50 protein-coding genes, 1 pseudogene and 1 riboswitch (1 of these 52 running past the window's edge) are annotated in these 57671 nt (G+C 42.8%); of the genes and pseudogenes, 15 read left to right on the top strand and 36 right to left on the bottom strand.

What is annotated here, in order from left to right:
• Nucleotides 1–254: 254 nt before the first annotated feature.
• The 3 genes from G4D54_21180 to G4D54_21190 all read right to left on the bottom strand — a co-directional run bounded on the left by G4D54_21180 (nucleotide 255) and on the right by G4D54_21190 (nucleotide 3895).
• Complete coding sequence (locus G4D54_21180) at nucleotides 255–794, bottom strand: hypothetical protein (GenBank protein QJA04765.1); 540 nt, start codon at nucleotides 792–794, stop codon at nucleotides 255–257.
• A 22-nt stretch (nucleotides 795–816) separates the two neighbouring features.
• The gene (locus tag G4D54_21185; protein QJA04766.1) at nucleotides 817–2430 is read right to left on the bottom strand and encodes a PTS transporter subunit EIIC; all 1614 of its coding nucleotides are present in this window, start codon (nucleotides 2428–2430) and stop codon (nucleotides 817–819) included.
• A gap of 103 nt (nucleotides 2431–2533) precedes the next feature.
• Complete coding sequence (locus G4D54_21190; GenBank protein ID QJA04767.1) at nucleotides 2534–3895, bottom strand: M20 family metallopeptidase; 1362 nt, start codon at nucleotides 3893–3895, stop codon at nucleotides 2534–2536.
• A 112-nt stretch (nucleotides 3896–4007) separates the two neighbouring features.
• On the opposite strand from G4D54_21190, the gene G4D54_21195 reads away from it, so the two are divergent.
• Complete coding sequence (locus G4D54_21195; GenBank protein ID QJA04768.1) at nucleotides 4008–5543, top strand: transcription antiterminator; 1536 nt, start codon at nucleotides 4008–4010, stop codon at nucleotides 5541–5543.
• Between the two features lie 256 nt (nucleotides 5544–5799).
• Here G4D54_21195 and G4D54_21200 read toward each other — a convergent pair whose 3' ends face one another.
• Complete coding sequence (locus tag G4D54_21200; GenBank protein ID QJA04769.1) at nucleotides 5800–6288, bottom strand: PTS glucose transporter subunit IIA; 489 nt, start codon at nucleotides 6286–6288, stop codon at nucleotides 5800–5802.
• Between the two features lie 228 nt (nucleotides 6289–6516).
• On the opposite strand from G4D54_21200, the gene G4D54_21205 reads away from it, so the two are divergent.
• Both G4D54_21205 and G4D54_21210 read left to right on the top strand, forming a co-directional pair.
• Nucleotides 6517–7233 (top strand): pentose-5-phosphate 3-epimerase, encoded by a 717-nt coding sequence (locus tag G4D54_21205; GenBank protein QJA04770.1) that lies wholly within the window; start codon nucleotides 6517–6519, stop codon nucleotides 7231–7233.
• Nucleotides 7202–7888, top strand: a complete 687-nt coding sequence (locus G4D54_21210) for a YitT family protein (GenBank protein QJA04771.1) — start codon at nucleotides 7202–7204, stop codon at nucleotides 7886–7888. The genes G4D54_21205 and G4D54_21210 overlap by 32 nt, the downstream gene beginning before the upstream one ends.
• A 71-nt stretch (nucleotides 7889–7959) precedes the next feature.
• Here the strand turns inward: G4D54_21210 and tnpB are convergent, their stop codons facing one another.
• On the bottom strand, nucleotides 7960–8454 hold the full coding sequence (tnpB, locus tag G4D54_21215) for an IS200/IS605 family element transposase accessory protein TnpB (GenBank protein ID QJA05258.1): 495 nt from the start codon (nucleotides 8452–8454) through the stop codon (nucleotides 7960–7962).
• Nucleotides 8455–8832: 378 nt separating this feature from the next.
• Here tnpB and G4D54_21220 point away from each other — a divergent pair, with 378 nt between their 5' ends.
• Both G4D54_21220 and G4D54_21225 read left to right on the top strand, forming a co-directional pair.
• Nucleotides 8833–9687, top strand: coding sequence for an RNA polymerase sigma factor (locus G4D54_21220; GenBank protein ID QJA04772.1), 855 nt, complete (start codon nucleotides 8833–8835; stop codon nucleotides 9685–9687).
• A gap of 1 nt (nucleotide 9688) precedes the next feature.
• On the top strand, nucleotides 9689–10366 hold the full coding sequence (locus G4D54_21225) for a DUF2461 domain-containing protein (protein ID QJA04773.1): 678 nt from the start codon (nucleotides 9689–9691) through the stop codon (nucleotides 10364–10366).
• Between the two features lie 235 nt (nucleotides 10367–10601).
• Here the strand turns inward: G4D54_21225 and G4D54_21230 are convergent, their stop codons facing one another.
• The 8 genes from G4D54_21230 to G4D54_21265 form a co-directional block, all read right to left on the bottom strand.
• The gene (locus tag G4D54_21230; protein QJA04774.1) at nucleotides 10602–11303 is read right to left on the bottom strand and encodes a ribulose-phosphate 3-epimerase; all 702 of its coding nucleotides are present in this window, start codon (nucleotides 11301–11303) and stop codon (nucleotides 10602–10604) included.
• 64 nt (nucleotides 11304–11367) lie between these two features.
• Nucleotides 11368–12360, bottom strand: coding sequence for a LacI family transcriptional regulator (locus G4D54_21235; GenBank protein ID QJA04775.1), 993 nt, complete (start codon nucleotides 12358–12360; stop codon nucleotides 11368–11370).
• Nucleotides 12361–12941: 581 nt separating this feature from the next.
• Nucleotides 12942–13949 (bottom strand): hypothetical protein, encoded by a 1008-nt coding sequence (locus tag G4D54_21240; protein QJA04776.1) that lies wholly within the window; start codon nucleotides 13947–13949, stop codon nucleotides 12942–12944.
• A complete protein-coding gene (locus G4D54_21245; GenBank protein ID QJA04777.1) occupies nucleotides 13946–14614 on the bottom strand; it encodes an ABC transporter ATP-binding protein in 669 nt (222 codons plus the stop codon). Before G4D54_21245 ends, G4D54_21240 begins: the two co-directional genes overlap by 4 nt.
• Nucleotides 14592–15224 (bottom strand): MerR family transcriptional regulator, encoded by a 633-nt coding sequence (locus G4D54_21250; protein QJA04778.1) that lies wholly within the window; start codon nucleotides 15222–15224, stop codon nucleotides 14592–14594. Before G4D54_21250 ends, G4D54_21245 begins: the two co-directional genes overlap by 23 nt.
• Before the next feature lie 205 nt (nucleotides 15225–15429).
• Entirely contained in the window at nucleotides 15430–15942 is a 513-nt protein-coding gene (locus tag G4D54_21255; protein QJA04779.1) for a ferritin, read from the bottom strand.
• Nucleotides 15943–16041: 99 nt separating this feature from the next.
• Nucleotides 16042–17475, bottom strand: coding sequence for a DEAD/DEAH box helicase (locus tag G4D54_21260; GenBank protein ID QJA04780.1), 1434 nt, complete (start codon nucleotides 17473–17475; stop codon nucleotides 16042–16044).
• Nucleotides 17476–18246: 771 nt separating this feature from the next.
• On the bottom strand, nucleotides 18247–19641 hold the full coding sequence (locus tag G4D54_21265; GenBank protein QJA04781.1) for an MATE family efflux transporter: 1395 nt from the start codon (nucleotides 19639–19641) through the stop codon (nucleotides 18247–18249).
• Nucleotides 19642–19806: 165 nt separating this feature from the next.
• On the opposite strand from G4D54_21265, the gene G4D54_21270 reads away from it, so the two are divergent.
• Nucleotides 19807–20796: a P1 family peptidase gene (locus G4D54_21270; GenBank protein ID QJA04782.1), complete on the top strand. Its 990-nt coding sequence runs from the start codon at nucleotides 19807–19809 to the stop codon at nucleotides 20794–20796.
• A gap of 65 nt (nucleotides 20797–20861) precedes the next feature.
• Here G4D54_21270 and G4D54_21275 read toward each other — a convergent pair whose 3' ends face one another.
• Nucleotides 20862–22742 (bottom strand): DUF2075 domain-containing protein, encoded by a 1881-nt coding sequence (locus G4D54_21275; protein QJA04783.1) that lies wholly within the window; start codon nucleotides 22740–22742, stop codon nucleotides 20862–20864.
• A 137-nt stretch (nucleotides 22743–22879) separates the two neighbouring features.
• Between G4D54_21275 and G4D54_21280 the strand changes: the two genes are divergently transcribed.
• The 7 genes and pseudogenes from G4D54_21280 to cas2 all read left to right on the top strand — a co-directional run bounded on the left by G4D54_21280 (nucleotide 22880) and on the right by cas2 (nucleotide 31178).
• On the top strand, nucleotides 22880–25246 hold the full coding sequence (locus G4D54_21280; GenBank protein ID QJA04784.1) for a CRISPR-associated helicase/endonuclease Cas3: 2367 nt from the start codon (nucleotides 22880–22882) through the stop codon (nucleotides 25244–25246).
• 501 nt (nucleotides 25247–25747) lie between these two features.
• Nucleotides 25748–26488, top strand: a complete 741-nt coding sequence (gene cas5c, locus G4D54_21285) for a type I-C CRISPR-associated protein Cas5 (protein QJA04785.1) — start codon at nucleotides 25748–25750, stop codon at nucleotides 26486–26488.
• The gene (gene cas8c / locus G4D54_21290) at nucleotides 26472–28352 is read left to right on the top strand and encodes a type I-C CRISPR-associated protein Cas8c/Csd1 (GenBank protein ID QJA04786.1); all 1881 of its coding nucleotides are present in this window, start codon (nucleotides 26472–26474) and stop codon (nucleotides 28350–28352) included. Before cas5c ends, cas8c begins: the two co-directional genes overlap by 17 nt.
• Nucleotides 28349–29194 (top strand): type I-C CRISPR-associated protein Cas7/Csd2, encoded by an 846-nt coding sequence (gene cas7c, locus G4D54_21295; GenBank protein ID QJA04787.1) that lies wholly within the window; start codon nucleotides 28349–28351, stop codon nucleotides 29192–29194. The genes cas8c and cas7c overlap by 4 nt, the downstream gene beginning before the upstream one ends.
• Complete coding sequence (gene cas4 / locus G4D54_21300) at nucleotides 29184–29849, top strand: CRISPR-associated protein Cas4 (protein ID QJA04788.1); 666 nt, start codon at nucleotides 29184–29186, stop codon at nucleotides 29847–29849. The genes cas7c and cas4 overlap by 11 nt, the downstream gene beginning before the upstream one ends.
• Nucleotides 29846–30878 (top strand): annotated as a pseudogene (cas1c, locus tag G4D54_21305) (type I-C CRISPR-associated endonuclease Cas1). The gene cas4 and the pseudogene cas1c overlap by 4 nt, the downstream one beginning before the upstream one ends.
• Nucleotides 30879–30884: 6 nt before the next feature.
• Nucleotides 30885–31178: a CRISPR-associated endonuclease Cas2 gene (gene cas2, locus G4D54_21310; protein ID QJA04789.1), complete on the top strand. Its 294-nt coding sequence runs from the start codon at nucleotides 30885–30887 to the stop codon at nucleotides 31176–31178.
• 779 nt (nucleotides 31179–31957) lie between these two features.
• Here the strand turns inward: cas2 and G4D54_21315 are convergent.
• The 8 genes from G4D54_21315 to G4D54_21350 all read right to left on the bottom strand — a co-directional run bounded on the left by G4D54_21315 (nucleotide 31958) and on the right by G4D54_21350 (nucleotide 40796).
• Nucleotides 31958–32638: a DUF3307 domain-containing protein gene (locus tag G4D54_21315; GenBank protein ID QJA04790.1), complete on the bottom strand. Its 681-nt coding sequence runs from the start codon at nucleotides 32636–32638 to the stop codon at nucleotides 31958–31960.
• Nucleotides 32631–33494, bottom strand: coding sequence for a hypothetical protein (locus tag G4D54_21320; GenBank protein QJA05259.1), 864 nt, complete (start codon nucleotides 33492–33494; stop codon nucleotides 32631–32633). Before G4D54_21320 ends, G4D54_21315 begins: the two co-directional genes overlap by 8 nt.
• 125 nt (nucleotides 33495–33619) lie before the next feature.
• Nucleotides 33620–35104, bottom strand: coding sequence for a lysine--tRNA ligase (gene lysS, locus G4D54_21325; protein ID QJA04791.1), 1485 nt, complete (start codon nucleotides 35102–35104; stop codon nucleotides 33620–33622).
• A gap of 486 nt (nucleotides 35105–35590) precedes the next feature.
• Nucleotides 35591–37285, bottom strand: coding sequence for a M3 family oligoendopeptidase (locus tag G4D54_21330; protein ID QJA04792.1), 1695 nt, complete (start codon nucleotides 37283–37285; stop codon nucleotides 35591–35593).
• 349 nt (nucleotides 37286–37634) lie between these two features.
• Complete coding sequence (dusB, locus tag G4D54_21335; GenBank protein ID QJA05260.1) at nucleotides 37635–38651, bottom strand: tRNA dihydrouridine synthase DusB; 1017 nt, start codon at nucleotides 38649–38651, stop codon at nucleotides 37635–37637.
• The gene (gene hslO / locus G4D54_21340; protein QJA04793.1) at nucleotides 38641–39531 is read right to left on the bottom strand and encodes an Hsp33 family molecular chaperone HslO; all 891 of its coding nucleotides are present in this window, start codon (nucleotides 39529–39531) and stop codon (nucleotides 38641–38643) included. Before hslO ends, dusB begins: the two co-directional genes overlap by 11 nt.
• Nucleotides 39532–39718: 187 nt before the next feature.
• On the bottom strand, nucleotides 39719–40174 hold the full coding sequence (locus G4D54_21345; GenBank protein QJA04794.1) for a pyridoxamine 5'-phosphate oxidase family protein: 456 nt from the start codon (nucleotides 40172–40174) through the stop codon (nucleotides 39719–39721).
• Nucleotides 40175–40187: 13 nt separating this feature from the next.
• Entirely contained in the window at nucleotides 40188–40796 is a 609-nt protein-coding gene (locus tag G4D54_21350) for an ECF transporter S component (protein QJA04795.1), read from the bottom strand.
• A 70-nt stretch (nucleotides 40797–40866) separates the two neighbouring features.
• Nucleotides 40867–40988, bottom strand: a riboswitch (FMN riboswitch).
• A gap of 348 nt (nucleotides 40989–41336) precedes the next feature.
• On the opposite strand from G4D54_21350, the gene G4D54_21355 reads away from it, so the two are divergent.
• Complete coding sequence (locus G4D54_21355) at nucleotides 41337–42239, top strand: hypothetical protein (GenBank protein QJA04796.1); 903 nt, start codon at nucleotides 41337–41339, stop codon at nucleotides 42237–42239.
• Between the two features lie 199 nt (nucleotides 42240–42438).
• On the opposite strand, the gene G4D54_21360 is transcribed toward G4D54_21355, so the two are convergent.
• From G4D54_21360 to G4D54_21385, 6 genes are all read right to left on the bottom strand, one after another.
• Entirely contained in the window at nucleotides 42439–43527 is a 1089-nt protein-coding gene (locus G4D54_21360) for a mannitol dehydrogenase (GenBank protein QJA04797.1), read from the bottom strand.
• Between the two features lie 198 nt (nucleotides 43528–43725).
• Nucleotides 43726–44544 carry an SDR family NAD(P)-dependent oxidoreductase gene (locus G4D54_21365; protein ID QJA04798.1) on the bottom strand — a complete coding sequence of 273 codons (819 nt, stop codon included), beginning with the start codon at nucleotides 44542–44544 and terminating at the stop codon, nucleotides 43726–43728.
• Between the two features lie 12 nt (nucleotides 44545–44556).
• Nucleotides 44557–45402: a PTS system mannose/fructose/sorbose family transporter subunit IID gene (locus G4D54_21370; GenBank protein ID QJA04799.1), complete on the bottom strand. Its 846-nt coding sequence runs from the start codon at nucleotides 45400–45402 to the stop codon at nucleotides 44557–44559.
• A 1-nt stretch (nucleotide 45403) separates the two neighbouring features.
• On the bottom strand, nucleotides 45404–46177 hold the full coding sequence (locus G4D54_21375) for a PTS sugar transporter subunit IIC (GenBank protein ID QJA04800.1): 774 nt from the start codon (nucleotides 46175–46177) through the stop codon (nucleotides 45404–45406).
• Nucleotides 46178–46284: 107 nt separating this feature from the next.
• A complete protein-coding gene (locus G4D54_21380; GenBank protein ID QJA04801.1) occupies nucleotides 46285–46779 on the bottom strand; it encodes a PTS sugar transporter subunit IIB in 495 nt (164 codons plus the stop codon).
• A 5-nt stretch (nucleotides 46780–46784) separates the two neighbouring features.
• Entirely contained in the window at nucleotides 46785–47204 is a 420-nt protein-coding gene (locus G4D54_21385) for a PTS sugar transporter subunit IIA (protein ID QJA04802.1), read from the bottom strand.
• Between the two features lie 174 nt (nucleotides 47205–47378).
• Here G4D54_21385 and G4D54_21390 point away from each other — a divergent pair, with 174 nt between their 5' ends.
• Complete coding sequence (locus G4D54_21390; protein QJA04803.1) at nucleotides 47379–49334, top strand: transcription antiterminator; 1956 nt, start codon at nucleotides 47379–47381, stop codon at nucleotides 49332–49334.
• Nucleotides 49335–49522: 188 nt separating this feature from the next.
• On the opposite strand, the gene G4D54_21395 is transcribed toward G4D54_21390, so the two are convergent.
• The 8 genes from G4D54_21395 to G4D54_21430 form a co-directional block, all read right to left on the bottom strand.
• Nucleotides 49523–50896 carry an MATE family efflux transporter gene (locus G4D54_21395; protein ID QJA04804.1) on the bottom strand — a complete coding sequence of 458 codons (1374 nt, stop codon included), beginning with the start codon at nucleotides 50894–50896 and terminating at the stop codon, nucleotides 49523–49525.
• A 320-nt stretch (nucleotides 50897–51216) separates the two neighbouring features.
• Entirely contained in the window at nucleotides 51217–51996 is a 780-nt protein-coding gene (locus G4D54_21400) for a helix-turn-helix transcriptional regulator (GenBank protein ID QJA04805.1), read from the bottom strand.
• Nucleotides 51997–52548: 552 nt separating this feature from the next.
• Nucleotides 52549–52968, bottom strand: coding sequence for a DUF2000 domain-containing protein (locus G4D54_21405; protein ID QJA04806.1), 420 nt, complete (start codon nucleotides 52966–52968; stop codon nucleotides 52549–52551).
• Nucleotides 52938–53852, bottom strand: a complete 915-nt coding sequence (locus tag G4D54_21410) for a DMT family transporter (GenBank protein QJA04807.1) — start codon at nucleotides 53850–53852, stop codon at nucleotides 52938–52940. The genes G4D54_21405 and G4D54_21410 overlap by 31 nt, the downstream gene beginning before the upstream one ends.
• Nucleotides 53845–54681 (bottom strand): AraC family transcriptional regulator, encoded by an 837-nt coding sequence (locus G4D54_21415; protein ID QJA04808.1) that lies wholly within the window; start codon nucleotides 54679–54681, stop codon nucleotides 53845–53847. Before G4D54_21415 ends, G4D54_21410 begins: the two co-directional genes overlap by 8 nt.
• 473 nt (nucleotides 54682–55154) lie before the next feature.
• Nucleotides 55155–56051: an ROK family protein gene (locus G4D54_21420; protein ID QJA04809.1), complete on the bottom strand. Its 897-nt coding sequence runs from the start codon at nucleotides 56049–56051 to the stop codon at nucleotides 55155–55157.
• Nucleotides 56051–57424 carry a glycoside hydrolase family 1 protein gene (locus G4D54_21425; protein QJA04810.1) on the bottom strand — a complete coding sequence of 458 codons (1374 nt, stop codon included), beginning with the start codon at nucleotides 57422–57424 and terminating at the stop codon, nucleotides 56051–56053. The genes G4D54_21420 and G4D54_21425 overlap by 1 nt, the downstream gene beginning before the upstream one ends.
• A 246-nt stretch (nucleotides 57425–57670) precedes the next feature.
• A protein-coding gene (locus tag G4D54_21430) for a MurR/RpiR family transcriptional regulator (GenBank protein ID QJA04811.1) crosses the window boundary here: on the bottom strand, nucleotide 57671 shows a 1-nt sliver of it. 803 nt of this gene lie beyond the right edge of the window; a 1-nt sliver of its 804-nt coding sequence is all that appears in the window; its start codon lies off the right edge, out of view; its stop codon straddles the right edge of the window (only 1 of its three bases is visible, at nucleotide 57671).

Here is a 57671-nt window from a genome sequence, read left to right on the forward strand (position 1 = left end):
TATCAGATACAGGATATGCCTGCTTCAAATCCCATACATCAATCAGATGAGGATCACATGCAGCACCTCTTCAAATATTTGTGAAGCAGAATACTTTAACTATAGTTGTTTCATGGCAGCCATCTGCAGTGCTCTGCCATTTCGTTTTTGTATCGTAAGAAATTCATTCACTCGCTTTCTTAAACAAGCGCTGTATAAGCGTTATCACAAATTGAAAAACAGCGGCTCCCACATCACTGGGAACCGCTGTACAGCTAACGAATAGAGAAATAGATACCAAATACGAGAGAGATGAAGAGTATCAGTACAAGTGCTGTTACAATCAGTACAGACAGCTGTCCTTCTTTTCTTATTTCCTTCAGTGCATTCTTTACAGAAAAGGTATTCCACTGGAAATATTTTCTCAGTGATAGCATCATCAGGACTGCCGAGATGAAGTTCATCAGAATGAATTGTCCAATCGTCATCAGCAGCAGATTTACACGTATGCTTTCCACATGCTGAGGAACCGCAAGATCCTTCAGAAAATGCTTCAGTACATACCAGACATACAGATTGGCCGTACAGATCATAAAGCCGGTAATCACGATCGGACTTTTACTGATCAGCTCTTCGTAGGATTTACCGCTCAGGTTTGACAGACCGCCTACATATACCAGAAACAATACGACCATGGCAACACACGCATACTTCGCATACCGGATATAACGGAAACCGCCTGTTTTTGCGAGCTTGTTTTTCTGTCGGATAAGATCTCTTCTTTTCATACTGACTCCTCCTGCAATGGTTGCCATTTTCTCATCTCCTCTATTATGGTTAGTCTAAATGCAGATAATCCTTTACTTTTGTTGTAATATTTACAACACGAACACCATATATTACCTGAACAGAGTTCTTTCCGCGTACAACGCCGATAGCCTCCAGATAATTTTTCCAGCTTGTATCCGGTGCAATCAGGGAATCATCCTTGACTGTAACACGAAGACGGCTGGCACAGCAGGTTACGGTTTCAATATTGTCCGCTCCCCCAAGAGCTTCAATAATACGAATCTCGAGTGCATCCTCAGGTGCGGAAGAGACATTCGCTTCATCCTTACCGCTGTTTTTGATTTCATTGTATTCTTTTTTGCTCATCAGCTTGATTTCACCCTCGTCATCACGACCAGGTGTTTTGAGGTTGAATTTCGTAATTGCGAATTTGAATGCAAAGTAGTATACGATAAAGGTTACAGGAAGCAGCCACAATGCGCTCATGGCATGTACCTTCTGCGGCTGGAACAGGTTTGGAATCATGAAGAACAGCGCAGTTCCATTGATGGAAATATTTGTGATTTCCGCTGCGACATAGCACAGACCGCACAATGGAGCGTATACCAGCCAGTACAGTGCAGGTGCAACAAACAGGAAGGTATACTCAATCGGTTCTGAAATACCAACCATTGCCAGCGTGAAGACAGACGGCACCAGCAGTGATGCTACCTTCTTCTTATTTTCCGGTTTTGCACAGCGATACATAGCAAACGCGGCACCCGGCAGACCAGCCAGCTGGAACAGCAGGCGTCCGTTGGTGAAGTTTCTTGTGATATAGCCGGTTGCACTTGCGCTTGCAGCCTGACCGTTGATAATGTTTTTAACACCCTCATACATCACACCGTCGATCATCATCGTACCGCCGACCTTTGTATATTCGATCGGGAATGCAATCAGATGGTGAATACCGAATGGCAGCAGCATCTTATCCAATGTACCGAACACGAAGGTTCCCAGCAGACCACTTGTACGGATGAAGCCGGTGATACTCTGCAGAGCACCTGCGACATACGGCCATACATAATAGAATGCGATTGCCAGTGGAATAGAAGCAAGAGCGACCATAATAATAACGAATTTTGTTCCTGCGAAGAATCCGAACATTGCCGGCAGCTTTGTATCAACGAATTTGTTGTGCAGTCCTGCAGCAATCAGACCGGTAACAATACCGGAGAAGATTCCCATGTTGTATGAATAAATCCCCAAAGAGCTTGACCATAAAGCATTGAAGTTCAAGGCAGCCTGCTGTGTATAACCGCTTTTTACCAGTGCGTCAACAGTCGTGGTTTCAGCGGTCCATCCTTCCAGCGCAGCCCAGCCTTCAATTCCTCTCATAAAGCAGAAGAATAAGATCAGTCCCGCAAATGCTGCCCATCCTTTCTCCTTCTTGGCAAGAGTGAAGGCAATTGCCACGGCGAACCATAGCTGCAGATTGTTCATAAACATGAATCCCAGATTGGTGATCATGGTGAACAGATTGTACAGGATGTTTCCTTCCGGCAGGATGTAGTTTGTAAATGCACTACCGATACCCACGAAGAAACCAACGAGCACAAGCAGGATGATTGGAACCATCATTGCCCCGGCAAATGTCTGAAGTTTTGCCTGAATGTTTTTCATAGCTTGTTCCTCCTTTGTTTACGCTTTCATTTTAGCATGTCCGCCAATTTGAAAAAGAATGCAATGAGTTACGGTAATTCATTATTATTGTGGTAATTTTTCATCACCCTTTTGTACATGCCAGTTCCACAAGTGCCTCATAGTAGATGTCACTCGCTTTTAACAGCGACTTCACAGGCATACATTCGTTGGGCATATGAGGGCGAGGATCCTCATCAGGAAAGGTCGCACCAAATGCCACCCCGTGATCCAGAACGCGGGCATAGGAGGCTCCCCCCTTGGTAAACACCGCAGCATCTTCCTTCATAACCCTGTGATATGCTGTTTTCAGACTCTGAATCAAAGTGCTGTCCTCTGCAACATAGAGCAGACGCTTATGGCGTAAAACCTCAAGCTCACAGCCATAATGCTGTGCCGTTTTGCGTAAAGTATGAAGAAGGCTTTGCTCATCCGTTGACCGCACATAACGCACATCGACACACAGCTCCAGCTGTCCATCCTGCGTATTCAGCGACATCAAACAAACAGAGCCGCAGCCCATGGCAGCATCCTCATGATACAAACCGCTTTTCTTACCGTAAAAATCATCAAGAAAATTCTCGTATATCATATTCACCATCGGATACAGAGAGCTTGCTTGATCGAGGTGTCCGTGAAAATCCTTAACAAATTTGAAAATAGCATTATCCCCGCGCTGCGGATTGCGGGAAAGTGCACGTACACCACGATAGGTGATTTTTATGCCATCGTGCATAACCTCAATCAGATTGGTACGCTCAACAAAGCTGACATCACTGCCCTTGGGAACAATCACCTGTAAATCATCACAGACGATATGCAGACGCTCCTTGCAGTGCAGGCTGATATCCGAATCTGCATTCAGCAGGAAGCGTACCTGCAAAATCCCCTTTTCTCCATTGACAATGGGAAAGTTGCCATCCGGGGAAAAGCCGCAGATTGGTTGCGGGTTATGCTTGAAATAATGCTCCATGCATTCCCATGTTGTTTCCTCAGCCCCTCCGGCAATGAGGCGGATCGGATGATACAGTGTACGACCTTCCTGCCTGATACGGGCCATTGCATATAAAGCTGCCAGCAGCGGTCCCTTGTCATCATTGACTCCCCGGCCGTACAGCATACCGTCTATCTCCCGCATTTGAAAGGGATCGCCGTGCCAGTGAGAGCGTTCTCCTGCTTCCACCACATCCAGATGAGCCAGCACGCCGATATAATCATCTCCCTCACCAAGTTGGGCATCTACAGCATAGCCGTCAAAATCATGGACGCTAAAGCCCTCCCGCTGAGCAATCTGCAGGAAGACATCCATTGCATTCCGTATCTCTTTGCCAAACGGGGCAGATATACCTGCAGTGCGTTCATCACGGACGGATGGAATTTCCACCAGCTGCTTTAAATCCTGCAGCAGCTCACTCGTTCTTTTTCCTGTATCATAGATAGTTTTCATTATGTTATACCTCCTTATATGGTTATAAATTCCACATGAAATTGCCGCTGTCATTCTTGACAGAACAGCGTTTCACACGTATAGTTGCAAGTGAAAGCGAGGGTGCACGCTTATGAATAAACGAATCATGAAAATTGTGGATGTTCTGTTGAAGCAGGACTCCTATATCACGATTGATAAAATCTCCGAAGAGCTTGCCGTATCCAACAAGACGATTCGCAATGACCTCCAGATCGTGGATCAGTATCTCGAGGAAAACAACCTCAAGCTGATTAAAAAAACCGGCGTCGGTATCCGTATTGACGGTAAAGTCAGGGACAAGCTGCACGTATTGGAAAGTGTACGGGAGAAAAATAAAACGCTTGCCGATTATTCCCCACAGGCACGTAAAATTTTTATCGGGATGCAGCTGAGTGCCTTTGACAGCTGCCGCATCTATGAGCTGAGTGAACAGCTGTTTGTATCCCGTGCCACCATTCACAAAGACATTCTCTCCTTGACAAAGGATCTGGAAACCTTCAAAATCGCATTGCATCGCAAGAACAACAACGGAATCAGTATGGAAGGCAAGGAAAAGAATATACGTAATTTTCTGCTGGAGCTGATGCTGCGTGACAATGGCTATCAAATGTTTATTGATATCATACGGCGGGATGATTACCGCTGTGACGGCTCCTATGTATTTCCCGGGCTGGAGGTTACCGATGACGAGGTCAAGGACTTTACCGGCTGTATTCTCCGCTGGGGCAATCCGTATATCAATTCCCTGACCTTTCCCTCCATGGTGCTTGTCCTGCTGCGAGCATTTGTCACCTATCTGCGCATTCAGGATCGCCATATTGTCCATCTTTCGACTTCCTTCATCGAGGATTTGCGAAAGGAACCGTTCTATAAAGAAGCACGCGAGCTGTGCGACCGGCTGGCCAATCATTACCGGCTGCAGATTCCGGATGTGGAAATACGCTATCTGCAGGTCTATTTTCTCGCTCTGCAAAACAGCCGCGATCTCAGTGAACAGGAACAACAGGAAGCGCGTATGCTGAGTGATGCTCTGCTTACCTCCTGGAGCGAACAGCTGCATCTGCCCTTTGACCGGGATGAAGCACTGCGCCAGTCTGTATATGACCACCTGTGTCCTGCCATTATCCGTTTTCATCACGGCATCCCCAATGAAAACCCGTTGATGCAGGAAATACATACGCTTTATGAACGTACCTTTCAGGTGGCAAGAAACAGCGTTTCCGTTATTGAAGAGCATTTCCACTGTAATGTGAGTGACGATGAGGTCGGCTTTCTCGCCTTACACTTGGCAGCCTCTTTGGAAAATATGAAGCAGCCGCTGAAAACCATACTGGTTGCTCACGGCGGTGTGGGAGCCGGAAATCTGCTGCGTAGAAAGCTCAGTGCTCAGATACCGGAAATCGACATCATCTCCCAGGAAACCTTCTTTTCCATTTACGAGTGCGATATCAGTGATATTGATCTGATCATCAGCACACTGGAGCTCAATCTGCATACAGATGTCACCATACTACAGGTCAATTCCCTGCTGCATGACTACGACATTCTGCGCCTAAAGGATGTGATTCGTGAATATTACAAGGTGAAAAACGATCCTTATAATTTTAAATCGGCAGCACAGGAATAAATCATATTCCCTTGCCCGCAGGAGCTTATGCATAGGAAGCACAGAAACGATATCCACTGCTTTCAGGTGCATTTCCGATGAAACGAAAAAGCCCTGTAAACGCTAAATGGAATACAGCACAAGGGCTGTACAGCTGTTGAATAACACTATCTGTGTAAATGAAAATCGGGAAGCTGTGATTCTATTGATATACAATAAAATCATACTTCCCTTTTTATGTCCCCTGAAGCGATACCGTCTACAAGCCGCCACGCTTTTATGGCAGTGTATAGGTTACTGCGACGCTTTCTCCACCCTTAACTTTGACAGGCTCCTCTCTGCGGAATTCCGCATAGCTGTCTTTATTTGTGAAAATGACGATAACACTCAGATCATATCCCTTTGATAACAGATATTCACGATCCATTTTCAACAGCGGCTCACCTTTTTTCACGTGCTTCCCCTGCTCACACAGACAGGTGAAGCCGTTTCCGTTTTCGTTTACCGTATCGATTCCGACATGAATCAGAATTTCCATACCGTTTTTCAAAGTAAGACCGACTGCATGGTTGCTGGGAAACAGCATGGTTATATCTGCATCGGCACATGCATATACGGTATCACCTGTAGAAGCGATGGCAAAGCCGTCTCCCATCATCTTCTGAGAAAATACAGGATCCTTTACATCTTCAATCGGAATCAGTGTTCCGTCCACAACAGCAAGAAGCTCCTCCCTGCTCTTTTCTTTTTTTCTAAATCCGAACATATGTCATACCTCCTGATGAAATATTTATTACAAGTATATCTTACCTGTTTCCTGCATGTATTACAATCATTTCACTGTTATTTTCGCAGCCTTTTCTATGTGGTAATTTCTTACAGCAATGTTTATAAATTGCCTTATTGATACGGATGGCGTTTCCACATCCTGCGATTGCGGAAGTTCAGCGAAGTAGCGTACAATAAGGGTGCGAAAAGAAGGAGGAACTTACTTATGAAACATATCAAAATTGCAGCTGGCCTTGCACACGTTAATTATGGAAGAATTGCGGATTTGGTTAAGGAAGTCAGTGATGCCGGAGTTGACTATATTCACTCTGACGCAGCTGACATGCACGATCTTCAAAACATGAAGCTGATGGGTGGTCATCAGATTATCGCGGGTATTCGTCCGGAGACAGACAAGCCGATCGAATGTCACATTTATACAGTTAGTATGGACAGAATGTTCATCGAACAGATTGACGAGGCGGGAGCAGATATGCTGATCATTCCTGCGGAGCACTTTATCGGCGCACAGCTGGCTTATATCATCAACTGGTGCCGTGAACGCCACATCAAGGTTGGTCTGACACTGGGCTGCTATACACCGTTATGCTTCGTTGAGGAAAGCATTTATGATATTGACCGTTTGCACATCGTAACACACGGTGTAGATGAAACCGATGGAAAAGACAACTGGGGATGGAGAAAGAGTGCCATTGATCTTGTACAGCGTGCACGCAAGATGATTGACGAGAAAAATCCAAAATGTGAGCTGGCGGTTGACGGTGGTCTTCGTGCCGATAATATGGACAAGCTGATTGAATGCAATCCGGATGTCATCGTTCTGTCCAGTGCTATTTTCAAGGATCCAGATGGAGCAGCAGCTGGTGTGAAGAAATGCAGAGCCGCAATCGATGCAGCAGCAGAAAAATACGGTCTTGAATAATACAAAGAACTCTCCCGCTGAGAGTTCTTTTAAAGAAAGCTCCATCCTGACACTGGTGAAGGATTACGGATGGATCACGTTTGCTGCTGCCATTACCGCTGTTGCGGTTAATTTCTTCTTCACCTCGACCGGACTGGCACCGGGGGGTATTACCGGGCTTTCCCTGGTTTGCTCCACCGTATTCGGTATTCCGGTTTCCACGATGTCTCTTTGTATCTCCATACCGCTGCTGATCTTATCCACCATCGTACTGGGGAAAAGCTTTGGTATCAAAACGTTGTATATTACACTGGCAACACCGCTGTTTATGAAATTGATTCCCTCCATTCATACAACACAGTTCCTTCTGGATATCCATCCGCTTCTGGAATTGGCGGTTGCCGGTCTTCTCGGGGGACTGCTGGTTGGGGCTGCCATCGGTATCGCCTTAAACCACGCCTGTGCAACCGGAGGTACGGATGTCATAGCGCTGTTGATTCAGTATGTTTTTAAATTCCTAAAGGTCAGTGTGATTCTGTTCTTCCTGGATGGCTCTGTTGTGATTGCCTCCGGTGTGATTACACAGAATGCATTGATCTCCGTATTCAGCTTTCTGTCTCTGATGGTCATCATCCAGACGATCAGCTTTGTGACAAAGCATAAGCTGAGTGCGTGAACTACCGCCAGCTATAGAGCAAGCGGCTTCTAATGAATGCTTGCACATTCATCAAAACTTTTTGTTCGTGTTCAGATACACGTAACTGGTACGTTCACAGTACCTCTACTCCATCGCTCTCGCTTTGGCATACATGGATATACTTTTCGTATGATATTGCTTGCTCCGTCGATATCGGCATTCATTAGAATGCCGTTTTTGCTTCTGTACAATCCCCGCTTGATTCTTTTTCCTGTGAAGGTATGCGTTACATCGTTTCCATAGACTGGTATTTGATCCTCGTCAATGGAACTAGCCTTCGATTGTATTGCTTCTTCACAGACCACGACTCTGATCCCTGCCGCTTCTCCTTTGTATTTGATCATTTCGATCAGCGTACGAAACGGTATCTGCACAAATGTCTGATTGTTCTTCTTCCCCATATGGATACGCTTCTTCCAACCCGCATGATTTCCTACGACTATAACTTCGATTCCTTCCTCCACACATAGATCTATTATTTTTCTTGATGCTTTGTGCAGGATATCCCTTACACGTCGATTTCGCTTTTCGCTGATACGTTTCATTCGTTTTGTTTGATGGATCCCTTTGCTATCCTTCTTTTTCGATTCTTAGCAGTGAGCGGTAATGTGCACTCTGTTTGTTATAGAATTGATTGACTGCCTTTATTTCATTTCTTAGCACAGGGCGGTGTCCGCTCGTAAACGCAATCGCTGTCAGATTATCGACACCAATATCTATGCCGGCTACTCTGCTATATTTGTATAAAGCAGTCGATATTCTTTAAACTACGTAATTTTATAACCTGTAATGTATGGCTGATATAAGATGTGACTATGGACTGCTTGACATTCTCCAGAATACTTTTACACTAAGAGTAAGAATTTGTCACAATGTGCACACACTTCCGTCTAATTATAGGAAGAGTAAAGGAGGCTGATATTATGCAGCAGGAGGAATTAAACAAACGAATTGATCAGGCGGTTCAGGGGGATCGCCTTGCACTGGAGGAGGTTCTGACAGAAATACAGGATATGGTATTCAATCTGTCACTGCGTATGCTGGGAACCATAGCGGATGCACAGGATGCCGCTCAGGAAATCCTCATTAAGGTTATGACCAGTATTTCCACCTTTCGCAAAGAAAGCAGATTTCAAACCTGGGTGTATCGTATCGCTGTGAATTATCTGATGGATGTAAAAAGAAGCATGTTCGCAGCGCATCCCCTGGATTTTGATTTTTATGCAAATGATCTGCGGGCAAGCTATGTGCCGGATGAAGAAGAAGCCCTGACGGGATGTACGAGGGAGGAGGCCGCAAGAGAGCTGAAGCTCTCCTGTACCAATGTCATGCTGCAGTGCCTGAAGCCGCAGGATCGCTGCATTTACATTCTCGGGACTATGTTTCACATTGACAGCAAAAGTGCCGCAGAAATTCTGGATATGACTCCGGAAGCATACCGGCAGCGCTTATCTCGGGCAAGAAAGCGCATGGCTTCTTTTTTAAGCACCTATTGCGGAGCAGTATCCAATGGATTCTGTCAGTGTGATAAGCGGATTCCCTACGCAGTTATGACACACCGTCTTGAGCCGCAGAATCTGGAATACAGCAGACTGAAAACACTGGATAAGCGGATTCTGAATGAATTCTGTGATCATATGGAGGAGCTGGAGGAGATTATGGACAGCTTCGATCAGCTGCCTGCCTTTCGCTGTACAATGGACGCCAAACAGCTGTTAAGGGAGCTGGTGGATTCTGAGGTCATGAAAAAGGTACAGAATGCAAAGGAGGTGGCCTGATATGTCTATTATGATGGAATACTTGCGCCAGCTACAGAAAAACAACCAGCGGGACTGGTTTCAAAGTCACAAGGATCTGCGGAAGGAAGCAGAAGCTGAGTTCGAGGAGCTTTTACAGGATCTGATGGAACGCATAGTACGCTTTGACCCCTCTATTAGCGGCTTTGCGCCAAAAGAGCTGACCTTCAAGCAGGTGCGCGACACCCGTTTCAGTAAGGATAAAACTCCGTATCTGCCTGCATTTCGCGCACATATTTCCGCAAAGGGGAAGCTTCCCATACCGGTTGGATATTATGTTCATCTAATGCCGGATAATCAAAGCTTTCTGGGAGGAGGATTGTTCGCGGATATGTTCAAGGACGCAACAGCCATGATGCGTGATGCGATTGCCGCAAAGCCGGAAGAGTTTTCCGCCATTATCGAAGCTCCTTCGTTTAAGGATCACTTCACAATTACAGGGACAAAGCTAAAGCGTGTTCCCAAGGGGTATGATCCTGACCACAGCATGGCCTCCTATCTCTGCCACAAAAGCTGGTGTCTTGAATATCCGCTCATGGATAATGAGGTGGAAGACCGCGAGAAGTTTCTCACACTAGCCTGCACCCTGTTTCAGGCAATGAAGCCGTTTCATGATTTTATGAATACGGCATTGCAGGATTTTCAGTTCCCACAGCGATAGAGATACGTATGGATATCAGAAAGAAACATGCTTATAGATGGCTATGGAAAGGTGCTGCTGTCATGATGCTGTATATATGACATTGCGCTCATTCATTTTTCACAGCATACATATCTGTGCAAGACAAAGCTGTAAATGACTTTATAAATGATACTACAGAATAAGCAGAAGCTCCCATTTTACATGGATGCCTCTGCTTATTTTGCCTGCATGCAGACTTTATGACAGTCTGCCTCTATGGCTGTTTTCGCAAATGCTGAGTTTTATCTATTTCCCCATGAAACTGCGCAAGCATTTTTTCCCATGCCGCATGCAAATTATCGTCCAGCTGAAACAGACCGGAATTTCCCACGATGAATACTTCCACCCCTGCCTGACGCAGCTCCTGAAAGGTTGCTGCATTGCAAGAGCCATCCACTTCGATTAGATACCGATAGCCATGCTGCAGCTTAAGCGCCTTCGCTTCTTTTATCTTATCCAGCATTTCGCGAATAAAAGCCTGTCCGGCAAAGCCCGGATCAACACTCATAATGGTGATTTTGTCAAGTAAATGAAGATAATGCCGGATATAGGACAGGGGAGTTGCCGGGTTCAAAACAATACCGGTCCTGCATCCAAGCTCATGAATCTTATGAAGAATACGAAAGGCATCCGTGTTGATGGTTTCTGCATGCGGCGAAAGAAAGGTGGCTCCTGCCTGGGCAAGCATGGTGATATAGTCATCCGGATGCGTAACCATTAAATGACAGTCCAGCGGTACCCTGCTGACGCGGGCTACTGCTTTGACAAAATCCGGAGATAATGTAATATTCTTTACGAAATGACCATCCATAATGTCAATATGATAAAAATCCGCACGCATATTCAGAATTTGAATCTGTTCTCTGATTTTCAATAAATCCATACACATGAGAGACGGACTGAACATAGGCTTCATACGTATATCCTCCTTCAAGTAAACGTTTACGTATCCTCTTTTTTTAAAGCTCACCTACGTGAGCTCAGGTTGATTCCCTTACACAAAGAGAAACCGGTATGATAAATTCCTGCTTATCCAGCTCATGATGAATCCGCTTCAACAGCGCGTCTCCTGCCGCCTCCGCCATCAGCTCTGTATTTTGTGTAATCGTAGTCAGTGCCGGGTGACAGAACTGTGAAATGGAGACATTGTCAAAGCCGACGATTTTCACCTGATCGGGAACCTGAATATGCTGTGCATGCAATGCGTGCAGACAGGCCAGTGCCATATTGTCATTGGTCGCAAACACGCCGTCAAAGAAGCAGCCTTTCTGCATAAGCAGGTTAGTGACTGTTTTGAATACACTGGCATAATCGCTTTTCGTCATGATTTCCCAGGATTCCTGAAACGCTATCCCCGCTTCTTCCAGCGCTTCCAGGTAGCCGCTTCTTCTCTGCCGAATCGTTGACGCTTTCTTCTGATCTCTTAAAAACAGAATGCTGCGGCACTGCTTTTCTATCAATTCTCTGGCAGCAAGATATCCTCCCTGCCGATTATCGGAATGTACAAAGATGTGCACATCCTCCGGCTTTCGGTCAATATAGACGATCGGTATGGAAAATGCGGATTCCTGTATCGGATTTGCATTCCTTCCTGAGATATAAATGATACCCTCTACCTGCTGCTCCTTCAGATTGCGGATATGCAGCTGTTCGATTTCAATATCCTCATGGGAATCACATATCAAAACAGAATACTGATGTTTGAGAAAGAACAGTTCCAGGTAACGGATGATTCTCGCAAAAAATTCATTGGTGATATCCGGCACGATAACACCGATATTCCTGCTTTTCTGCGTCCGCAAGCCCTGTGCATTTTTATTAAGCTGAAAACCGCATTCCGCAATGACTCTGCGCACACGGGTCTCCGTTTCCTTGGAATAACCGCCCTTTTCATGCAGCACACGGGAAACTGTAGCGGTGGACACCTGCGCCAGACGTGCGATATCAATAATATTATATTTATGCTGTTCCACATCGACACCTCCTTTACGTAAACGTTTAACTAACACATGTATATCATAGCTAAAATAATAGTGGATGTCAATACAGAAGCAGCAGGAGAATGACGAAAGTACACCGCCATTATGCTATGCGGACATATCATAAGGAAAACCGTTATATAAGAGATCATATAAACAAGGGAAGAAATGAGAGCGTGCAATATTGAGGCGTGTTTATTTCACAGCAGTATAGCCGTCGGGATAACAAAATAGACCTGACAGACAGGATTCATCATTTTCAGCAATATGATTAACCATAGAATATCCCTGTCTGGTTTTATTTCTTGGGCTGTTTTACATGCAGTGTTTTCTATACGAAAAACAGTGCCATCAATTCTTTTTAAATGGACAGTCCGTATCATCATGAGAGCAAAAAGGAATCAGTGCATCACCAAGGATGAAACTAATCCTTTTGTCTTTGATGAAAAACAAGGTAAATAAGAACCGGAAATTGACAATAATACGGTCATGGATTTTGACGGTTAAATCTATTGCACAAAGCAGGAGCTGATTACAGTTAACACATTATACCTACTCCCGCTATTGTGTGTAGTTCAGCTCCTCTTTCTCTGCATATGCCCGGTATCCTTTATGCAGACAGCATGCATTGTTCTGCTTTCCAAGCAAAGACAGTATATTACATGAAGCAGACATATCACAGCTGCCATCAGTATCAGTAAATTCAGGCTTATCATGAACCATGTCAGGAAAAAGAGAAGCAATGCAAAAGAGAAGACATGTAGCTTTATGCTTACCTCAATAACAGCGCACCTCTTCCAGTAGGAACTGCTGTGTGTGTCACATTTGCGAAAGATAAATTGCAAAAGCCGATCTGCACCCTTCCGGTATTGCATCAGCATCAGCTGTCCCGGAGTGAATTTCAGATTGGGGAACAGCTTGCTCAAAACCATTTCCTGATGCAGCTTACGCCGCATGCATACCGGAAGGAGAATCCATAATCCGATGATGACACTCAGACAGAACAGCAATATCAACGGCCACAGAATGGCAAACGCCGCACTCCACGCTTTACCATTCAACATACAGAAGATGATAAAAACAGGAACAAGTCGCTTCGTAACATTGATAATCGTGATGGTCCCCATGGCTGCCAGATAGCCCTGTGAGGTTTTATAGCAGCCGTAAAGAAAGCCTGTCAGATACAGCAGCTGTATACAGAGCAGAAAGGTGAGAAAAGGCGATGTGATTGTTTTCTGTATCACTGCATAAACACCAATACCGATAGCAGCGGCAAGGAGCTGGAACAGCAATAGTATACACAATTTGCAGAGATAGCTTTTACGGCAGGTAAGGGGAAAAGCCAGGAGCACCTGCCAGGAAAGCGGTGGTTCTTCTTCCCATGCAATCTGATAAACAATGCTGAGAAACAGAAAGGATACCAAGCATGCTGCAGCCTGTATCTGCTGATCCTGATATATACTGCCCTCTGTCACCGTTAAGCTGCTTACCCCACTGATGTAGATATAGGCAAGCAAAGCGGCAGGAATCAGATACTTCCATTTTCGGTTGCGAAGCATACGAAGCAGCTCATAGCGAATCATACAGCATCCTCCTCCGGCTGGAAATATTGCATGATTTTCCTATGGTCTTTCGTATCCAGAACCAGATGGTGACCATCCAGTGCCAGCAGCCGATTTACAACAGGCAAAATGCCGGATGAGGTATGACTGGTAATCAGGAATACCGTGTTCTCACACTTTTTTGAAATCAGCTCACACAGACCTTCACTGCTTTTCGCATCTATGGCAACAAACGGCTCATCCATGATAATCATATCCGCATTGCTGAGCAGAATACAGGCAATACCCGCCTTCTGTTCCTGTCCGGAGCTGCACTGGTCCATGCGCTGGTTTAGATAATCAATCGACAGTGCCTGCAGAACCTCCTGTACAGCTGCGTCCTGCACATCCAGATTTTTGCCATGAAAGCAGCGGTAAAAATATCGCAGATTTTCCAATACGGTTAAATGGCGATACAGAGGATGTTCATATGGCAGATATCCCATTGTCATTCCACCACGTGAAAGGTTCCCGTAATCCGGCGGCAGAAATCCGCAGACCACATTTAACAGCGTACTCTTTCCTGCTCCGTTTTTCCCGGTCAGCAGTATACACCCGTCTCCCTGCTGTATCGTGAGGTTCAAATCCTCTAAAATCCATTCCGTATCATAGGCATAGCCTACCTTATTCAGTGTGATCTGTTTCATTGCACACTCTCCTTTTTGTATACAGGGTACGTACCCTCCGTATCCCCATATAAAGCAAATAGTCCAGTGGACTTTCCAGACAGGAGGAAGCTTTCCCAATAACATAAAACACATGAACTAGCAGCATGGCACCAATCACGGCATATAACATATTTCCATTATCAAGCAGAAGCGTCGCAAGCATGACCTCCACAACAATAAATGAAGAAACATTACGCTTATCGGGCTGCGGTTCCTGAACCTCTTCCCATGCTTCCTCCATTTCCCGATCCGCAGACTGAAGCAGCTCTGTATGTTCTTTCTCCAGTAAGGCTGCAATTCTTTGCATATAAAGATTTTGCAGCTCACACTGCGCAAGCTTTTTCTCCAGCTGTTCCTTCTGCATATCCAGCAGCTGCATATTTTTCTCCTGCAGCAGTTGTTCGATATCCGCAAGCGAAACATCCATTCTTCGCAATATTTTTATCCGCATTAGAATACGGACATGCTCCTGTGTGTAGCAGCGATAGCCGTTCTCATCCCGTATAACCTGCAGCAATCCCTTTTTCTCATACAGATTGATTGCTTTTTTACTTAATCCGGTTGTATCCGCAATCTCCTGAATTCTCATATTCTATCACCTCATGTTTGAGGCTATTGTACAGCAGTCCCCAGGGGAACGGTCAATAGCTTATGCTAAATTTATACAAATTTAATAAAGTCTACCTGAATAATTACAGAAAACAGGCATATTACCAGTAGACAGAGCGGCATGATGCAAGAATACAAAAATGTCTGTAAAAGAATCATCTCTTACAGACAACTGTGTGTTTCTCTTATAATACCAGAGAAGGCGCGCTGTATGCACGGCCAGCCATTTCATTATCCAGCATGTACAGACTCTTAGGATCTGTGCCGAATAATTCGAATTTCTTCACCATATCCTCTGCATTCTTTTCTTCCTCACCCTGTTCCTTTACAAACCAGTCCAGAAACTGCATCGTGCGATAGTCCTTCACCTCATGTGCAGCATCATAAATTGTATGAATCAGGCTGGTTACATAGCGCTCATGCTCCAACGCAAATTCCAGCGGATCCCTTAAGGCACCGCATACTTTATCCGGCTTATCCACCTGTTTCAGTGTGATGTGTTCCCCGTTATTCTGCAAATACTGCAGAAGCAGCATTGCATGATCGCGTTCCTCCTGCGTCTGAATCATGTACCAGTTGGCAAAGCCATCCAGCCCCTGCTCCTGATAATAGAGAGAGAAATCAAGATACAGATATGCGGAGTACAGCTCCTTGTTAATCTGATCATTCAGCAATTCGGATACTTTTTTATCAAGCATAATCATACCTCCTGTGTATTATAGTATAAGTATACTCTGTATGGTTTGAATCCGGAAGTACCTTTTTACATTTTTTTACAATTTGTGACAGCTGTATGACTACTCCTTTGCGCGCTCCACCTTCAGCTTTTTGCCCTTGATGGTTTTCTGACGCAGCGCACGCAGCACCTGCAAGCCCTTACCATGCAGTATATCCACATAGGACTGATAATCCTGTACCTGGATGACGCCGATATCATCCCCGCAGACCCCTTCTATTTCGCAAATGGCACCAACGATATCCCCGGGGCGGATTTTCTTTGTCTTCCCTCCGCCAAGATACAGCTTCATCATATCCTTGCGCAGTTCCTTCCCTTTTTCCTCTTTTTGAGATTTCGGAGTTCCCAGCTTTCTCAATGTCTCAGCGTCCGCAATAACAGCTTCAAGCTCACTGCTGTCATGAAACTCCAGTGCATTCCCCAGATATTCTTCCAGCTCCTGAAGGCGGAAATCATCATATTGTGAAACAAAGGATATCGCGGTACCGCTTCGATCCAGTCTTGCAGAACGGCCGATACGGTGTATGTAGGTCTCTTTTTTATTTGGCATATCGTAATTGATAATATGCGTAACATCCTGTATATCAATGCCTCTTGCGGCAACATCCGTAGCGGTTAAAATACGAAGCTTCCCTAAACGAAAGTCCTTCATATTTTCCAGCCGGTCCTCCTGCAGCATACCGCCGTGCAGCTGATCGACACTGATGCCCTTATCATACAGCATACGGCATATTTCGCGAACATGCTCCTGTGTCTTTGCGAAGATGATACAGGATTCGGGAAGCTCCCTGCATAACAGCTTCAGCAGTGCCTGCGGCTTTTCGTGTTCCTTCAAACGGTATGCATAATGATGCATCTGCTCACTGACGGAGGTCTGCGACTCGATTTCCACAACTTCCGCCTGCTTCAGAAAGTCATGTGCAAGCTCCTGTATTTCCTGTGGCAGTGTTGCGGAGAACATGCAGACAGACGCGTTTTTTGGAAGACGAAAGAATATCTTCTGGACAGTTTCAATAAACCCCATATTCAGCATTTCATCCGCTTCATCGATAATGATATAGCGGATTTTATCTGTTCGAAGGGTTCCCTGCTCCAGATGGTCAAGCACTCTTCCCGGTGTTCCTGCGACAACATGGGTCCGCTGCTTTACATCCTGTGCCTGAAAACGGAAGGGCTGTTTCCCGAATACGGCAGCCGTCTTAATGCGCTTATAGGCACCGATGTTATCAAATTCTCCCTTGATCTGCAGGGCAAGCTCTCTGGTCGGACTCAGTACCAAAGCCTGAGGTGAGCGTTCCTCCCAGATCAGGTCCTGTATGATAGGTATCGCAAAGGATGCGGTCTTTCCGCTTCCGGTTCTGGATTTCACCAGAATATCCTTCTTTTCCAGCATGAGCGGTATGACAGCCTCCTGTACCGGCAGCGGACTTTGATAGCCCAGTGTATGCAGAGCCTCACAGATGGAGGCATCCAGCTTATAATCTTCAAATTTCATGTTTATCACCTATATGTTTCAGCTTTCCTACCTATTATACGGGATAACGTATGGAAACGCAAAGACAGTCTGCAGGAAATATTACAAAACTGTAATCTTGCTGTAAGCAGAAACACACGACAAACCAGTGTGCATACGATATAATGCAGATAGAAAAAAGGAGGAGATGGAGATGAAAAAGCTGTTGAGCTGGATTGGCACTGCACTCTGTTTGGCATTCTTTGGATATCATGCCTGAACATCAGATTTGACATCTTTCCTTTTTCATTGCAATAGGCGCCAAGAGGCGCTTTTTTTGCTTACCTGTTTTCAGCCTTAATCAAATGAAACAACAACCACGGCAGCTATGTAAAAGGAGAATGGCTGCGGATACTCATGTTGCTTTTCTGATTCTGAATGAAATGCACAGGATTTTATATAGGATGTAAGGAACAGTATGATTACTGGTATTTGCTTAACAATAAAATCAGAATATGATGTTGTCTGTATGCGACGTTATACAGAACGAAATAAACGATTAGCCTGTCATTCAGCTAACAGGATTGTAAGCAAAGTGTAAGTAAATTCACACGACGAAGTAAAGTGCTTCCGGTATACTATAGGTGTAAGACAGGAGGGACGCTACCATGAAAAAATTCATAGAAATTGCAGAAGCAATCGCATGTATCCTGTTTCTGGGATACCGTGAGGAAAACTTTATCCGATAACTTCCCACAGCAGTATCGCGCTGTGTAATATAAATCAGGCACCCTGCTGTTGCATGGGTGCCCTTTATATTTCTTTTACAGTTTCTTCTGAAGGCTGTATCCTTTCTGTTTCTGTAAGAATCGCGGAGTGCTCCCAGCGATGTCTGAGATAAATGGCTTGTGCCAGTATACATTCAAAGATATTGCTGAGCAGCATTGCCAGCCATATTCCTGTAATGCCAAGGCTCGTAAAGCGATGAAACAGCAGAATCATCGGAATGCGAAATGCCCAAAGACGCATCATGGATAAGATAAAGGTATAATTCGTATGACCGGAGCCATTGAACACACCATCATTCAGGTTGATATACCATCCCATGAAAACACCGCACAGCAAGGCAAAGAATGCATATTCCTGTGTTAGCTCCATAAGCTGCGTAGATGCGTTTGGTACAAACAAATGTATAAACGGTGTGATTACGAGCATTCCGATAATGGTCAGAGTAGATGAGAAAAGTGTTGACAGCTTCATCGCTGTATGAAATGCCTTTCGTGCACGCTCTGTATTGCCGGCTCCCAGATTCTGACCGACAAAGGTTGCCAGTACAGCTCCAATCGACATGACGGGAATATAGGCAAGCGTCACCATTTTTGCGCCGACACCGTATGCCGATATGGCAACAGCACCATAGTAGACGATATATTTGTTCATGATGACAAAGCCCAGATTTTCAAGAAACTGGCCGCTTGCGGCAGGTATACAAAGCTTCAGTATGATTTTTCCATCCGCTGCATGAAACGGATATGCCCGAAAATCGATATGTACAGGAAAGGCTTTATCATGCAGACGCCGCCATGCAATCGGTACCATAACCAGCTTGGATACAACCGTGGCAATCGCAGCACCAAGGATACCGAAGTGAAAAACAAAAATGAATATCGGATCCAGAATAGCATTCAGCAGGGAAGCGCACATATTCAGCTTTACACCGGATCGGCTGTCCCCCGCACTCTGTCGCATTGCCATATAGAGGTTCAGCATAAGAAGGCCGATATAGTCAAAGGAAATTCCGAGCAGATATTGATAACTGGTATCATAAATTTCCTTCGGGGTATCCAGCCAGCTTAGAATCGGATGCAGCAGAAGCAGTGTTCCTATGCTCAGTACAATGGCAAAGCCTATCGCAAAGTATAGAAGAGCAGTAGCGAAACGACAGGCGTCCCCCTTTTGATTGGCCCCAAGCCGCGTGGATAGTAAAGCAATCGCAGCCGCACTAAGCCCCATGGCAACACTTTGTGCACACCACATAATAGGACCGACAAGCGAAACGGCGCCAACCTGAAGCTCACCAAGCTGTCCGACCCAGAAGGTATCAATGATATTGTAGAGGGAGTTGACCAGATTCAGCACGAACAGCGGTACAGCCATGCGCAGCAATGCCTTTGTCAGATTTCCCTGTAATATACCCTTTTCCTGCATTGGTATCTCCCCTTTCTGTATTGTTATATCATAGCATATTTTCTACCCTTCGCCTATAGATATAGAGGGGTGAAAAAATAAGAAGACGGTGTGTTTCATTCTTTTTCATAAATAAATGTTAAACAGTATGCTGCATGTGATATCCTTATAATGCGAGGTGAGTATATGAAAAAGGGTTATAGAAATAAGATAACGGATGTTAAAGGTGTCCGTGTCGGACATAAAACAATAGCGGCGGGTAACGTACAGACCGGTGTTACGGTAATCCTGCCGACAGAGGGTGATATTTTTCGTGAGAAGCTGACAGCTTCATGCCATGTGATCAATGGCTTTGGAAAGACCGGCGGATTGATACAGCTGGAGGAGCTTGGTGTACTGGAAAGTCCGATCGCATTGACAAATACGCTGTGTGTGGGGACTGTTCAGCAGGCATTGGTGCGCTATATGCTGCAGGATCATCCGGAAATCGGTACGACGAGCGGCACTGTGAATGTAGTGGTTGGGGAATGCAATGACGGATATCTGAATGATATACGGGCATGCAGCATTCAGGAGTCAAATGTATATGAGGCGATTGCGGATGCAGGGAAGGATTTTGCACTTGGGGCTGTGGGAGCAGGTCGCGGTATGAGTTGCTTCGAAATGAAGGGAGGTATCGGTTCCGCGTCAAGAGTGCTGGAATTAAATGGAGAAGAATATACGGTGGGGCTTCTCGTCTTATCTAATTTCGGATTAAAGAATGATTATATCAAGGAAAACGTATCCTTTCATGATTCTGTGAAGGAACAGGTGGAGCAGGGCAGTATTATAATAATCCTGGCAACAGATATACCTATGTCAGATAGACAGCTGAAGCGTGTATGCAAACGTATGCCGGTGGCACTCGCCCGCCTTGGTTCACATCTAGGAAATGGCAGTGGCGATATTGCGATTGCCTTTTCCACAGCAAATAAAATTCCTCATTCCGCTGATTGCTCATTTATATCGCAAACTATTCTTCATGAGCAGCAGATTGACAAGGTTTTCCGTGCTGGCATCGAAGCCTGTGAGGAAGCGATACAAAGCTCTCTGGACGCTGCGGAAACGGTAGTCGGAAGAGAGGGCCATTGCAGGTATAGCTTACAGGATACTGTAGCAGAAATGAAGAAAGGATAAGACTGTTAGTAAACAGTATCAAGAATGAGAAAGGGTGATGCTTGAAATTGCTTCACCCTTTTTGACTATGCATCTGCTATTGACATTTTGATGTACTTTTGCAGTTCTGAATCACAGCAATAGATATAGCACCCCTTCATCCCTCTTGTCATCAACGTGTAATACGTATTCAGTATAATCTGTCGTTCAATATGTTTTGCCTTCTCCGGATTCTCACGATACAGCTTTTTCAGCCCCTTTACAGAAGAATCCGTTTTCGCTCTCTGCCTGTAGTCAGTCACAAGCTCATTGTTTTCATAGCGAAGATCTTCACCAATAATAACTCCTACATAATCAAATTCAAGCCCCTGTGTAGTATGAATGCACCCTACTTGATGAACAGATCCCTGACTTATTGCATATGGATCACCAGCATCCAGATTCCAGCTCATTTTGAAATCACCAATTACAATGTCATCGTGATTCGGATCACTTCTGCCGGCTTTTTCCCACTCCCAGCAGTATCCCGCCAATATTCTGGCTTTCCCTGATTCATCATTTTTTTCACAAATCATAGCTCTTAATTCATTTGGATCATCAATGACACGAAAATCAAAGCTGATATCCTTGAAATTGAAATTTGCTGTTTCTTCCAGCTGCAGCATATTTCTTATCCAGGCAAGATATCCATCCGATCCGTTACAGCGAAACTGTGAATGTAATTCATATTGTATAACCTCTGCATTTTGTAGCTGTGCCTGTTTTTGAAACTCGGAGATACTTCCAAAATCACGAAAATGAACACGCTGATAGGAATCGATAAAGAAAACGGTAAAGAGTGATGAACTTATCAGCTCCTGTATCTGGTTTTCACCTTTTTGAAACATACCTGATTTTTCTCGTAATCTATGCGCTTCATCCACAATCAAAAAATCATAATCATTTGGTTGCTGCTGATAAAATTTATCCGGTGCAGCGAACAGTGATTTGATTTTGTTTTTCTTCATTTTCCCGGCAAGTCTATCTATATACACGTTGCGTGGAGCCGCATTCTTTGTTATATATTGTCCAAACATGTCTTCCTTCAGCAGATTCACCATCGCATTTACAGCAATCACGGACTTCCCTGTTCCTGAGCCGCCTTTTGCAATCATTACCCGTTTTCTTTTATCCTTTTGACATAATCTGGCCATATAAAGTATTTCTTCAAAGACCACTTTCTGTGTATCCAGCATTGTAAATTCCTGATTTCCATCCAGCATAGAAGAAATGCAGTCCTGAAGACTCTTGGAGGGTCGAATTCTACCATTTTCTATTAGATACAGTACCTCCTTATGATCACCTTGTTTTAAATGCTTTTTGATAAATTCCCGCAGTCTTGGAATCTCTCCCTGAGTGAATAATGGTGATTTTTCAATACATGCATTATAAATTGGATTTATGATATTTTGCTCTTTCTCTAAATCATAATTATGAAGATATGCACAGGGATACAGCTGTATGTCCTTTTTGCCTACTTCCTCAATATAATCATTCATATGCTGCACATAGGACCAGGCCTGATAACAAGGATGAACAACACGGTGTACCCCCTTCCCCAACGCTGTCATCACCTCGGTATTTATCAAATCATCGCGGTTAAATACCGTTTCCACACGTTCCCATTGCTTTAACTCAATGATAATAGCACTTGCTTTTCCGTTATGATCATATCCAGACATGATAAAATCTACACGCTTATTCGTTTTGGGAATATTGTATTCAATAGCTACTCCACAAGCATCCGGTATATGCGAATCATTTAATACCTTATACATATATTGAAGTGAATTTTTCCATGACATCACTTCTTTTTTACTCGTATGGATGTGCATATGCTCATAAAGCTTCTCCTCTAAAAGATGAGGTATTTTATCAAGGTCCATATCCATTCTGAAATCATATTTTGTCCCTTCGTATATTAACATATCTAATTACCTCCATAATTACAGGTTATTTTTAACATTCTCTTACATTATACCTCAGTTATCAATTTATTCAATGAAACATTGATATTGACACGTCTTTATGTAAGCGCTATTATTTAATGGACAGGGGTGGGAGTATGAACATATTGGCACATATAAATAATAAACAGGAAATGCAGTCATTACAGGAGCATAGTGTTAATACCTTTACAGCGATTAAAGAATACGCTGCTGCTAGAGGTCTGACAAATTGCATGAAGCTGATTGCTTTTTTGCATGACTGCGGCAAGGCTTCCAAGGAATTTCAGAAATACATAACAAAAGCAGCAATGGAAAATATATTTCTTCCCAAGGTTAATCATTCTTCAGCTGGTGCGCAGATTCTGCTTGAGGCGTGCAGATTTTATAATAATATGAGTGAGTGCCTGGTAAAACTCATGTTTGCAAATGCAATTGTTTCTCATCATGGATTATGTGATTTCATAAATGTGCATGGTGATAATGCTTTGCGCAGTCGGTGTTATCCGGAAAAATCATTAGACATGAACCACATTACTACCTTTATGAATGACTTTATTTCAACAGAGGAATTGGAAAAGCTTTTCCGTGCAGCGCATAAGGAAATTTCAGTCTATCTTGCTAATTTCATGAAGCAGAGAACAGTGAAAGATGCGAAGGACTATTATTTTTATATTGGAGCTTTACAACGACTTCTTATGTCTTTACTAATTCATGGAGATCGTGAAGATACCCGCAACTTCATGGAACAAACAAAAACAATCGTTTATACAGAAGATACTATATGGCAAGCAGCAACAGATAAGCTTGAGAGTCATTTAGCTGAGATAACTGCAAATTCCTCTTTCAATCCAATCAATGAATTGCGCGCCAGTATCTCTGATCAGTGTAAAGCATTTAGCAGCCATTCTCCTGGTATTTATCGTCTGTCCTGTCCAACTGGCTCAGGTAAAACACTCGCATCACTTCGTTATGCTCTGCATCATGCGAAAAAATACCATAAGAAGCATATCATTTATGTTGCACCCTTTAAGACCATATTAGAACAAAATGCGGAAGTGATGAAGCAATTTTTCAATGAAGATCTTGTTTTGGAGCATCATTCCAATATTATCCCATCTCAATATACAGATTATGATTACTATAGTTCTTCCTGGAATAAGCCCGTAATTTTGACGACAGCAGTTCGTCTGTTCGATGTGATGTTTAAAGATCGAACAACGGATGTACGCAGGTTTCATCAGTTAGCCGACTCTGTACTCATTATAGATGAAGCTCAGAAAATACCAGTTCAAACAATATCGATGTTTAATGAAATGATGAACTTTCTTGCTTATAATTGTAATACTACGGTGGTATTATGTACGGCAACACAGCCATTATTGGAAACTACCACCTATCCTATCAAGTTGGCTTCAGAATCTGAAATTGTAAAACAGACAAAGGAAATGCAGGAACAATTTAAGCGTGTCCATATAGAAGATGCCTGTCGCAGGGGCGGCTATTCAATTGCTGATTTATCAGATTTTATATTTCAAAAGCTGCAGCCCGGCTGCAGCATGCTGGTGATTGTCAATACAAAAGCAGAGGCACTAAATTTATATCGAGCTTGTGAGCAGCATCATGAAATAGACGGACTTCATCTATATCATTTATCTACTAGCATGTGTCCGGAGCATCGCCATCTTACATTGGAGGATTTAAAAGAGCATATGGAACAAAAAGATACTGTGTTGTGTATAGCGACTAATCTGATCGAAGCAGGAGTCGATATAGATTGTGATGTTGTCATACGTTCCCTATGCGGACTTGATAGTATTCTTCAGGCTGCTGGCAGATGCAATAGAAATGGTAAAAATTCAGAGTTAGGGACTGTCTATCTCATCAATTCCAATGAAGAACATATCGAAAAACTTAAGGATGTAAGAAAAGGACAGAATGAAACAGATATTTTATTATCACAACTACATGCTTCCAAAGAGGGAAACCGTGTGGATGAGCTTTTAACACTCCCCTTCATACGTCAGTATTATGATTCCTATTTGTTTGATCGCAGACAGGATACGGAATATTCAACAAAGATTGAGAATCGTAAAGTTTCCTTATTTGATCTATTTTCGCGAATAGGGAGTAAAAATGAATCTGATGATCTTGCTCATCCTTGTCTGGGGCACGCATTAAAGAGTGCGGGAGAAAAATTTGAAATGATTGATTCTCAGAGTATTGGTGTTTTGGTTCCGTACAAAGATGGCGAGAAATTGATTAATCAGCTGAATAGTTCCATTAGCAATGCAGAAAAGTATGCACTGCTTGATAAGACACAGCGCTTTATGGTGAATGTTTATGAACACAAGTATAAGGAGCTGGAGAAGGAAGATATGATTTATAAGCTTGAGTTTAACGGCATGCTGGTTTTGAGGGATGGGTTTTATAATAAGGATACAGGGTTGGAGGTTAGGAAGGAGTTGGAGGATATGTTTGTGTAAATAGAAAAAAGGCATTTAGCCTTTCCCTTAAACATCAATTCATAAATACGCAAATAAATTTAGATCCACAGTTTTAACTGACGTACTTATTATATGGTCAATAATTTAATAAGTCAAAGAAAATATAATAAATAACTGCACATTTATGAAAACACGAAGCACCTTTTAAATTTTATTACAATAAAATTTACATCTTCTTATTTGTGTATATAAAGCTGAAAGGATATAAGATCTACGATATCTAGTATTCAAAGAGTTTTATTCGAAGTTAGGAGGTGTGAACCGTAATCCATGAAAAAACTTTATAAAATGAGAGATGAAGATGATGCCTATGTGTTGCTACATAAAGGTTTTATGAATATAACCTTAAGGATTATAAATTGCTTAGTCATTGCACTCATCTATGTGCTCTTCAAATTGATTTAGATTTTAAATACAATATGATGTTTTTCAAACATCATATTGTATTTATAATAAATTCATTAGAAAGAAGGTGAAAAAATGCAAAAGAAAAACGAAATCACATTTAGCGTAAAAAGTAAATATACTCTTTTTTCAGATCCTCTCAATCGTGTATCTGGGGAGAAGTTTTCTTATCAAATCCCAACATATGAAGCATTAAAGGGAGTTGTTAAAAGTATTTACTTTAAGCCAACAATCAGCTGGATTATTGATGAAGTTCGCATTATGAATGAGATTCAATTCACAACACAAGGTATACGACCAATCAATTACCACGGAGGCAATACTCTCTCCTACTACACCTATTTAACAGATGTTGAATATCAGGTAAAAGCACACTTTGAATGGAATCTCCACCATGAAGAATTAGAACAAGATCGCAATGAGAATAAGCATTGGTTAATCGCAAAGCGCATGGTAAATCGTGGTGGACGCAGGGATGTATTTCTTGGTACACGTGAATGTCAAGCGTATGTAGAACCATGTGAATTTGGTGAAGGAAAAGGTTTTTATGATGACCATACCATAATACCATTCAGCACTATGGTACATGGATTTATCTACCCTGATGAATGGGTTTGTGAAGAAGAAAAAGATAAGTTGATTGCGACTTTTTGGACACCGGTTATGAAGAAAGGTATTATTACATTCATTCGTCCTGAACAATGTGCAATCAGGCGTATTGTAGGGACCGGTGATATCAAGAGATTTGAAAAAGATATTAATTTTAAGAGTGTTGATCAAGAGGAAGGAGGTGAATTGCATGAGTTGGGCGAGTAAATTACTAGAAACCTATGATATATGTCAGAGTGAAGTAGGTGAGGAAAGTGAAACAGGGATGTTATTACCGCTAAGCCATCTTACTACAAAAGCACAGATCGAAGTTGTTTTGGACGAAAATGGAAAGTTTATCCATGCAATAGAAATTCCTAATGATGATGCTGTCACTGTCATTCCTGTGACTGAGGATTCAGCGAGTAGATCAAGCGGTATTACGCCTCATCCTTTACACGATAAGCTAATTTATATCTCAAAAGATTATGCAGAATATACTGGCAAACGAAATGATCCGCATGTTCTTGCACATCAAAACCTTTTAAGGCAATGGGTTGATTCTTCTTACACACACACAAGTCTTGTGCCAATCTATCAATATCTCGAACAAGGAACACTGCTTTTTGACTTGATCTCCTGCGATATCTTAAAATTGGATGGAGAACAATTGGATAAGAAATATAAAATCCAGAAAACAGTTGTTCAAACAGAAGCTTTTGTCCGCTTTAAAATCAGAGGTAAACAAAAACGAATTGTTGAACCATGGTGTGACAAAATGTTATTCGATGCCTACCACAATTTCTATACCAGTCAACATACCGACGAGGATCTCTGCTATATAACTGGTAAAATGATGTATTGCACAGAAAAACATCCCGCTAAACTTCGTCAAGGAAAAGATAAAGCTAAGTTAATTTCTACTAATGATGCAAACGGTTTTACATATCGCGGCAGATTCGTTTCTAAAAAAGAAGCGATTTCCATCGGATATGAAACATCTCAGAAAATTCATAATGCTTTGCGATGGTTGATACAAAAACAGGCATATAAGCAAAATGGACAAACGATTTTGGTATGGAATGCACACTGTGATAACATTATGACGGCATTCGCATTAGACGAAAGCTTATTTCCTGCTTTACCGGACAAAGTAGATACAGAAGAAGATTTCGCACAACGTGTAAATAAAGCAATTGACGGTTATAGGAAGAATATCAGCGATCATAATGATAACATCGTCATCATGGCGATGGATGCTGCTACGATTGGTAGATTTTCAATAACCTACTATCAGGAAATAGATGCTTCTACATACTACAAACATCTACAGAACTGGTTTACATATTGTAGCTGGCCTCAATACTCAAAAGCTGATTATATGAGCGATGTAATGACCCCAATTCCCAGAGAAATCATTTCTTGTGCATATGGGACATTACGTGGTGCATTCTTTGAAGTAGATGATCAGTTGATGACGCTGCAGATGGGACGCTTACTGCCATGTATTTCTGAAGGGAAACCCATTCCGGATGATTTTATCATTCGACTTAACAATCAGATAAAGACCATGTCAACGAATACGAAGTATAACTGGAATAAATGTATCGGTATACTGTGTGCAGTATTCAAAAAATACTGTTACGATAGAGAAGGAGTGAATTGGAGTGTGAATATTATGGAAAACAAAAAATTAGCTAAATCAAATATCCCCTATTTATTAGGAAGAATTCTTGCAATATATGATGCAATTGAACAATATGCTTTAAACATTCAAAAGGAAGATCGTCCAACAAATGCAATGCGTTTATACGCACCATTTCAAGAGCATCCGTTTGTAACGCTCACTACGATTGATAAAAAAATCAGACCTTATGTTGAGAAACTAGGGAGAAAATGTGATTATCTTCTTTCAATGAAACAGGACTTAATGGAAGAGTTATATACAGAAATGGATATAGAAGCTGTAGAACACATCCAAAACTTAAATGCATATTTTGTCATTGGTTTTGATTGTCAGAGAAATGAAATCAAACGAATCAATACTGAAAGAAAAGAAAAAAATAAACAAAAGGAGGAGTCTAAATTATGACAACATTCACAAACAAAGTAGATTTCGCAGTTATTTTCACAGTTAACAAAGCTAACCCGAATGGTGATCCACTTTCTGGCAATCAACCTAGAATTGATTTTAAGGGATTTGGAGAAGTATCTGACGTATGCATGAAACGGAAAATTAGAAACCGTCTGCAGGATATGGGAGAAAATATCTTCGTCCAATCTGATGAAAGAAGCAATGATGGATTCAAGAGCTTAAGTGAACGTGCTTCCAATAATAAGGAATTAAAAGCGGTTTTAAAGGATCGTGAAGCTTATGCTTCAGCTGCCTGTAAACAATGGACTGATGTCAGAGCATTTGGGCAGGTCTTCGCATTTAAAGCGAATAATGTTTCTGTAGGTGTAAGAGGTCCTGTTTCTATAAGAACTGCAGAAAGTATCAATCCAGTTGTAACAACCGATATGCAGATAACAAAGAGTGTAAATAGTGAGCCATCCGAAAAGCGTTCCTCTGACACTATGGGAATGAAGCACCGTGTTGATTTTGGTTTATATGTATGTAAAGGAAGCATCAATCACCAGCTGGCAGAAAAAACAGGCTTCAGTGAAGAGGATGCTGAGAAAATCAAAGAAGCTTTATGTTCCCTGTTCATGAACGATGCATCCAGTGCTAGACCGGAAGGAAGCATGGAAGTTTGTAAGGTATATTGGTGGAAGCATAATTGTTTAGCAGGACAATACAGTTCAGCTAAAGTACACAATTCTTTAAAGGTTGAGGTAAAAAATGATGTGGATACGCCAAATTGCTTTGAAGATTTCACAATCACGTTATCTCCATTAGAAGGTCTAGAACCAGAAATTTATGATGGAATATAGTGAAGACGAATTTTTAATGCTTTCAGGTATACAACATTTTGCGTTTTGCCGCCGTCAATGGGCACTCATACATATTGAACAACAGTGGGCAGAGAATTACCGTACGATAGATGGTCAGATTTTTCATGAGAATGCACATAATGGTGCATTCTCTGAAACAAGAAATGGAATACTCATTCGTAGAGGACTCTCTGTATTTTCAAGGACTATGGGTATTAGTGGTAATTGTGATATTGTAGAATTTCATCCATCAGAAGAAGGCATTTCTATTTCAAAAGATTCTAAGCGCTATCTCCCTGTTCCTATTGAATATAAAAGAGGAGAGCCTAAACAATATCAAGCTGATGACTTACAGTTATGTGCACAGGCAATGTGTTTAGAAGAAATGCTTTTGTGTAAGATTGAAAAGGGCTGTCTATTTTATGGAGAAACAAGACGAAGAACTGAAGTGTTATTTTCTTCTGACATGCGCAGTACAGTCAAAGCATTTTGTGAAGAAATGCATAAACTGTATTTAAAGCAATATACTCCTAAAGTAAAAATATCTAAAAAATGCAATGCATGTTCTTTAAAAGATATCTGTCTTCCTAAACTGAATCAAAATCCTTCTGTTGATAAATACTTTGATAAATATTTAGGAGATAAAGGTATATGAAAAAACTTTTGAACACATTGTATATAACAACACCTAGGACTTATTTATCATTGGATGGTGAAAACATTATCGCCACAAAAGAAGATAAATCTGTGTCGAGGTTTCCCTTACATAACATTGAAGGGATTGTTGGATTTGGTTTTACAGGCGTAAGTCCTGCTCTTATGGGTAAATGTGCAGATATGGGAATATCGTTAACATTTATGACGATGCATGGAAGATTTCTTGCTAGAGTTGTTGGAGAGGAACGTGGAAACGTCCTGTTGCGGAAAGAACAATTCAGAATATCTGAATCAAGCGACAAACGTCTTGCATATGCAAAAAACATGATAACAGCAAAGCTAATCAATTCCAGAAATATATTACTTCGTGCCAAACGAGATTATGGTATGAGAATAGATGTTGAAAAAATCAAAACAGCAGCTGAAGCGATCAGATTATCTGCACATGAAGCTAGAAAAGCGGATTCTGCAGACTCTTTAAGAGGAATCGAAGGCAATGCAGCAAATTGTTACTTCCATGTATTTGATGATTTAGTTCTCCAACAGAAAAATGATTTCTATTTTCATGGTAGAAATAAACGACCTCCGTTAGATAATGTTAATGCTCTTCTTTCCTTTACCTATACACTTTTAGCAAAGGATGTCACATCAGCGCTTGAATCTGTTGGTTTAGATCCGTATGTTGGATTTTTACATATTGATTTTCCTGGACGCACCTCTTTAGCATTAGATTTAATGGAAGAATTACGCTCAATCCTGGCTGATCGTTTTGTTTTATCACTTATAAATATGAATATAGTAACTGCTGATGGATTTACAAAAACCGATAGTGGCGCTGTTTTATATGGATGATATGACTAGAAAAGCGGTTCTGTCTTCATGGCAAAAGAAAAAACAGGAAACGATAAAGCATCCATTCCTTGATCAAAAGATAGAGTGGGGTTTGGTTCCTTACGTTCAGGCGCTGTTACTTGCTAGAACAATTCGTGGTGATTTACCTGAATATCCACCGTTTTTATGGAAGTAATGAGAAATGCTTGTTATAATAACTTATGATGTCAACACCCAAAACAGCGCAGGTAAAAAAAGATTAAGGAACGTTGCTAAAGTATGTGTGAATTATGGTCAAAGGGTTCAAAATTCAGTTTTTGAATGTGTTATGGATCAAGCGAAATGCAGAGAGGTTAAACACAAGCTTACTGGATTAATTGATAAAGAACATGATAGTTTAAGATTTTACTATTTAGGTAACAATTACAAAAATAAAGTAGAACATATAGGAGTTAAGCCTAGCTTCAATGTTGAAGAAGATGTTTTGTTTATATGAATTATTTTGCGCGAACCGTAAGCTCACATGAAACCCTTGGGAGGTTCGCGCCTTAAAATTGCGTTTTATCGCATTTTGTAACAGCTTTTTCATTTTCAAAACATTCAATAGTTATGAAAAGAAATGATTTTGTTACAAACGTCTTAAAATGCAATGATTTTCACTGTCTAGCCTCCCTGAGGCTAGTGGATTTAAATTGAAGATTTTAATTGCGATGTAAAGAAAGACCGACGGTCTAGCCTCCCTGAGGCTAGTGGATTTAAATTACTTTTAGCAATCGTACAGATACCTGAATAATCTGAGTCTAGCCTCCCTGAGGCTAGACATTTTAAGCTTAGACAAAAAAGCACAGCACTCCTTCTAATGCTGTATTTTATAAAATCCTACTTATTCTTCATATATGGTATGACTTTAGTAAATCATTGAAACCTCCAAAAAACCTTTATTTATCGTACTTTCGCAAGTTTCAAAAAGTATATTCCATTGAATTTATCGTTTTCACGGAAAATTTAGTCTTTTATATATGCCTATCTGTGAGGTGTAGTGTACCTTATGTAATTGTATCGGATTATGAGTAATCCAACGAGGAAATGATAGAAGTGAGACACTCTACATAAAGTTCCATCAATTCCTGTTTTGCAAGTGAATCAGCGTTACTGCAAATTTATTAGCCATTTAAATCTGGATATTTTATTCTATAACGCATACAGTGATGAAGTATATGAAGGTTACATAAAAATATGTACAGAAAAAGAATATATTGATGTGTGTCTTCCTTTTTAAGTGCTTAAAAACTTAATGAGTGCAAAGCAGCATAAAGCTCCAATTGTACTTAATAATGTTCCTATTAAGTACTTTTCTTGAAAATGATTTTTATTATTATTGATATCCTTATATCTAACTAAAGTTTTTGCAGCAATAATAAAACCTATGGTAGAAATAGAATCAAAGATACATAATAAAAAAATTATAATTCTCTCTAAATATCCTATATACGTACCAATTTTTAACTCATGATTACTTTTCTCTTCTTTGAAGATAACTTTAAAGGCCAATGAAATCAATACGCCAGTTGGTTTCACTAATATTAATATCGCTAAAATTGATATTAAAGCCATATTGGATAATATGATTGTTAAATTCATATATGACGAACATAAATAAATAATGAATATATGTATAAACTGGTCACTGCAAAATATTAAGCACTCTTTTTCTTTGTATTTATTTTTCAGTTTAACAGAGCAAACATCGATTAACAGATGAGATAATGTGATTATTATCAATAAGGATACATTTATTTTAAAATAGATAAAAAGTAAAACAAAAGGTATTGAATAAATAATTGAATGTATCAGCATAAAAGTGTTTAAGTTTTCTTTATTCTTTGCTACTTCATCACTTTGCAAATAAAAATCTCCAACAACATGGAAAATAATAAATAATAACATATTATGCATTATCAAGCTCCTCAATCAGCCAACAAGCAACAGAAAAATCAATTTTTCTATTTTCATCTATATTTCCTAAGCGAATATGTTTATCAATATTTTGACGTGTAGTTCCTAATATTTCTGAAATCATTGTAGACATTCCCTTCTTCCATGTATTTTCCACTAACATATTACTATCCTCTAAAAGTTTGCGTAATGGCATAAAATTTACTTGACCAATATCATTTGAAATAACTATGTTGTTTTTCAATTCTCCCTTAGGAGAACTTCCGATTCTTGCATAACTCAAAGACTGCACAGGTACTATATTAGCTTTCATCTCTAATATAAAATTTAATTGGTCTTTAAATTCAATGTACGAAACCATAATGTTTTCATCAAAAATTGGATATAATAATTCGGCAATTAATTTAACATTTTGTACATTCACCGATTGTTGTCTTTGAAGCAGCTGTGACGAGTATAACATTGCATTCAAATATTTATCCTTTTTTGTTTTCGTATTTATTCTAATTCCAAAACTATTTTTACCAGAAAAACTTTCTATAGCATATCTAGCATTATGATATACTTCACCGTCTAATTCGGATGATTTCCAATTTTCATTATCAAATGCTAATTCTCCATATCCAATTCCTGCCCTAATTTTTACTGGATAACAAATCATCATGCAAAACCGAACACATAAATACGCTGCCAATGGTTCATAAAACAAGCCTTGAATTTCATCCCCTGCACTAAACATTAATGGTTTCTTTAAAGATTTATAAAATATTTTATTCAAGTACACAATAATACATTTCATAAATTCTTGGATTTCATTACGATTTTTATATTTCCTAGAATCAACTATGTCGATCATAATAGAACAATACTTTTTATTTGACAATGTCTTCACCTCTTAAATCAAGTATATAGTAAATAGAAAAACAACGCAACCCAAATAGGTTGCGTTATTTAATCGCATCCTATTTGGGTTGCGTTACTTTATTTGTTAAGACGCATGTGTGGGAACAGCAACACTTCCCGTATCGTCTGTGAATTTGTCAACAGCATCACCAGTCTGTCAATTCCCAATCCAACACCACCGGTTGGCGGCAGACCATACTCCAATGCCTCCACATAATCCGTATCCATCTCATTTGCTTCATCATCCCCCAGATCACGCAGCTTCAGCTGATTCTCAAAACGCTCTCTTTGATCAATCGGATCATTCAGCTCAGAGAATGCATTCGCATACTCATGCCCGTCAATAAACAGCTCATAGCGATCCGCAAATCTAGGATCCTGCGCATTCTTCTTCGCAAGCGGACTGATTTCCACCGGATGCCCATATACATATGTTGGCTGAATCAGCGTTTCCTCAACATACTTCTCAAAAAACAGATTGATAATATGTCCGACACTGTTATGCTTCTTCTCAACCTCAATATCATGCTCCTTCGCAATTGCACATGCATCCGCAAAGCTCATCTCCTGCCAGAAATCAACACCGCATGCTTCCTTGATACCATCCACCATATGTAATCTCTTAAACGGTGCCTTCAAAGAAATCGTCTTATCCTGCCACTCGATTTCTGTGGTACCGCATACCTTCTCTGCCACATGATTCAACAGACCTTCCACCAGATCCATCATCCCGCTCAGATCAGAATATGCCACATAGGCCTCCACCGTTGTAAACTCCGGATTGTGTGTAGCATCCATTCCCTCATTACGGAATAATCTGCCAATCTCATATACACCCTCAAGGCCACCGACGATCAGTCTCTTCAAAGGCAGCTCTGTTGCGATACGCAGATAAAACGGCATATCCAGTGTATTGTGATGCGTCACGAACGGTCTTGCACTTGCTCCACCCAGAATCGGCTGCAGCACCGGTGTCTCCACCTCAACCAAGCCTTCATTATCCAGATAATTCTGAATAGCACGGATAATTCTAGGTCTTGTCAATGCGATACGCTTGCTGTTTTCATTGGTAATCAAGTCCACATAACGGCGGCGGAAACGCTCCTCCACATCCTGTAAGCCATGATACTTCTCAGGAAGCGGGCGCAGTGCCTTCGTCAGATGCGTATACACCTCGGCCTTTACAGAAAGCTCTCCATGATTTGTCTTCATGACCTTTCCTTCAATTCCTACAATATCTCCAAGATCCGACTTCTTGAACACCTCATAGGCCTCTTCACCGATGACATCCTTACGAACATAAATCTGAATCTGTCCGTCGATATCCTGAATATGCATGAAGCCGGCCTTTCCCTGACGTCTCTTCGTCATGATACGTCCCGCAATTTTCACTGTCAGATCTTTTTCTTCCAGCTCTTCCTTCGTACAGTCTTCATATGCTGCACGTATTTCTCCGGATTTGTGTGTTCTCTGATATGCATGCCCGAACGGCTCGATGCCCATGGCACGCAGATCTTCCATTTTCTGTCGACGGATAACTTCCTGTTCAGTTAACTTTTCCATAATCTGCTCCTTTTCTATTTCCATATAAAAAGCTCTCTTCCAACATAGGGACGAGAGCTTCATCGTGGTACCACCCTAATTCGCCGGCAGGTTTCCCCGCGCAGCCTTAGTGACTGTGTTTCAAGTCTCTTCGTAACGTGAAGGAAACGTCCTGATCGGAAAGCTCCAAGTCTTTATTTCCTGCAGGTTCCACTGCTGCACTCTCACCAAACGTGCATACTCTCTGAAAGCTTTCACAAACAGTACTCTCTTATCACAGCCATATTTACGATTATGATTATATAGACAAACCCTGCCTTTGTCAATCGAAAACTCCTTAAAATTACCGATAAAACAAGGCTTTCCATGATTCCTTCCTTATGGTGAAAGGTTTACGAATACCATGTGGATGACAAGCCCTTCAAATGCTTCAGCACTTCATACAAGCCCTTCAGCTATTGCTGTCGGCACGCCATTTCAAGAATATGCAGCTTCCCGTTACCGGCATCAAAGTGCTTTGTCATCCACCTGATCCAGATAGCTGCGCACTGCCTTCATGACATCCTTTAAGCACCCATCCGCAAATGGAACCTTCAGATTCGCTGCCGCAACGATTTGCGTGAATGTCTTCGTTCCACCAATCTGACAGATGCGATAATAGTCCTCAAATGCGTTTTCATCCTTCTGATACAGACGATACCAGAACTGCAATGCACACACCTGTGCCAGTGTATAATCAATATAATAGAACGGTGTCATAAAGATATGACTCTGACGGAACCACCATCCTCCATTCTCCAGAAATTCACAGTCCGTATAATCCTTATGCGGCAGATACTGTTTTTCCAGTCTTCTCCAGGTCTGCCGTCTTTCCGCCGGAGTCATTTCCGGATGCTCATACACCTCATGCTGGAAATGATCCACCAGAACGCCGTAAGGGATGAACTTAGCGGCTCCACCAAGATGAAGGAATCGATACTTGTCCGCATCCTCCTCAAAGAAGGTCTCCATCCACGGCCATGTAAAGAATTCCATACTCATAGAGTGAATTTCACAGCTCTCATAGGTTGGCCAGATACACTCCACCGGTCGGATTCCCATGGAAGTAAACACCTGGAAGGCATGCCCTGCCTCATGAGTGAGAACCTCCGCATCATGGCTTGTCTTATTAAAATTACTGAAAATAAACGGAGAGCGATCTTCGGCAAACACGGTGCAATAGCCTCCGCCTGCCTTTCCCTTTTTACTGTCAAGATCCAGCAGGTCATGCTCCACCATAAAATCAAAGAACGTTCCACAGCGTTCATCCAGCTCATGATACATTGTGTTTGCGCGTGCAATCATTTCCTGTGTATCGTATTTCGGTGTCGGGTTGCCGCTTGCAAATTCGTATTTTTCATCGTATACGTGCAGCCTGTCATAGCCTAAACGTTCCCGCTGCCGTTCATATAATGCATTGCATAACGGTACAACATCCTCCAGAACCTGCCGGCGGTAATTTGCCACATCCTCCTGCTTGTAATCAAAGCGGCACTGCAGCATATATGCCAGCTCAACATAATTCTTATAGCCCAGCTTTTTCGCCATGCGATCGCGTACCTTAACCATGCGGTCATATAAATCATCAATCTCATCCTGGTGTGACTGCATCCATCCCCAGTATGCCTGGGTGGCTCGTTTACGAATGTCACGATCATCACATTCCATCTTTACACCAAGCTCTGATAGGGTATAGATATCACCATCGAAGGGAATCTGCGCACTGGCTATCAGCTTCTGATAACTGCTCTGCAAACGGTTTTCCTCCTGCAGCTCTTCGATTATTTCATCACAAAAGCTCTTCTGTGCAAACTCCGCAAGCAGGAAATAGGTTTCCGGAACATCCTTTTTCAATTCCTCCGCAAACGGTGAAGCCAGCACCTCTTTGTCAAACGCCGTTGTCAGGGACTTCATCTTCGGCATTGCCTCGTCCCAGTAATCGTTTTCCTTCTGATAAAAGGCATCGTTTGTATTGATCGTATAGCGGACATAACAGATATTATACATCGTATCCAGATGCTCAAATGCCCGTTTCCCCTCATCAAAAGCTTTCTTGAAGCTTTGATAGTCCTTTGCTTCCTTCAGCCTGGTGCCTGCCTGCTGCATTGCCTCTGCATAAGCCTCAAAGCTGTAACGCTCATAGTTATAATCCTTAAATTTCATGCTATCACCTCATCAATCATTATACGAGATATTTCATGTAAAAGATATCCAAACAATGTGAAAATATGTCTCTTTCCTTTTGTTTATTGGATATGTACACACATATACTGATCCCTTCGTGCAAATAAAGAGAGTATTGACCATGGAAAACCACGGCGGTTTTCAACAGATAAACAGGAATACATGCTGGGGCATTATCCCATATACCTCCTGATGATAAAATTGTTAGTAACTAAGGTATATGGATAAAAGATCTGATTCTTCCATACCGCAATGTAAAAAGAAAAACCGTCTGAAACGGATGGCATAACAAAGCACAGCGATATCTGCCCGGCTATGAAGCACCATCTCAACGGTTCCCCTGTTTATACTGTTCCTGTATTCTAGCATACTCTGCTTCATATGCGGATAATATGCTTTGCATTTCCTCGTAGGTTTCGATTTTGCTCAGCTGATCCTTGAGCTGATGGCTCTTTGGCAGCCCCTTTACATACCATGCAGCATGTCCGCGCATTTCTCGAATACCGACGAATTCACCCTTCAGATTACACAGGCGTTTTGCGTGCAGTCTGGCCATTGCGAACGTTTCCTCCAGCGTTACCTCCGGCATATGCTTACCGCATTCCAGATAATGGGCAATATCCTTGATCAGCCAGGGATCCCCCAAAACACCGCGGCCGATCATGACAGCATCACAGCCGGTTTCCTTCAGCATCCGCTTAGCATCCTCACCACTTCGCACATCGCCGTTCCCCATTACGGGAATGGATACAGCTTCCTTCACCTTTTTGATATAAGACCAATCTGCAGTCCCTTCATACATCTGTTTTCTGGTACGTCCATGCACGGCAAGTGCCTGTACTCCGACAGCCTCCAGTCCTCTGGCAAGCTCCAGACATGTAATCTGATCCAAATCCCAGCCGATCCGCATTTTCACGGTGACCGGTTTTTTCACACTCTGAATAACCGCCCTGCTCATTTCCACAGCATGATCAACATCCTTCATCAGAGCGCTTCCCGCAAAGGATTTCACAATTTTTGTGACAGGACATCCCATATTGATATCAATGATATCACAATCGGTTTTTTCATCCAGAAATTTTGCGGCATATACCATTGTCTCTATATCATGTCCGAAAATCTGCATGGCCAAAGGATGCTCCTGTTCCTCGACATCCGTCATACCTACTGTTTTTTCATTATCATAATACAGCGCCTTATCCGAAACCATCTCTGTATAAATAAGACCGGCACCGAATTCCTTGCAGATTACACGAAAGGCAGGATTGGATATCCCTGCCATCGGTGCGATTACCACCTGATTCGGTATTACAATATCTCTGATTTTCCAGCTGTTATTTGGCATGTGCATCCATAAACCTTTCCAGCTCCAGAAGCTCTTCCTCGCTGAATTGATATTTCTCTCCACAGAAATTGCAGGTAATCTCACAGCCGTGATCCTCTTCGATCATCTGCTGGCGTTCCTCCTTTGGAAGGGTTGTCAGAACACGCTTCATAGTTGCACGATCACATTTACAGCGGAATTCAATATCCTGTCCTGTCAGGATTCTGACATCGTCAAACAGATCACGTAGAATATCCTCCAGACTTTCATATTCCTGAATCATCGTGGACATATGCCTTAGATTTGCTACAATCTGTTCCACCTTTACGATATCCTCTTCCTCTGCATCCGGAAGCATCTGGATAATCATGCCGCCTGCGGAAAGAATGGAATTATCGGTATCAACCAGTACACCGACACTGACTGCGGACGGTGTCTGTTCACTTGCGGTAAAATAGTAGGCAAAGTCATCACCGATTTCACCACTCTGCAGAGCAACGGTACCGCTCCAGTTTTCCTTCATGTTCATATCCTTCACAACTTCCAGATATCCGTCTTTTCCCACAGCAGCTCCGACCGCCAGTTTTCCGGTATCATTGTATTGCAGCATGATATGCGGGTCACTCACAAAGCCGCGCACATGACCGTCACTGTAGGCATCTACCAGAATGGTACCGATGGGACCTCCGCCGTTGATGCGAATCGTAATCTGTTCCTGTGCTGTTTTCAGCATGCTTCCCATCATGGAACCCACAGTTAATACGCGTCCCAGGGCAGCCGCACTTGTCGGCCATAAATCAAAACGTTTTCTTGCTTCCTCCACCATATGCGTAGAAGAGCATATATAGATTCTCACATGCTCATTGCACGCAAGCGCCTTTACTAAATAATCTTTCATCATAGAAATCACTCCCTGCCTTACAGGCAACTGTAGTATACCACAAAAACCTGCAGAATGAGAAGAAAATCGACTTCGTTATACTGTTGTGTACGTTGAATACTGCAGGCAAGGAAAAAGAGGGTGAATGTATCTGATATATAGAAAAAGGTACAGTATTATCTAATCCTGTACCCGTCGTATGCATACGTTAATCGTACGGCTTGATTTCCACTGTCTTTTTATCAAAGTCTAGGAAGATCTGAAACGCATTGCGGTTCTCATCCTCATCCCATATTTCCACGAATCGCGGGGTTACCTCAATCAGAATCTCCGTATCCTCATGGCTGTATGCATTATAGCTCTGCCACAGATATTTCTTATACAAGGCTTCAAACCTTCTTCCCGGCTCGTCCACGACAAGCCCCTTGTTTACGGCGATTCCCTCTACCTGAACGCCACCTGTGCAGAGTGCCACCTGCGGGTTCCGATACAGCTGCTGTGTCTTGCGGAAATTCTTATCGGTCTTGAAATAGATTTTCCCATCATAAAACAGACAGCTTACATTACGCACCATGACGTAATCATTAACGCTGGAGCCAAGTGCCATAATTTTGGAATCTCCCAGCTTGTGAAACAGCAATGCTACTCCTTCTTCAAATGTCATCTTCTTTTCCTCCTTACTGACGATTTGCGAATCGGTGAATCATCGGACTTATTTTCTTGTATACGGCAAAGGTAATCAGGCAGCTGATACCGTATTTTATCAGGTTAAACGGTACGATGCCCAGTATCACCATGGTAGTGACAGAATTCATCATCGGATTGACCTTGGAACAGGAAAGGATAATCTGGTCCATATTCATATCATACAGGGCAACATAGAACGGAATAATCAAATACAGATTGGTCAGCACTGCAACTAAGGTACTAACCAGAGTCCCTGCCGTCATTCCCAGCAGTGCTTCCTTTCGTGTCTTCTTGTGACGGTACAGCAAAGACGCAGGCAGTACCAGGGCAACTCCCAGCAAAAAGCTCTGCAGCTCTCCGGTAAACATGGAATTGGATCCGGAAATCACCATCTGAACCATAACACGGATAAAGACAATCAGAACACCTGCCACCGGTCCCAGAGCGAAGGCTCCGATCAGCTCCGGAATTGCGGCCAGATCAAAGCTTAGAAAGGGCGGCATAAACGGAATGGGAAAGCGAAACATCATCAGTATCGCTCCCAGTGCACCAAGCATACCGATCAGGGCAAGCCGTTTTGCACTCATGTTGTTTTTCAATTCACATCTCCTCCATTTCAAAAAAACACCTGACTACGAAAAAACTCGTCTTCAGGTGTGCGTTTACAGAAAATGTCTTTTCTCATCCGGACTTTACCGTCGGTGCCAGAATTTCGCTGGCTCAGCCGCTCATTACGCGGGTCATGGACTATTACCATCGGTAGGGAATTTCACCCTGCCACAAAGACTTGTTATTCAATTTTGAATGCAGGTCATGCGTCAACACAATCTGTATATTCATTATAGCTCATGAAACAGCATGTGTAAATAAGAAATAGAAATGTAATTTTTTTCATATACCTGATGCAATACACATCGCCAAGTAGAAAACAGTACAGAAAAGAAACACCGGGTTCTACCCTGTTGCTGATAAAATATGAAGATCCACCTCCTGTTTTGTAAGGTGTTTTTCATATTCATCCATCTTTAGTGTCTGTATCTTCCAACAAATATCAATAATTCGTGGATTATTTAGGAATTCAGTATCCTCCATACGTATATAGGGGTGTAAGAAGCCCTTACAGAATGGAGGACATAAACATGTCAAACACAATGAATCAACTCAACTACAGTAACGATCTATTTTTTAAGTACACCCTTTCCCGTGAGGATGAAGGCTCTGTGTACGCCCGCAACACCATCATTGAACGTGTTACCGGTATCAGGGTAAAGGAAAGCACCGTGCTCAATCCCAATCTGGATCCGGGCATCATCGGAAAAAAGCGCATCATTCTGGATGTTCATGTGAAGGATGAACAAAACCGCCATTTCAATATCGAGATGCAGACGACCTACAAGGGATTAGCGGAAATGATGCGCTTTGAATTTTATGGAGCCAGAGCGTTGAACAATCAGCTGAACAGCGGTAAGAAGTATAAGGATTTAAAGCCGGTATATCAGATTATTTTCATTGACGAGTATGCATGGAACAACAGAAATCTGATCAATCAGTATCAGATGCGCAATGAGCAGGGAGAGAATGAAAGCTACTATCCGCTCATCCTTCGCACCTATATTCATATGCCGGCAATCAATGACATCGTAAGGGAGAAGGAAATACTGAGGCTGAATGACTTTGAACAGCTGATATACCTGTTTGAAAATAATGAGAAAAATGATATACTGAAGTCAAAGGAAAGGCTGGTGAAGGTATTCGTGGATAAGTATGAGGAAATGCAGAAGGATGATGAGCTGTGGTCAACCGCAATGGCGATTCAGATGGGAGAGGCACGTTACCGCTATGGCTTGGAGGACAGCTTTGAAGAAGGAAAAAAGGAAGGAGAAGCATTACTGTTAATAAAGCAGCTTAAAAGTAAGTATCATGAGGATTGCACAACATGGCTGCAATCTTTGAATGATGAACAGATCGAAGCCGTATCCAGCTTGATACTGGTTTGCAATTCTTTTCAGGAGTTGAAGGATCAGGTTATGTCAATGAAGTAATACATACAATACCAAATAAGAAAACTGTTTTATAAGCATATGCCTCTATAAAACAGTTTTTTAATCTATTCTTTCTGCCGCATCCGTATCACAGGTATTGAAATATTGTAAAATTACATGAATGGATGCTGCATATTTTTAGCAGGTATCAGGCGCTCTGAGTTAATGCATAATGCTCATAGATAAGGAAATCATACACCTAGAACTCAGCGCAGAATTTGATAACATCCTTTAGGGATATGCTTTCCTTCAGCAACCCGTACACTTCCTTCAGCTTATCCGCAGAGTGAAAATTCTCATACATCTTCATAAGAGTATCCGGATTGCTGTTTTCCTTCACCACAGCATACCGCATAGCCGCAGCTGCCGCAAGTAGGATATACCCGCATTTCTGTCCATATTTTTCAGCAAGGCGAAGCGGTTCATACAGCCGCTCTTCTTTGTTCAGCTTCCGTTGTGCCTGCCGTGCATTGCGATACACCGTATCATAGATTTCCCGATTACGGAATTTATGCACTGCACGCATGGTAAAGGCAAGCTGCACATCCTGTTCCACTGCATATTCTCTTGCGATGATTGTACTGACAACCGGTACTGCCCGATCCATTAACTCCATAATCTGCGGATCATTTGCGGCTTCTCCGTAAACCTCATACTGCAGATAATCTCCAAGATACGCAACAATCGCACTCATGAAATTATACGTATAAATTTTTCTTTGAATCAGGGATGGAAAATCTGCTTCCAGCGGCATTCCCACAATGTCCGGAAGCATTCCCTTTACACTGCCGTCCACTGGCAGCTCTGCGACATCCTCGCTAATCAATACCAGACTTTTTTCCTTTGGCTGCAGTGTTGTACAGAAGATCACACCCTCGGAAATGCTGTTGGATATATTCGCATCCACAAGCGGCTGTTTTACGTGGACACCGTTTTCACAGCATACGATCCGCAGCTGCTTTTCACCACACTGTTCAGCCGCAGCACTCAGTAGCCCTACCAGCTCCTTTATATTGCCTGCGAATACACTTGTCGTGATCAAATCTGAGTGTGCCAGTTTCTCTATGACTTCCTCATCCGCTGTCGTATAAGCATCATAGCCGGAAATAGTAACTGGCTCCTTCCCATCACCAAAGTAGTGAACGGGATAGGATTTTTCCGCATTCAGCCGGTCGATAAGCTCTTTGTTTTTATCAATAAACGTAATATGATATGCATTTGCCTGCAGGATGGGTGCGATAAAGCCGCGACCTGTCTGTCCTGCACCAATAAGTACTGCCTCTTTCATGTTCCTCCAATCTCCCATTTCTCCATGGGTTCATATCGCAAGGCGGTTGACATCTTTTTAACACGTGGAGCCTTGCTTTTCTGCATTGCTCTTTCTACAGCCCATGCTATAGAAAAGCAAAACACCTTATGGAAAGCGGCCTGCGCTGCAGACCGCTGTACTCTTATACATGTGGTTACATCTAACCCCTCTTGTTTCCTATCCCTTGCTTTTTCCTCCGGATACCGGAATGGTGACACCGGTAATATAGCTGGCATGATCGGAAATCAGATAACAGATCAGATCCGCTACCTCATACAGATGGCCCGGTCTTCCCAGCGGTATAGAGGATTTGTAGTTTTTAAAGAACTCCTCCGGTCTGGTGTTGACATCCCAGCCGCGACCGTATGCCTGTGCTCTATATTTTTCATCATTATTGGCAGGAGTACGGTCCAGAATATCCGGTGCCACACCGACAACACGAATATTATACGGTCCCAGCTCCTTTGCCCAGGAAATTGTAAAGGCATGAATCGCAGCCTTTGTGGCAGAATAGCAGCTATGTCCTCTGGAGCCCATCAATCCTGCACAGGAGGATAGGTTGATGATAACACCCTCCTTTTTTCCATACAATACGCGTGTTACCGCCTGAGATACCAGAAAGGTTCCCTTCTGATTGACACCAACCATAAAATCAAAATCCTCTTCACTCAGCTCATACTGCGGTTCACTGCCATAGTAATCCACAAGGATTCTCGGTCTGGTCACACCGGCATCGTTTACCAGAGCATCCACCGTGCCGAATTTCTGTACAACGGCATCAACAGCAGCCTCAACCTCTTTTTTGTTTCGGATATCCAGATGCACATACATCTTACGATCATCCTCAGAAAAATCCTTCGGCTCTGCCAGATCGAAGATTGCGACTCTGGCATTGCAGGCAAGCAGATCCTTTACCATGGCTTCTCCGATTCCCATGGCGCCACCGGTAACGATCACGACCTTGTTATTCAAATCAATCCATTGCTTTTGTTCCATACATGCTCCTCCTTATACGATACCGAAGAAGGAAAGTACGACAGACAGCACCAGGATGGATACCAGAATGCGCACATACTTCGGACCGCTTTTCTTAATATAGAAATAAATGCCAAACACGACGAGCAGAGGCAGAATATTCGGGAAAATCTTATTCAAAACATCCTGCAGCAGCTGTTTTTCACCAACTGCATTTGCCCATGATATCGGTGTAACAAGCTTTACATAGGTGGAAGACAATGCCCCCATCATAAACAGACCAAGCACGCTGGCTGTCTTGATAAACTGATTCAGCTTACCGGATTTCAGAATGGATACCACTGATTTTCTTCCCAGTGTATAGCCCTTTGTGACAAGTGTATACGCAAGAAATGTTATGGCAACACCCCAGATCAGCAGCGGTCCGACACCTGCCAGCCAGTTCCCCTCTGCGGCCAGTGGAATAAACATGGATAGCAGCAGCGGACGAAGCATCCCGTGATTGATGGTGTCTCCAATTCCTGCCAGCGGTCCCATCAGACCGACCTTCAGGTTGCTGATCATATCAGCGGAGGCCTCCAGCTCTTCACTGCCTGCCCCTTCCTGCAGCATAATCGCGCGCTCCTCCTCCAAAGCACAGGTCATACCGAAAATAACGGAGCCCCAGGTTGCCTCGGAGTTGTAGAACATTAAATGACGCTGTAATGCTTTTTTGTATTCCTCCTCATCCTCCTTATACAGCTTCGAAAGAATAGCACTCATACCATAGGAGAATGCCGGAGCCGTCAAACGCTCAAAGCCGGAATTCACCTCGGCGGTAAGATAATATTTTGCCCAGCCCTTGATTACCTCATTTTTCTTCAGATTAAGTTCGCTCATATCAGAAATCTCCTTCATCATCATCCACAGCGACTGTGCTGCCTGTACTGTTGGTAAACTGCGATTGAAGAATTGCAATACAGATTGCAATTACCGCAATTCCAATCGTATTCATTCCTGTATAGGCATACATCGCAAAGCCAAGAATAAAGTATGGGATAAGCTCCTTTTTCCCAATGACCATGATAGTTACCGCAAAGCCAAGTGCAGGAAGCAGACCGCCTGCCACACTCAGACCGTTCATCGCCCATGCAGGAATCGCATTCAGGAACGCGGATACGGCATCGGTTCCAAACAGCAGTGCCAGTGTTGTCGGAAGAACACGCAGCGGAATGGAACAGAAGAACGGATACCAGAATTCCGCTCTGCCCATTGCCTTCATATCCCCTTTTTCAGCTGCCTTGTCCGCAAGGTGGACAAAGTAGGAATGATAGGTGCGCTTCAGATTATCCAGCAGAACTCCCAGAAGTCCTACCGGAACTGCAATGGTTACAGCGATATCCGGCTCTAATCCGGCTGCCAGTGCCACCGGAATCGTAATGCAGGATGCCAGCGCCTCATCCGCAGGCAGTGTACCTCCCGGAGCTATTGCGCCTAAATAAATCATCTGCAGAGATGCGCCGATTTTCATCGCATCCCCCAGGTTTCCCATAATAAGTCCAATCGGAACCGCCAGCACCAGTGGCTGACGGACGAGATGCAGTGTACCATACCAGAGTTTATTGGTTGCCAGCCAGTAGAGTACACCAAATACCAGGGCTAATCCTATGTTCATAAATATCTCCTTTTCATTTCATTTTATAATTCCTGAAATATACTTTTTAATGCTCCCTCTTTGCTGTACCATGCGGTTTAAACCCTCGTTTTCACCGCATGTCAGCATTATTTCCCTCGTACTTCCTTCAAAGCGTCGTGGAGTGTGAAGGCCGGATCCTTCGGCGTTACCTGCAGCGTTACCGCTACTCCCTCATTCTGCATAGCCTCCAGCATTTCCGCTTCCTGTTCGCTTAACGACAGCTCATTTGAAATCATGACCTTGTTTGTCCCGTTGCCAAGACCGCCTACCTGCAGTGCCTTCATCGGAAATCCCAAATCAAAGGCCTTCTTTGCATTTTCCACAGACTTAAACAAAATAAGCAGCTTCTTATCCTTGAATACATCCTTTTTAAATGCAGCTACCGCTTTTTCAATCGGACGTATTGCCGCCTTTACTCCCGGAGGCGCCGCCATCAGGAATACCTGTGCCAAAAACTTGTCTGCCGCCAGCTTATCATCCACAATCAGAATGGAATCTGCGGATACCTGCTTGATCCAGTTTGTGACAACCTGTCCGTGCATCAGTCGAAAGTCGATTCGTATCAGTTTGATTTCTGTCATGCTCTTCACCCTCTTTCTTCATCGAATGCAATCGGATTCGGCTGTATGATGGACGCTCTGGCCGCTTCAAGACCAGCCTCCATTAACTCCTGGATTGTGCATTCTTCATTGTTGCGCTTCAAGATCAGCTCTATCAGCATCGGCAGATTGATACCGCACACTACATGGAGTGAAAACTCCCGCTGCAGCATCATGCCCACATTGGAGGGAGTTCCTCCATACAGATCCGCCAACACAAGGATTTCTCCCTGAACGCCTGTTAGATAGTCTCTGACCTCCTCGTAATATTCCTCTATTGACATTCCGGACAATAGAGAAACTGCATGAATATGCTCTGTCTTTCCTGCAATCAGCTCTGCGCTTTTGATCAGCTCCTCTCCAAATCTACCATGATTCAGTATCACATACGTTATCGGCTCTATCACTTCTTCACTTCCTTTACCTAATGTTCAACGGCCTTTGAACTACACCCTTACTTTACCATTGCACGAGCCTTTTATTTTTTCTTTTATTGCACCAGCAATCGTGCAGCTTTTCCGAAGGATTGCTTTTTCCGTTCTGCACGGATGCTCGTGCAATAAGATTAAAATATTTTTGAAATGGATTGGGGTATACTAGAAAATGAAACAGAGGGGGTAAGGATTGCAGGTGATAAAATGCTGACAAAGAGACAATACTCGATATTATCTTTTTATGTGGAAAACCGGGGAACGTATGTTTCATCCAATGAACTCGCTGCTATGTTTGATATCAGTGTACGGACAGTAAAAAACGAGCTGAAGATCGTCCGTGATTTTTGCGATTCCTATTCCTCATTTGTACTGGATACACTTGCAGGAAAGGGAACCAGATTATGTGTACTGGATGATGCGGCATTTGAAAAGGACATGGAGATTCTGCGCAAGAAAACGCTGCAGCTTTCCTGTAATACAAAAAACCGAGTTCACTCCGTTATGAAAATGCTGATGGATGCGACCGGCTATGTATCGAAATACACACTGACAGAGACCTTCTATATCAGTGAATCCACACTGTATCACGCACTGAACGAAATCAAAAAGCTGTTAAAGCAATACGATCTTGCACTGGTACATAAAACAAATCTCGGCTATAAGATCGAGGGCAGAGAAATTGACAAGCGGATGTGCATAGCAAAAAATGAAATCAATGATGAATCCACCGATCACTTTGCATTATCCGAAGATGTATCGGATATATACAATGTAGTGGCTGATGTGTTTTTCAAATACCATTATCAGATCAATGAACAGACCATTCAGAATATTACTGCGCATATCGCACTCACACTGCGCAGAGTCAGAAAGGGACATTTCATTGAACAGCAAATGGAACAGGATATGCCGGATTCCACAGAATATCAGATTTCCTCGGAAATACTGACGCGCTTTCTTACCAGATACCGCATCAAGAAGCAATACATGTTAAATGAAATCAATTTGTTGACGCAGACCATTCTGGGAAAGCTTGATTACTCCAGAAATGATCATCTGCAAAAGGAGGTCAATGATTTTATCAACGATTCCTTTTTGTATATTCGCAACAAGTTCTGTGTCAACTTTGAGCCTGCGGAAAGCCTGAAGCTGTTTCTTGCACTGCATCTGGTACCGCTCATTTACCGTATCAAATCCGGAACACAGCTTAATAATATGATGGCACCGGAAATCAAACAGTCCTTCCCGCTTGCTTATGATATCGCCCTATACTTCACGCTGCTGATCAAGGAGCGGTTTCATCTGAATGTTTCTGCGGATGAAATTTCCTATCTGTCCCTGTATTTCAATTACGGGCTGGAAAATATTCATCTGGGAAATTCCGCAAAGAAAATCTTGATTATCACATCGCTTCGCAAGTCGGAAACAGTCCTGCTGCGTCATAAGATTTTAACCTGGTTTCCCAATCAGATTGCAGAGATTACCTTTATCACCGGAGACAATGACGATTTCGATACCGAGGATTATGATGCTATTTTCTCCACCGATAGAAACAGTGAGAAATATAAGGGTGGTATTACACTGATCAGTATTTTCCCGGATGAGAAGGATTTTGAAAAAATCAATCTGGCAATCAACGGCTATACAGACACGGATTCCATACTGGAGAAGTTCAGTGAGGATTGTTATTTCTATGGTGAGGTGAAGGATAAGGAAGAAATTCTGGATATTATCTGTCGCAATGCCATTGAAAAATATAAGCTGGATGATGAGTTTCTGGAGGTCATTAAGGCAAGGGAACAGATTACCAGCTCTTACTTCGGTAACTGCATTGCCGTACCGCATCCGCTCACACCGTTTTCGGATGAAACCTTTGTATCTCTGGGGGTATTGAAAAAGCCCATCGCATGGGATAAGAATCACAATGTTCGTGTAGTTATGCTGGTATCCATTGAAAAGAATAATCCGAAGGCATTTCAGTTCTGGTATTATATGAGCACCTTTGTGCGCAATGAGGAGCTGCTGCAGAATTTTTTCAAAAAACCCAGCTTTCTGCGTTTCACGGAAATATTGAAAATATCACTGGAAAAGGATTTTGACTAGCCTGCTGGTTGGAATTCTTTTTTCATATAGCTGCCTTCGTTTTTACAGCTTCTGTTTCATAAAAAGACAAGCTTTAAGCTATCGATTCGCTCCTGCTTACGGGGATACCTGTTTTTATTTTTGTACAGCTTTGCCGTTGCATTTGTAAAAATGACATCTGCAATCCTGTGCAAATGCCATTGTTTTGGTTATGGTAATTCAATTTTTTGATATGCTTCCATCGTATGCATCTCCAGCTGCTGTTCCTTTCTTTTGAGATCACGATAGAAAAACACCATCAGACACGGTCCCATGAGCGACCATGCAATCGGTTCCGCAAGGCACACACCGGTATAGCCGGTAAACGGGATCAAGGCAAAGGTTGCCGCTATTTTCACCGCCATTTCGATACAGCTGGAAATGATCGGACCCCTGCCGTTGCCCAGACCCTGCAATCCGTTTCGATAAATAAACAAGACAGCCAGGATGAAATAGAAGACACTGCTGATGCGGGTATAATAAGTCGCCAGAGAGATCACCTCCGTCTGCTTTGCATTGACAAGAAAGCCGATGAAGAAGTCAATGCAAGTAAAGGATAAGAGAACCACAATACACACCCACAGAAAGCTGATCCATACACTGGATTTCATACCGGCACGGATTCTAGAAAACCGCTGTGCACCGAGGTTCTGAGAAACAAAGGTCGTATCGGCAATCGCAATGCTGATCAGCGGCTGCATAAACATTTCCACTACCTTGCGGGCTGCGGTATGTGCTGCAATCGTTACTTCTCCCAGACTGTTTACCGCACTTTGCAATATGACAGAGCCTAGAGAAACGATGGAATTCATCAAGCCCATGGAAATTCCCATGGATAACTGCTTTCTCAGAATTTCACGCTCGACATGGAAATCCTCTTTTTTAACGATGAACATCGGATATTTCTTACGCATATAAAGAAAGCAGAGGATAACGCTTATCAGCTGTGCAATAACAGTAGCATATGCTGCACCAGCCACCCCCAGCTGGATGATTGCGATAAATATATAGTCAAGAGCCACGTTGAGAATGGATGCTATGATTAGAAAATACAGAGGTGTCCGACTGTCTCCGATGGAACGCATCATACTCGCCATCATATTGTATGCCATTGTCACAAACAGTCCAATGATAATAATGGTCAGATAGGAATCCGCCATCCCCAGAATGGAGGATGGTGTCTGTAACAGATACAGCAGCGGCTTTTTCAACAGGATTGCGACTACAAAGATCACAACAACACTGATCATGCAAAGCTTGATACATCCTGCCGTGGCTTTTTTCATGCCCTCTTCATCACGCGCTCCGTAATATTGAGCAATCATGATGGAAACACCCATGGAAACACCAGTGCAAAGTCCAATGACCAGATTGGAAAGGGATGCACTCGCACCGATAGCCGCCAGTGAATTTACACCCAGAATCTGTCCTACCATCATGGTGTCCGCCATGGTATAGAATTGCTGAAATACGTTGCCGAGTAAAACAGGTATCGCAAATGCCATAATCAGCTTCGTGACATTGCCCTGTGTCATATTTTTCATTTTATCACCTACAAGGTCTAATTCTATCATATTTTTCACAATAGGAATACAGGAATAGAAAAAAATACCGATGATAGCCTGATTCTTTTAAATCGCTAAAAGGAAAATTAAAAAATGCCGGAACTATACATAATTCGGCATCGTATTTATTTCTTTCACAAGATTGTGGTTTATGAAAAAGCTGCTTCATAGCATCAAATATGAGTATATGCAGCTTCCTATTCCTTCGCACACATCTGTTTACTTATATCCGTTTTTTCAGTTGTACGATCGATTAAGAAATCTAATCTCCCCTGTATGAGCAGCGCTGCTTCCTTGTTTCAGCACAATGGTATCACCTGTACAAAGAATTCAATGATTTTCGGCAGTGATTCTCTGGACAGGTATTCCTGAAACTGCAGGTATTCCTGCGAATCCAGAAAGCAGGTATTGGAGGAGCGCAGATGGTATACGATATCCCCAACCGGATTTGTCCCCATCGCAATTTCACCATATGCAAGAGCGCCGATGGCAAATTTAAACCCGATGGAAATCGCACCGATACTGTATACACCGATAGCAATCGCACCGATGCTGATGTAGCCGATAGCCAGACAGCCAATGGCAAAGTAGGATAATGCAAGCGGACCGATGGCGAACAATAGCCCCAGTGTGAGCAGACCCAGACTGCATAGTCCCACGCTTAAAAGTCCGATGGAAATCACACCGACGGAAACATTTCCAATCGCAATAATTCCCTTGGCAACCCTCCAATAGCCTTCCTCCGTACGTCCTCTTCCAACATTGATATCCACAAGGGGAATTCCACAGATTGACAGCTTGGAGCGATACCGCTTTTCATATGTATAGCGGTTATGCACATAAATAACTTCCTTCTCCTTAACAACCTCTTTTTCCAGGGGGATTTTATTTCCCAGCAGCTCATCAATGCTGACCTGCAAGCTTCTGGAGAGTATTTTCAGATTCTCCATATCTGGATTGGCAGTACCATTTTCCCACTTGGATATCGCCTGCCGCGATACATCACACAGTGCTGCAAGCTCTTCCTGCGACATTCCTTTTTCTTTTCTTATTCGATATAAATTGTCTTTGAATTCCATACATTTTCCTCATTTCCTGATGACTGTATTCTATCAGTTTCTATGCTGTTTTACCATACTTCATACATTCCAAATCCGCAACCACTGGTAGCAAAACCGCCTTTTGCAGTTTTTTTGATTATAGTCACCTGAAAACTCAAAGCTTTATACAAAAAGCAGACCTTCATTTTATCTTCATCCGGCCTGCTTTTCTGCATTATCTTTTCTATCCTATATCTGATTTTATCATATCTGCTACAAGGCACCTTGCTTACTGTTTGAATTATTCGATATGATATCCAATCCTCTTTCTACAGTTATCAATGCCTGTGAAGAATGCCGTAGTCTTCTATTTGTCAGCCTTTAAGCGTTCAAATGACTCAGGTATTCCATATAGTCTTTTTTCTACCACTTGGCCAGCTTCAACAATCCCATGCATACCGCAAGTGTGGAGGCGATATATTGATGCCGGTTCCGTACTGCTCTCATTTTCTCATTTCTACCCATAAATACCTTTGTGTGTCAATTTCCATCTATCATGTATATAAGGTGCAAACTTTTCTGCAATGAGCATTACCGGTACAGCGGCAGGCTTCCGCATAATCTGTTGATTTTCTTTTTATCACCATACAGGCCAATACCGAGGTAATGAAACTGATTCTCCGGCAGATTTTTTACCTTCACAATCCAGTCCTCATACACATTGCAGGTTTGTGCTGCATCACTGAAATCAACGATAATGACATCCTCATATTCCTGATCAAACAGCTGCCGACGCAACTCCTGAAGCTTTTCTGTTTCCATCTTCAGAATCGGAAGCGGTATTTGCAGAATGCCCATATGTATATTTCCATCCGCATCCTGAACATCACAGCCGATGGCTTCCTTCACCTTACTTCCCAGTGTCATCCCCAGCAGTGCCGCGGTATTTGCGGCAATTCCCGGTGCCAGTGATGCATCCATCACCATGACGCATTTTCTGTTTTTCTCCATACACGTTCTCCTTTACGATTCTGCGACAGCAGAAGACCCAATACAATCATCACGATACCAAGCACACCGACGATAGTGACCGTTTCCTTCAAAATCCATACCGATGCCAGCGTGGTGACAACCGGCACAGCATAGATATACACACTTGTCTGTACAGTACCCAGAATACGTACAGCACTGTTCCAGGAAACAAAGCACATCGCACTGGCTCCCAGTCCCAGAAACAGTATATTGGCAATATTTAATCCCGTAAGCTGTTCCACCTTCGGCAGTTCCATACCGGATAGCATAATAACCGGAAGCATGCACAGCAAACCGTAAAAGAATATTCTGCGGGTCATCGGAATGGTTGTGTATCCAAAGCTGCTTATTTTCTTTGTTATCGTAGAATATAGTGCCCATACGATGGCAGCTCCCAGCGCAAGCAGATCACCCTTTGGATTTAATGCCAAATTCTGACTTCCCTCCAGGGAAATACAGAGAATTCCAGTCATGGCAATCAAAAAACCAATGAAAAAGCGTACTCCGGGACGTTTCTGTTTTAACAGCCAGATTCCGAAAAACATGGTGAAAAACGGTGAAACAGCCACGATGATACCAACATTGCTTGCCTGTGTGTAGGTAAGTGCTAGATTCTCCATAAGAAAATACAGGGTAACTCCACAGAGTCCTGCCGCAAGAAAATACAGCTCTTCCTTTTTCTCTTTAACTCTGGTCAGCCTTGGAGCGACTGCCCATAAAGCCAGATAACCGATCATAAACCGAGTGAACAGTATCTGCAAAGGTGTAAAATCCCGCAGCAGCACCTTGGTTGAAATAAAGGTGGTTCCCCATATAAGAATAGTCATACACGCAAGCATATGACCCTTGATCTGCTCATTCATCCAATTCGCTCCTTTTCTGTGTGAATATACTCTGATACTGCTTTGGTGTTATACCGATAAAGCTTTTAAAGTAGTTTGTAAAATGGCTCTGATCGGAAAACCCGCAATCCAGCGCAAGCTTACCGATTGCTTCACCCTGTTCCAGCAGACGCTTTGCTTTTGCGATCCGAATGGATTGCAGATAACGATATGGAGAAACACCAACCTCTCTGGTGAACAGACGCAGCGGCTGATAGCGGCTCATCTTGCTAATCTTTGAAAGAGTATCAAGAGAAATGGATTCTTCATAATGCGTATCCAGATATTCCTTCATAGCCTTCACCGCTTCCGTAAGCTCTCTGCTTGCCTCTACTGGAACCATATGTTCTTCCAGCAGCTGTTCAATCAGAAAGTAAAAGGCCTCCTCACGTACCAGCAGACTGCTCTGTGATACGATAACATCATACAGCTCACGAATGGACAGTGCCAGCTCTGCCTGCGGAATCAGCGTATCCTTAAACTGAAGATGGATGTGTTTCCCGGTTATCTCCTTTACTGCCTTGTCCATGACATCTACAGGAACATTGATTGCACGATAATCCAGAACCTCTCCGGCTACCGGCGCACAATTATGTGTTTCACGCGGATTAAATAAAATAACATCTCCGCGCTGTGTATCATATTCCTGATTTCGACACCAGAGATGACGTTTTCCACCCTCCATAAATCCGATTACATAAAATTCATGAAAGTGAACAGGAAATTTCTGTACGATTCCACTTAAATTATACGCCTCGATCTGAAGGTCTTTATCATAATAGATGTGTCGCTGCTCCTGCAATGCTGCCATGCCCATTCCTTCTTTCTGTCGCTGTATGTATGGTAACATAAAAAAATGATATTCTCTTGTAAGATATTGCATCCGGATAAGCGCCGTAAAAGCTGTTCGTGTGCTGAAAAGGCAGAAGTATGATGAAACCTGTGTCCTGCATCTTGCATGATGACCTGAAAGTTTGTGTGCCAATTGCCGCAGTACCTTACGAAAAGGCTTTGCATTTATACAGACGCACTTCGCATGGTCAAAGACATTTCACTGTCCTTAAATGCTCATTGTGGTTTATCAAAAGCTGTAGCCTTACTATTCTCTTTTTGCGCATCTATAGTATAGCATGGCTGCGGACGCAGAAACAGCGCAATTTGCACGCAGCCATTCTGCACACTGTGAAGCTGAAATAGAAAAGCATCATTATGAAAATTCCAGCGTGCTCAAAAAAACTTTTTTGAATAAAAAGGAGGAAATTCTGACAATCTCCTTCCTGTTCCTTATTCTGCCAGTCCCCTACGCTGCCGGTAATGCGCAAGCGCCCCCAGCAGATTGGCATCCTGCCGATACGTACAGCATTCCAAACGCGGTGTCAGTGTTGCAAAATCCAGCCCCTTCTGCAGCTTCTCATACGCTTCCATGATTCGCTGTGTGAAATCCCTTCGTGCACTGATTGCACCCCCAAACAGAATCATTTCCGGATCCAGCATATGCTGCACATTGAAGACACCAAAGGCAAGCTCCTCATAAAAGGTCTGAATAACCTTGCTGCACAGTTCATTTCCCTGCTGTGCTTCTTCAAAAATCCGCACACCATTCCATTCTTCCGCTGTCAAAGCCTCCATTTTGCGCACCATACTCGAGGTAGAGGCACACAGACTGAAATTTTGGACACTGCCGTCCGGCTGCTTTACCAGCATCATGCCAAATTCACCGCCATAGCGATGCGCTCCATGGCAAATGTTACGATTTCTTACGATTGCACCACCCACACCGGTTCCAATCACCAGAAACGCCATATCCTGTATGTTCTTCGCCTTGCCGTAAAACAATTCCGATAATGCAGCACAGTTCGCATCATTCTCTATTTCACAGCACAGTCCCAGCTCCCTCTGTATCCTTTCCTTCCACGAAAAGCCGTGGATAAAAGGAACTGCACTGCTTCCGCCGATCACGCCGCTGTCACAATTCACTGCCCCGCAGGAGCTGATTGCCACACCGGACAACGTAACCCCCTGCATGGTGATATCCTTCTTATATGCTTTCATATATGCGAGCAGTCCCTCTATGTCTGCGCTCATAGGATAGGATCTGGTATGGAAAAGCCTTCCTTCCTCATCTGCAGCTGCACATTTCAGAGAGCTTCCTCCGATGTCAAAACAAAGATACGTATCCATTAGAACCCCCGTTTCTCTGCCAGCTCGCGGAACCAGCAGCCACTTTTCTTTATTGTACGCTTTCCGGTTTCCAAATCAATAGAAATCAGTCCGTAGCGGTTTTTATATGCATTCAGCCAGCTCCAGCAGTCAATACCCGTCCACACATGATAGCCGATACAGTTACTGCCTTCCTCAATTCCCTTATGCAGCCAGGTAAGGTGCTCCTTATAGAAATCAATTCGGTAGTCATCCTCAATTCTGCCATCCTTGATAAACCGTGCTTCGTTTTCAACGCCCATTCCGTTTTCCGTTATCATCCATTCGATATTATCGTATTTGGTACGAATGTTGGTTGCGATATCATACATCCCCTTCGGATAGATTTCCCATCCGCGATAGGGATTGATCCTTCGGTTTGGCATTTCATAGAAATCATAGAAGCTCTCCGGCGTTATCATCGCTGCAGGGTCCACCGGGGTTTCCTTCGCTTTGACACGGATCGGCTGATAATAATTCACTCCGAGAAAATCCACGGTATTTTCCTTTATGACTGCAAGCTCGTGTTCCTCATAGTCCGGCAAAAGCGTATGCTCCTTCAAGAGCTCCACCAGCTCCTTCGGATATACTCCAAGAACAGCGGGGTCAAGAAAGCTTCGAGCAGAAAACAGCTCTGCAATGCGGGATGCCTCGACATCCTCCTTTGCCTGACTGCGTGGATAATTCGGGGTCAGGTTTAAGATAATGCCGATTTTCCCATCACACATTGCATGGAAGGCCTGCACTGCTCTGGCACTGGCAAGTGCCGTATGATAAGCCACCTGTACAGCAGCCTTCATATCATGGCGGCATGGATAATGAAAACCGTTCAGATACCCGCACTCCACATGAACGATCGGTTCATTGAAGGTGAACCAGCGCCGTACCTTTTTCCCATAGAGAGAAAAGCAGGTACGTGCATATTCCACATAGGCATCCACAACATGATCGCTTTCCCAGCCCCCCTGCTTTTGCAATTCCGCCGGCATATCAAAATGAAACAGATTGATCATAACCTCAATGCCTTCCTCATGAAAGGCATCAATGACATTATGATAATGTGCTGCGGCAAGCGGATTCAGCTCACCATCCCCTGTTGGAAACATACGGCTCCAGCTGATGGAAATCCGGCAGGAATTGTGTCCTGTTTCCTTCAAGAGTCGAATATCTTCCCGATACTGTGTATAGAATCCGGAAGCCTCCTTCGGTCCGATTCTGTCATGAAATTTCTCGGGCTCCTGTTCAAACCAGATATCCCATATATTTTTTCCTTTGCCATCAATGGCTGATGCCCCCTCGCTCTGTGTTGCGCTGGTGGCACTTCCAAAATAGAATCCTTTCGGAAATTGTAGCATAAGCTTCCTCCTTATAAAGTTATTTCTGTAAAGCACTACGGCATGCGCTTCCTATATCGTAAAACTCGTTTTCTTCATAATGCGGCAATACTATGCTTCCATACCGGAAATTATCTGCACCGGATTTTCTGCATAGCATGCGATGTTCCTATGTGAAAAATGCCGACTGCATCGAAGGCCCTCTCCATGGGAGAGAGCCTTTCTATGTGAAGCTGTAACAACTGCATATCTGCAGCTTTTCTATGTC

The organism is [Clostridium] innocuum, from assembly GCA_012317185.1.
Classification (GTDB): Bacteria; Bacillota_I; Bacilli_A; order Erysipelotrichales; family Erysipelotrichaceae; genus Clostridium_AQ; species Clostridium_AQ innocuum.

What these genes read in the sequence shown, in the direction of transcription:
- G4D54_21180 (QJA04765.1), bottom strand. Translation starts at nt 794, where the DNA reads ATGGCAACCATTGCAGGAGGAGTCAGTATGAAAAGAAGAGATCTTATC.
- G4D54_21185 (QJA04766.1), bottom strand. Translation starts at nt 2,430, where the DNA reads ATGAAAAACATTCAGGCAAAACTTCAGACATTTGCCGGGGCAATGATG.
- G4D54_21190 (QJA04767.1), bottom strand. Translation starts at nt 3,895, where the DNA reads ATGAAAACTATCTATGATACAGGAAAAAGAACGAGTGAGCTGCTGCAG.
- G4D54_21195 (QJA04768.1), top strand. Translation starts at nt 4,008, where the DNA reads ATGAATAAACGAATCATGAAAATTGTGGATGTTCTGTTGAAGCAGGAC.
- G4D54_21200 (QJA04769.1), bottom strand. Translation starts at nt 6,288, where the DNA reads ATGTTCGGATTTAGAAAAAAAGAAAAGAGCAGGGAGGAGCTTCTTGCT.
- G4D54_21205 (QJA04770.1), top strand. Translation starts at nt 6,517, where the DNA reads ATGAAACATATCAAAATTGCAGCTGGCCTTGCACACGTTAATTATGGA.
- G4D54_21210 (QJA04771.1), top strand. Translation starts at nt 7,202, where the DNA reads ATGCAGCAGCAGAAAAATACGGTCTTGAATAATACAAAGAACTCTCCC.
- tnpB (QJA05258.1), bottom strand. Translation starts at nt 8,454, where the DNA reads ATGAAACGTATCAGCGAAAAGCGAAATCGACGTGTAAGGGATATCCTG.
- G4D54_21220 (QJA04772.1), top strand. Translation starts at nt 8,833, where the DNA reads ATGCAGCAGGAGGAATTAAACAAACGAATTGATCAGGCGGTTCAGGGG.
- G4D54_21225 (QJA04773.1), top strand. Translation starts at nt 9,689, where the DNA reads ATGTCTATTATGATGGAATACTTGCGCCAGCTACAGAAAAACAACCAG.
- G4D54_21230 (QJA04774.1), bottom strand. Translation starts at nt 11,303, where the DNA reads ATGAAGCCTATGTTCAGTCCGTCTCTCATGTGTATGGATTTATTGAAA.
- G4D54_21240 (QJA04776.1), bottom strand. Translation starts at nt 13,949, where the DNA reads ATGATTCGCTATGAGCTGCTTCGTATGCTTCGCAACCGAAAATGGAAG.
- G4D54_21245 (QJA04777.1), bottom strand. Translation starts at nt 14,614, where the DNA reads ATGAAACAGATCACACTGAATAAGGTAGGCTATGCCTATGATACGGAA.
- G4D54_21250 (QJA04778.1), bottom strand. Translation starts at nt 15,224, where the DNA reads ATGAGAATTCAGGAGATTGCGGATACAACCGGATTAAGTAAAAAAGCA.
- G4D54_21255 (QJA04779.1), bottom strand. Translation starts at nt 15,942, where the DNA reads ATGCTTGATAAAAAAGTATCCGAATTGCTGAATGATCAGATTAACAAG.
- G4D54_21260 (QJA04780.1), bottom strand. Translation starts at nt 17,475, where the DNA reads ATGAAATTTGAAGATTATAAGCTGGATGCCTCCATCTGTGAGGCTCTG.
- G4D54_21265 (QJA04781.1), bottom strand. Translation starts at nt 19,641, where the DNA reads ATGCAGGAAAAGGGTATATTACAGGGAAATCTGACAAAGGCATTGCTG.
- G4D54_21270 (QJA04782.1), top strand. Translation starts at nt 19,807, where the DNA reads ATGAAAAAGGGTTATAGAAATAAGATAACGGATGTTAAAGGTGTCCGT.
- G4D54_21275 (QJA04783.1), bottom strand. Translation starts at nt 22,742, where the DNA reads ATGTTAATATACGAAGGGACAAAATATGATTTCAGAATGGATATGGAC.
- G4D54_21280 (QJA04784.1), top strand. Translation starts at nt 22,880, where the DNA reads ATGAACATATTGGCACATATAAATAATAAACAGGAAATGCAGTCATTA.
- cas5c (QJA04785.1), top strand. Translation starts at nt 25,748, where the DNA reads ATGCAAAAGAAAAACGAAATCACATTTAGCGTAAAAAGTAAATATACT.
- cas8c (QJA04786.1), top strand. Translation starts at nt 26,472, where the DNA reads ATGAGTTGGGCGAGTAAATTACTAGAAACCTATGATATATGTCAGAGT.
- cas7c (QJA04787.1), top strand. Translation starts at nt 28,349, where the DNA reads ATGACAACATTCACAAACAAAGTAGATTTCGCAGTTATTTTCACAGTT.
- cas4 (QJA04788.1), top strand. Translation starts at nt 29,184, where the DNA reads ATGGAATATAGTGAAGACGAATTTTTAATGCTTTCAGGTATACAACAT.
- cas2 (QJA04789.1), top strand. Translation starts at nt 30,885, where the DNA reads ATGCTTGTTATAATAACTTATGATGTCAACACCCAAAACAGCGCAGGT.
- G4D54_21315 (QJA04790.1), bottom strand. Translation starts at nt 32,638, where the DNA reads ATGCATAATATGTTATTATTTATTATTTTCCATGTTGTTGGAGATTTT.
- G4D54_21320 (QJA05259.1), bottom strand. Translation starts at nt 33,494, where the DNA reads ATGATCGACATAGTTGATTCTAGGAAATATAAAAATCGTAATGAAATC.
- lysS (QJA04791.1), bottom strand. Translation starts at nt 35,104, where the DNA reads ATGGAAAAGTTAACTGAACAGGAAGTTATCCGTCGACAGAAAATGGAA.
- G4D54_21330 (QJA04792.1), bottom strand. Translation starts at nt 37,285, where the DNA reads ATGAAATTTAAGGATTATAACTATGAGCGTTACAGCTTTGAGGCTTAT.
- dusB (QJA05260.1), bottom strand. Translation starts at nt 38,651, where the DNA reads ATGCCAAATAACAGCTGGAAAATCAGAGATATTGTAATACCGAATCAG.
- hslO (QJA04793.1), bottom strand. Translation starts at nt 39,531, where the DNA reads ATGATGAAAGATTATTTAGTAAAGGCGCTTGCGTGCAATGAGCATGTG.
- G4D54_21345 (QJA04794.1), bottom strand. Translation starts at nt 40,174, where the DNA reads ATGACATTTGAAGAAGGAGTAGCATTGCTGTTTCACAAGCTGGGAGAT.
- G4D54_21355 (QJA04796.1), top strand. Translation starts at nt 41,337, where the DNA reads ATGTCAAACACAATGAATCAACTCAACTACAGTAACGATCTATTTTTT.
- G4D54_21360 (QJA04797.1), bottom strand. Translation starts at nt 43,527, where the DNA reads ATGAAAGAGGCAGTACTTATTGGTGCAGGACAGACAGGTCGCGGCTTT.
- G4D54_21365 (QJA04798.1), bottom strand. Translation starts at nt 44,544, where the DNA reads ATGGAACAAAAGCAATGGATTGATTTGAATAACAAGGTCGTGATCGTT.
- G4D54_21370 (QJA04799.1), bottom strand. Translation starts at nt 45,402, where the DNA reads ATGAGCGAACTTAATCTGAAGAAAAATGAGGTAATCAAGGGCTGGGCA.
- G4D54_21375 (QJA04800.1), bottom strand. Translation starts at nt 46,177, where the DNA reads ATGAACATAGGATTAGCCCTGGTATTTGGTGTACTCTACTGGCTGGCA.
- G4D54_21380 (QJA04801.1), bottom strand. Translation starts at nt 46,779, where the DNA reads ATGACAGAAATCAAACTGATACGAATCGACTTTCGACTGATGCACGGA.
- G4D54_21390 (QJA04803.1), top strand. Translation starts at nt 47,379, where the DNA reads ATGGATTGGGGTATACTAGAAAATGAAACAGAGGGGGTAAGGATTGCA.
- G4D54_21395 (QJA04804.1), bottom strand. Translation starts at nt 50,896, where the DNA reads ATGAAAAATATGACACAGGGCAATGTCACGAAGCTGATTATGGCATTT.
- G4D54_21400 (QJA04805.1), bottom strand. Translation starts at nt 51,996, where the DNA reads ATGGAATTCAAAGACAATTTATATCGAATAAGAAAAGAAAAAGGAATG.
- G4D54_21405 (QJA04806.1), bottom strand. Translation starts at nt 52,968, where the DNA reads ATGGAGAAAAACAGAAAATGCGTCATGGTGATGGATGCATCACTGGCA.
- G4D54_21410 (QJA04807.1), bottom strand. Translation starts at nt 53,852, where the DNA reads ATGAATGAGCAGATCAAGGGTCATATGCTTGCGTGTATGACTATTCTT.
- G4D54_21415 (QJA04808.1), bottom strand. Translation starts at nt 54,681, where the DNA reads ATGGCAGCATTGCAGGAGCAGCGACACATCTATTATGATAAAGACCTT.
- G4D54_21420 (QJA04809.1), bottom strand. Translation starts at nt 56,051, where the DNA reads ATGGATACGTATCTTTGTTTTGACATCGGAGGAAGCTCTCTGAAATGT.
- G4D54_21425 (QJA04810.1), bottom strand. Translation starts at nt 57,424, where the DNA reads ATGCTACAATTTCCGAAAGGATTCTATTTTGGAAGTGCCACCAGCGCA.